This is a genomic window from Actinoplanes sp. NPDC048796 (genome assembly GCF_040650035.1).
Lineage (GTDB): Bacteria > Actinomycetota > Actinomycetes > Mycobacteriales > Micromonosporaceae > Actinoplanes.
This window is the reverse complement of sequence record NZ_JBEZGO010000001.1, coordinates 1,261,615-1,318,168: the sequence shown is the minus strand read 5'-3', so window position 1 is coordinate 1,318,168 and position 56,554 is coordinate 1,261,615. Positions and strand designations below refer to the sequence as shown.

At 70.5% G+C, this 56,554-nt stretch carries 52 protein-coding genes and 2 tRNA genes (1 of these 54 cut by a window edge); 30 read left to right on the top strand and 24 right to left on the bottom strand.

The features are described from left to right. Positions 1 to 13 precede the first annotated feature (13 nt). The 3 genes from AB0C26_RS06255 to AB0C26_RS06245 are packed head-to-tail and all read right to left on the bottom strand — an operon-like array spanning position 14 to position 3,199. On the bottom strand, positions 14 to 874 hold the full coding sequence (locus tag AB0C26_RS06255) for a carbohydrate ABC transporter permease (protein ID WP_360242308.1): 861 nt from the start codon (positions 872 to 874) through the stop codon (positions 14 to 16). Further along, positions 871 to 1,854: a sugar ABC transporter permease gene (locus AB0C26_RS06250; RefSeq protein ID WP_360242305.1), complete on the bottom strand. Its 984-nt coding sequence runs from the start codon at positions 1,852 to 1,854 to the stop codon at positions 871 to 873. Before AB0C26_RS06250 ends, AB0C26_RS06255 begins: the two co-directional genes overlap by 4 nt. A 58-nt stretch (positions 1,855 to 1,912) precedes the next feature. After that, positions 1,913 to 3,199 (bottom strand): extracellular solute-binding protein, encoded by a 1,287-nt coding sequence (locus tag AB0C26_RS06245; RefSeq protein WP_360242302.1) that lies wholly within the window; start codon positions 3,197 to 3,199, stop codon positions 1,913 to 1,915. Between the two features lie 300 nt (positions 3,200 to 3,499). Here AB0C26_RS06245 and AB0C26_RS06240 point away from each other — a divergent pair, with 300 nt between their 5' ends. Further along, positions 3,500 to 4,513, top strand: a complete 1,014-nt coding sequence (locus AB0C26_RS06240) for a LacI family DNA-binding transcriptional regulator (RefSeq protein WP_360242299.1) — start codon at positions 3,500 to 3,502, stop codon at positions 4,511 to 4,513. A 38-nt stretch (positions 4,514 to 4,551) separates the two neighbouring features. Further along, positions 4,552 to 7,272 (top strand): MFS transporter, encoded by a 2,721-nt coding sequence (locus tag AB0C26_RS06235; protein WP_360242296.1) that lies wholly within the window; start codon positions 4,552 to 4,554, stop codon positions 7,270 to 7,272. A 943-nt stretch (positions 7,273 to 8,215) separates the two neighbouring features. On the opposite strand, the gene ilvD is transcribed toward AB0C26_RS06235, so the two are convergent. Next, positions 8,216 to 10,063 carry a dihydroxy-acid dehydratase gene (gene ilvD, locus AB0C26_RS06230; RefSeq protein ID WP_360242293.1) on the bottom strand — a complete coding sequence of 616 codons (1,848 nt, stop codon included), beginning with the start codon at positions 10,061 to 10,063 and terminating at the stop codon, positions 8,216 to 8,218. Positions 10,064 to 10,140: 77 nt separating this feature from the next. On the opposite strand from ilvD, the gene AB0C26_RS06225 reads away from it, so the two are divergent. From AB0C26_RS06225 to serA, 6 genes are all read left to right on the top strand, one after another. Next, complete coding sequence (locus AB0C26_RS06225) at positions 10,141 to 12,477, top strand: bifunctional diguanylate cyclase/phosphodiesterase (RefSeq protein ID WP_360242290.1); 2,337 nt, start codon at positions 10,141 to 10,143, stop codon at positions 12,475 to 12,477. Positions 12,478 to 12,680: 203 nt separating this feature from the next. Continuing rightward, a complete protein-coding gene (locus AB0C26_RS06220; RefSeq protein WP_360242287.1) occupies positions 12,681 to 14,504 on the top strand; it encodes an acetolactate synthase large subunit in 1,824 nt (607 codons plus the stop codon). Continuing rightward, entirely contained in the window at positions 14,504 to 15,019 is a 516-nt protein-coding gene (ilvN, locus tag AB0C26_RS06215) for an acetolactate synthase small subunit (protein WP_097318253.1), read from the top strand. Before AB0C26_RS06220 ends, ilvN begins: the two co-directional genes overlap by 1 nt. Positions 15,020 to 15,034: 15 nt before the next feature. Next, positions 15,035 to 16,048 (top strand): ketol-acid reductoisomerase, encoded by a 1,014-nt coding sequence (ilvC, locus tag AB0C26_RS06210; protein ID WP_360242283.1) that lies wholly within the window; start codon positions 15,035 to 15,037, stop codon positions 16,046 to 16,048. A gap of 90 nt (positions 16,049 to 16,138) precedes the next feature. Continuing rightward, complete coding sequence (gene mpgS, locus AB0C26_RS06205) at positions 16,139 to 17,350, top strand: mannosyl-3-phosphoglycerate synthase (protein ID WP_360242280.1); 1,212 nt, start codon at positions 16,139 to 16,141, stop codon at positions 17,348 to 17,350. 44 nt (positions 17,351 to 17,394) lie between these two features. Beyond that, positions 17,395 to 18,999, top strand: a complete 1,605-nt coding sequence (gene serA / locus AB0C26_RS06200) for a phosphoglycerate dehydrogenase (protein ID WP_360242277.1) — start codon at positions 17,395 to 17,397, stop codon at positions 18,997 to 18,999. On the opposite strand, the gene AB0C26_RS06195 is transcribed toward serA, so the two are convergent. Next, entirely contained in the window at positions 18,986 to 19,348 is a 363-nt protein-coding gene (locus tag AB0C26_RS06195; RefSeq protein WP_203771650.1) for a hypothetical protein, read from the bottom strand. The genes serA and AB0C26_RS06195 overlap by 14 nt on opposite strands. A 337-nt stretch (positions 19,349 to 19,685) precedes the next feature. Here AB0C26_RS06195 and AB0C26_RS06190 point away from each other — a divergent pair, with 337 nt between their 5' ends. Both AB0C26_RS06190 and AB0C26_RS06185 read left to right on the top strand, forming a co-directional pair. Further along, positions 19,686 to 20,717: a 3-isopropylmalate dehydrogenase gene (locus tag AB0C26_RS06190; protein WP_360242273.1), complete on the top strand. Its 1,032-nt coding sequence runs from the start codon at positions 19,686 to 19,688 to the stop codon at positions 20,715 to 20,717. A 130-nt stretch (positions 20,718 to 20,847) separates the two neighbouring features. Further along, positions 20,848 to 21,945: a branched-chain amino acid aminotransferase gene (locus AB0C26_RS06185; RefSeq protein ID WP_360242270.1), complete on the top strand. Its 1,098-nt coding sequence runs from the start codon at positions 20,848 to 20,850 to the stop codon at positions 21,943 to 21,945. Between the two features lie 60 nt (positions 21,946 to 22,005). On the opposite strand, the gene AB0C26_RS06180 is transcribed toward AB0C26_RS06185, so the two are convergent. Continuing rightward, positions 22,006 to 22,146 carry a hypothetical protein gene (locus AB0C26_RS06180; RefSeq protein WP_360242267.1) on the bottom strand — a complete coding sequence of 47 codons (141 nt, stop codon included), beginning with the start codon at positions 22,144 to 22,146 and terminating at the stop codon, positions 22,006 to 22,008. 66 nt (positions 22,147 to 22,212) lie between these two features. Here AB0C26_RS06180 and AB0C26_RS06175 point away from each other — a divergent pair, with 66 nt between their 5' ends. After that, positions 22,213 to 22,680 carry a hypothetical protein gene (locus AB0C26_RS06175; RefSeq protein WP_360242264.1) on the top strand — a complete coding sequence of 156 codons (468 nt, stop codon included), beginning with the start codon at positions 22,213 to 22,215 and terminating at the stop codon, positions 22,678 to 22,680. A 180-nt stretch (positions 22,681 to 22,860) separates the two neighbouring features. Then, positions 22,861 to 23,841 (top strand): LacI family DNA-binding transcriptional regulator, encoded by a 981-nt coding sequence (locus tag AB0C26_RS06170; protein ID WP_360242261.1) that lies wholly within the window; start codon positions 22,861 to 22,863, stop codon positions 23,839 to 23,841. On the opposite strand, the gene AB0C26_RS06165 is transcribed toward AB0C26_RS06170, so the two are convergent. Continuing rightward, positions 23,833 to 24,576 carry a tyrosine-protein phosphatase gene (locus AB0C26_RS06165; protein WP_360242258.1) on the bottom strand — a complete coding sequence of 248 codons (744 nt, stop codon included), beginning with the start codon at positions 24,574 to 24,576 and terminating at the stop codon, positions 23,833 to 23,835. The two genes, AB0C26_RS06170 and AB0C26_RS06165, sit on opposite strands and share 9 nt — an antisense overlap. Positions 24,577 to 24,807: 231 nt before the next feature. Here AB0C26_RS06165 and cimA point away from each other — a divergent pair, with 231 nt between their 5' ends. Beyond that, a complete protein-coding gene (gene cimA, locus AB0C26_RS06160) occupies positions 24,808 to 26,385 on the top strand; it encodes a citramalate synthase (RefSeq protein WP_360242255.1) in 1,578 nt (525 codons plus the stop codon). Next, positions 26,382 to 26,753 carry a RidA family protein gene (locus AB0C26_RS06155; protein WP_360242252.1) on the top strand — a complete coding sequence of 124 codons (372 nt, stop codon included), beginning with the start codon at positions 26,382 to 26,384 and terminating at the stop codon, positions 26,751 to 26,753. Before cimA ends, AB0C26_RS06155 begins: the two co-directional genes overlap by 4 nt. Here AB0C26_RS06155 and thrS read toward each other — a convergent pair. From thrS to AB0C26_RS06125, 6 genes are all read right to left on the bottom strand, one after another. Then, on the bottom strand, positions 26,719 to 27,918 hold the full coding sequence (gene thrS, locus AB0C26_RS06150) for a threonine--tRNA ligase (RefSeq protein ID WP_360243586.1): 1,200 nt from the start codon (positions 27,916 to 27,918) through the stop codon (positions 26,719 to 26,721). The two genes, AB0C26_RS06155 and thrS, sit on opposite strands and share 35 nt — an antisense overlap. 158 nt (positions 27,919 to 28,076) lie before the next feature. After that, on the bottom strand, positions 28,077 to 28,598 hold the full coding sequence (locus AB0C26_RS06145; protein WP_360242249.1) for a GNAT family protein: 522 nt from the start codon (positions 28,596 to 28,598) through the stop codon (positions 28,077 to 28,079). Continuing rightward, complete coding sequence (locus AB0C26_RS06140) at positions 28,595 to 29,542, bottom strand: endonuclease/exonuclease/phosphatase family protein (RefSeq protein ID WP_360242246.1); 948 nt, start codon at positions 29,540 to 29,542, stop codon at positions 28,595 to 28,597. The genes AB0C26_RS06145 and AB0C26_RS06140 overlap by 4 nt, the downstream gene beginning before the upstream one ends. Further along, positions 29,542 to 30,495, bottom strand: a complete 954-nt coding sequence (locus AB0C26_RS06135; RefSeq protein ID WP_360242243.1) for an endonuclease/exonuclease/phosphatase family protein — start codon at positions 30,493 to 30,495, stop codon at positions 29,542 to 29,544. Before AB0C26_RS06135 ends, AB0C26_RS06140 begins: the two co-directional genes overlap by 1 nt. Positions 30,496 to 30,582: 87 nt before the next feature. Next, the gene (locus tag AB0C26_RS06130) at positions 30,583 to 31,929 is read right to left on the bottom strand and encodes a pitrilysin family protein (protein WP_360242240.1); all 1,347 of its coding nucleotides are present in this window, start codon (positions 31,927 to 31,929) and stop codon (positions 30,583 to 30,585) included. After that, entirely contained in the window at positions 31,926 to 33,230 is a 1,305-nt protein-coding gene (locus tag AB0C26_RS06125; RefSeq protein ID WP_360242237.1) for a pitrilysin family protein, read from the bottom strand. The genes AB0C26_RS06130 and AB0C26_RS06125 overlap by 4 nt, the downstream gene beginning before the upstream one ends. 85 nt (positions 33,231 to 33,315) lie before the next feature. Between AB0C26_RS06125 and arfB the strand changes: the two genes are divergently transcribed. From arfB to AB0C26_RS06110, 3 genes are all read left to right on the top strand, one after another. Then, positions 33,316 to 33,741, top strand: a complete 426-nt coding sequence (arfB, locus tag AB0C26_RS06120) for an alternative ribosome rescue aminoacyl-tRNA hydrolase ArfB (RefSeq protein ID WP_360242234.1) — start codon at positions 33,316 to 33,318, stop codon at positions 33,739 to 33,741. Between the two features lie 62 nt (positions 33,742 to 33,803). Continuing rightward, positions 33,804 to 34,001 carry a hypothetical protein gene (locus AB0C26_RS06115; protein WP_360242231.1) on the top strand — a complete coding sequence of 66 codons (198 nt, stop codon included), beginning with the start codon at positions 33,804 to 33,806 and terminating at the stop codon, positions 33,999 to 34,001. A gap of 64 nt (positions 34,002 to 34,065) precedes the next feature. Next, entirely contained in the window at positions 34,066 to 34,329 is a 264-nt protein-coding gene (locus AB0C26_RS06110; protein ID WP_360242228.1) for a hypothetical protein, read from the top strand. 195 nt (positions 34,330 to 34,524) lie between these two features. Here the strand turns inward: AB0C26_RS06110 and AB0C26_RS06105 are convergent, their stop codons facing one another. After that, entirely contained in the window at positions 34,525 to 34,836 is a 312-nt protein-coding gene (locus AB0C26_RS06105) for a helix-turn-helix transcriptional regulator (protein ID WP_360242225.1), read from the bottom strand. 113 nt (positions 34,837 to 34,949) lie between these two features. Between AB0C26_RS06105 and AB0C26_RS06100 the strand changes: the two genes are divergently transcribed. Next, positions 34,950 to 35,192, top strand: a complete 243-nt coding sequence (locus tag AB0C26_RS06100) for a hypothetical protein (protein WP_360242222.1) — start codon at positions 34,950 to 34,952, stop codon at positions 35,190 to 35,192. Here AB0C26_RS06100 and AB0C26_RS06095 read toward each other — a convergent pair. After that, positions 35,179 to 36,120 (bottom strand): 3-methyladenine DNA glycosylase, encoded by a 942-nt coding sequence (locus tag AB0C26_RS06095; protein WP_360242219.1) that lies wholly within the window; start codon positions 36,118 to 36,120, stop codon positions 35,179 to 35,181. The two genes, AB0C26_RS06100 and AB0C26_RS06095, sit on opposite strands and share 14 nt — an antisense overlap. Positions 36,121 to 36,381: 261 nt before the next feature. Here AB0C26_RS06095 and AB0C26_RS06090 point away from each other — a divergent pair, with 261 nt between their 5' ends. The 8 genes from AB0C26_RS06090 (at position 36,382) to AB0C26_RS06055 (ending at position 42,286) form a co-directional block, all read left to right on the top strand. Beyond that, positions 36,382 to 37,230, top strand: coding sequence for an ABC transporter ATP-binding protein (locus AB0C26_RS06090; RefSeq protein ID WP_360243583.1), 849 nt, complete (start codon positions 36,382 to 36,384; stop codon positions 37,228 to 37,230). Continuing rightward, positions 37,227 to 38,069, top strand: a complete 843-nt coding sequence (locus AB0C26_RS06085) for an ABC transporter permease (RefSeq protein ID WP_360242216.1) — start codon at positions 37,227 to 37,229, stop codon at positions 38,067 to 38,069. Before AB0C26_RS06090 ends, AB0C26_RS06085 begins: the two co-directional genes overlap by 4 nt. A gap of 36 nt (positions 38,070 to 38,105) precedes the next feature. Continuing rightward, positions 38,106 to 38,327, top strand: coding sequence for a helix-turn-helix transcriptional regulator (locus tag AB0C26_RS06080; protein WP_360243580.1), 222 nt, complete (start codon positions 38,106 to 38,108; stop codon positions 38,325 to 38,327). 39 nt (positions 38,328 to 38,366) lie between these two features. Next, positions 38,367 to 39,158 (top strand): fumarylacetoacetate hydrolase family protein, encoded by a 792-nt coding sequence (locus tag AB0C26_RS06075; protein ID WP_360242213.1) that lies wholly within the window; start codon positions 38,367 to 38,369, stop codon positions 39,156 to 39,158. 5 nt (positions 39,159 to 39,163) lie between these two features. Continuing rightward, complete coding sequence (locus AB0C26_RS06070) at positions 39,164 to 39,967, top strand: NAD(P)H-binding protein (protein ID WP_360242210.1); 804 nt, start codon at positions 39,164 to 39,166, stop codon at positions 39,965 to 39,967. An 87-nt stretch (positions 39,968 to 40,054) separates the two neighbouring features. Next, positions 40,055 to 40,126, top strand: a tRNA-Gln gene (locus AB0C26_RS06065). Between the two features lie 99 nt (positions 40,127 to 40,225). Then, a tRNA-Glu gene (locus tag AB0C26_RS06060) sits at positions 40,226 to 40,298 on the top strand. Between the two features lie 1,379 nt (positions 40,299 to 41,677). Beyond that, positions 41,678 to 42,286, top strand: a complete 609-nt coding sequence (locus AB0C26_RS06055; protein ID WP_360242207.1) for an MBL fold metallo-hydrolase — start codon at positions 41,678 to 41,680, stop codon at positions 42,284 to 42,286. On the opposite strand, the gene AB0C26_RS06050 is transcribed toward AB0C26_RS06055, so the two are convergent. The 5 genes from AB0C26_RS06050 to AB0C26_RS06030 all read right to left on the bottom strand — a co-directional run bounded on the left by AB0C26_RS06050 (position 42,235) and on the right by AB0C26_RS06030 (position 48,974). Beyond that, entirely contained in the window at positions 42,235 to 42,981 is a 747-nt protein-coding gene (locus AB0C26_RS06050) for an MBL fold metallo-hydrolase (protein ID WP_360242204.1), read from the bottom strand. The genes AB0C26_RS06055 and AB0C26_RS06050 overlap by 52 nt on opposite strands. Beyond that, positions 42,978 to 43,766, bottom strand: coding sequence for an alpha/beta hydrolase (locus AB0C26_RS06045; RefSeq protein WP_360242201.1), 789 nt, complete (start codon positions 43,764 to 43,766; stop codon positions 42,978 to 42,980). The genes AB0C26_RS06050 and AB0C26_RS06045 overlap by 4 nt, the downstream gene beginning before the upstream one ends. After that, a complete protein-coding gene (locus tag AB0C26_RS06040) occupies positions 43,763 to 44,596 on the bottom strand; it encodes an alpha/beta hydrolase (protein WP_360242198.1) in 834 nt (277 codons plus the stop codon). Before AB0C26_RS06040 ends, AB0C26_RS06045 begins: the two co-directional genes overlap by 4 nt. A 52-nt stretch (positions 44,597 to 44,648) precedes the next feature. Continuing rightward, positions 44,649 to 47,375 carry a LuxR family transcriptional regulator gene (locus AB0C26_RS06035; RefSeq protein ID WP_360242195.1) on the bottom strand — a complete coding sequence of 909 codons (2,727 nt, stop codon included), beginning with the start codon at positions 47,373 to 47,375 and terminating at the stop codon, positions 44,649 to 44,651. A 912-nt stretch (positions 47,376 to 48,287) separates the two neighbouring features. After that, on the bottom strand, positions 48,288 to 48,974 hold the full coding sequence (locus tag AB0C26_RS06030; protein WP_023561932.1) for an IclR family transcriptional regulator: 687 nt from the start codon (positions 48,972 to 48,974) through the stop codon (positions 48,288 to 48,290). Between the two features lie 49 nt (positions 48,975 to 49,023). On the opposite strand from AB0C26_RS06030, the gene leuC reads away from it, so the two are divergent. The 4 genes from leuC (at position 49,024) to AB0C26_RS06010 (ending at position 52,668) form a co-directional block, all read left to right on the top strand. Next, positions 49,024 to 50,463 carry a 3-isopropylmalate dehydratase large subunit gene (gene leuC, locus AB0C26_RS06025; protein WP_360242192.1) on the top strand — a complete coding sequence of 480 codons (1,440 nt, stop codon included), beginning with the start codon at positions 49,024 to 49,026 and terminating at the stop codon, positions 50,461 to 50,463. Between the two features lie 14 nt (positions 50,464 to 50,477). Next, positions 50,478 to 51,065: a 3-isopropylmalate dehydratase small subunit gene (gene leuD, locus AB0C26_RS06020; protein WP_360242189.1), complete on the top strand. Its 588-nt coding sequence runs from the start codon at positions 50,478 to 50,480 to the stop codon at positions 51,063 to 51,065. A gap of 178 nt (positions 51,066 to 51,243) precedes the next feature. Further along, positions 51,244 to 52,131, top strand: a complete 888-nt coding sequence (locus AB0C26_RS06015; protein WP_360242186.1) for an HU family DNA-binding protein — start codon at positions 51,244 to 51,246, stop codon at positions 52,129 to 52,131. Positions 52,132 to 52,236: 105 nt separating this feature from the next. Further along, entirely contained in the window at positions 52,237 to 52,668 is a 432-nt protein-coding gene (locus AB0C26_RS06010; RefSeq protein WP_360242183.1) for a hypothetical protein, read from the top strand. Here the strand turns inward: AB0C26_RS06010 and AB0C26_RS06005 are convergent. The 4 genes in view from AB0C26_RS06005 to cofC are tightly spaced (at most 43 nt apart) and all read right to left on the bottom strand, a layout consistent with a single transcriptional unit that may run on beyond the window. Beyond that, on the bottom strand, positions 52,625 to 53,506 hold the full coding sequence (locus tag AB0C26_RS06005; RefSeq protein ID WP_360242180.1) for an NUDIX hydrolase: 882 nt from the start codon (positions 53,504 to 53,506) through the stop codon (positions 52,625 to 52,627). The two genes, AB0C26_RS06010 and AB0C26_RS06005, sit on opposite strands and share 44 nt — an antisense overlap. Further along, entirely contained in the window at positions 53,506 to 55,722 is a 2,217-nt protein-coding gene (locus AB0C26_RS06000) for an RNA degradosome polyphosphate kinase (protein WP_360242177.1), read from the bottom strand. The genes AB0C26_RS06005 and AB0C26_RS06000 overlap by 1 nt, the downstream gene beginning before the upstream one ends. Positions 55,723 to 55,765: 43 nt before the next feature. Continuing rightward, positions 55,766 to 55,963 (bottom strand): cold-shock protein, encoded by a 198-nt coding sequence (locus AB0C26_RS05995; RefSeq protein WP_360242174.1) that lies wholly within the window; start codon positions 55,961 to 55,963, stop codon positions 55,766 to 55,768. A gap of 18 nt (positions 55,964 to 55,981) precedes the next feature. Beyond that, a protein-coding gene (gene cofC, locus AB0C26_RS05990; RefSeq protein WP_360242171.1) for a 2-phospho-L-lactate guanylyltransferase crosses the window boundary here: on the bottom strand, positions 55,982 to 56,554 show its 3' portion. The gene runs 63 nt beyond the window's last position; the window shows 573 of its 636 coding nt (coding positions 64–636); its start codon lies beyond the right edge, outside the window; its stop codon occupies positions 55,982 to 55,984.

The window sequence follows — 56,554 nt, the reverse complement described above, 5'->3', positions numbered from 1 at the left end:
TCCTTCGAAGCGGTCAGGACTTGACGGCGCCTTCCATGATCCCCCGGACGAGTTGCCGTCCGCCGATCAGGAGCAGGATGATCAGCGGAACGGTGGCCACGAACGCGCCCGCCAGCACCCGCCGGTAGATGACGTAGTTTCCGCTGGCCAGGTCGGAGAGGGCCACCATCGAGGTCGGGAACTCGGTGCCGTTCAGCGTGATCAGCGGCCACTGGAAGTCGTTCCAGGCCATGACGAACGTGAGCAGCCCGAGCACGGCCAGGGCGGGCCTGATCGCCGGCAGCACGATGTTCCAGTAGACGCGCAGCGTCAGCGCGCCGTCGATGCGGGCCGACTCGACCAGCTCGTCCGGCACCGCGTGCGCGATGAACTGGCGCATGTAGAAGACGCCGAACGCGCTGACCAAGCCGGGCGCGATGACCGCGAGCAGGGTGCCGTTCCACTGCAACTTGCCCATCACGATGTAGAGCGCCACCACGCCGAGTTGGTTGGGCACGGTCAGGGTCAGGATCACCACGACCATCAGCGCGTTACGGCCGCGGAAGCGCAACTTGGCGAAGGCGAAGCCGGCCAGCGAACAGAAGAACAGCGTGGCCAGGGTGATCGTCGTGGCGGTGATGAAGCTGTTGATCAGCGAGGCCGTGAAGTAGACGTCCTGGAGCGTGAAGACCTCGTTGAGGTTCACCATCAGCTGGTTGCCGGGAAGGATCGAGGGCGGCATCTTCGTGACCGCCTCGTCGGCGCTCGTCGCGATCACGAACATCCAGTACACCGGGAACGCCGAGAGAATCATGATGAGGACCAGGCCGGTGTACGTCTTCCACGTGCCGGGTGTGTCCTGCGGCGCCCTGAGGGCGTAGCGGTGGGTGCTCACCGGTCACCTCCGATCCGCTTGGTGAGCAGGGCGTTGACGCCGGCCACGACCAGGATGATCAGGAACAGGGCCCAGGACATCGCGGCCGCGTAGCCCAGGTTGAGGTCCTTCCAGCCGACTTTGTAGATGAGCTGGGCGATCGTCTGGAACTGGTGGTCGGAGCCGCCGTAGGCCAACTGCGGGTTCTCGTCGAACATCATCGGCTCGTTGAACAGCTGCAGCCCCCCGATGGTCGACAGGATCACCGTGAAGACCACGACCGGCTGGATCATGGGTACGGTGATCCGCCACAGCTGCCGCCACGGGCCGGCGCCGTCCACGGCGGCCGCCTCGTACACGTCCTTGGGAATGGTCTGCATCGCGCTCAGGTAGAGCAGCGCGTTGTAGCCGATCCACTTCCAGTTGACCATCGTGGCGATCGCGATCCAGCTGCTCCACTTGGCCGCCCGCCAGTCGAGCGGGTCGTCCTGGCCGAAGCCGACCAGCGACAGGAACCAGTTGGCCATCCCGTAGTCGCGGGAGAAGAAGACCGCGAAGACCAGGGTCGAGGCGACGACCGGGGTCAGATAGGGCAGCAGTACGCCGATCCGCCACCAGGTCGTCGCCCGCAGCTTCCGGTTGAGCAGGTTGGCGAGGATCAGCGCCGCGATCAGCTGGGGCACGGTGGAGAGGATGAAGATGCCGAACGTGTTGCCCAGCGCGTTCCAGAAGTCCTCGTCGGACAGCAGCCGGGTGAAGTTGCCGAAGCCGGCCCAGCCGGTCAGCGTCGGGTCGTCGAGGCGCCAGTTCCGCAGCGCCACCACGCCGTTGAAGATGATCGGGAACAGCCCGAAGAAGCCGAACAGGATGAAGAACGGGGCGATCAGTGCGTACGGGATGGTCTTGATGTCGAACCGGTAGAGCCATTGCTTGGCCTTGTTCGGCGTCTTGGGCGGCTCGGCCCGGTGGTGCGCTGCCGGCCGGAGCTGGGTGAGGGACACGGCCACTCCTAGGTGGGGGCGGGGCGGCCCGAAGGCCGCCCCGCCTCTCGACTGAGGGTCAGGACTTGGCGGCCTTCTCGGCTTCCTTGACCGCCTCGGCCCAGGCCGCTTCCGGCTTCAGGCCCCCCTGCTGCACGCGGGTGATGACGTTCTCGACCGCGACGCGGGTCGGGCCGTTCTTCTTGCCCAGGTACTGCGGCTTCAGGTTCTCCGCGGTGGCCGCGAAGATCTGGCCGGTGGGGGCGTTGCTCATGAATTCCTTCTTGTAGTCCAGCACCGCCGGGTCCTTGTAGAGCGCCGGCTGCGAGGGCAGGTTGCCGACGGTCTTGAAGACCTCGATCTGCTGCTCGGGCTGAACCAGCCACTTCACGAAGTCGACCGCCGCGTCGACGTTCTTGCCCTGGGCCGGCACGGTCCACCAGGAGCCACCCCAGTTGCCGCCGCCGCCGGGGATCGAGGCGATGTCCCACTTGCCCTTCTGCTCGGGCGCGGTGTCCTGGATGTGGCCGAGCATCCACGCCGGGCAGGCCAGCACGGCGAACTGGTCCTTCTTGAAGCCCTGGTCCCAGTTGGGCTGGAAGCTGGCCAGGTCGGCCGAGATGTCGGCCTGGATGGCCTTCATGCTCGCCTCGAACGCGACCTTGGGGCCGCCGTCCATCTTCAGCTGCTCCTGCTCGTCGTAGAAGCCGACCGGCTGCTGGGCGAGCACGGGGTTGAACATGTTGGTGCCGGAGTCGACGAACTTCTTGCCGGTCTTGGCCTTGTACTGCTTGCCGACCTCGATGAACTGGTCCCAGTTGGTCCAGAGTTTGCTGACGGCCTCCCGGTCGGTGGGCAGGCCGGCCTTCTTGAACAGGTCGGTGCGGTAGCACATGGCCAGGCCGCCGACGTCGGTGCCGAGGCCGATCTGCTTGCCGTCGGCCGACAGCGACTGCTTCCACTTCCAGGGCAGGTACTTCGACTCGAACTCGGCGCCGCCCTTGTCGAGGTAGTTGACGAACTTGTCCGCCTGGCTGCGGAACTGAACGATGAAGCCCTCGTCGATCGCGGAGATGTCCGGGGCGCCGTTGCCGGCCACCAGCTTCTTCTGCAGGTCCTCGTGCTGGGCGTTGTACTCGCCCGAGTTCAGCACGATCTTGACGTTCGGGTGGTCCTTCTCGTACGCGGCCTTGAGTTTGTCGAGGCCCATGTCGCCCCAGAAGGCGATCTTGAGCGTGACCTGGCCGCCGTTCGCCTTGTCGTCGTTGCCACCCTCGAGCGCCTGCCCGCTGCATCCGGCGACCACGAGAGTGGCCGCGATGCCCGCGGCGGCGGCACGGAGAGTCCGTTTGCCCAGCCGTTCCATTGCGCCTCCATGACGGAGAGAAGAATTCACTGAACCGGATAAGTTGTGGAGACGCTAAAGCTGACGTCGACGACTGTCAATAGCTTGTTACGGCGGTGATTTGGCAACGTTGTCAGTGGACGGTAAGCAGGACAAATCGGTAAATCAGTGCCATCGGCGTTTACAAACGGCACTGTGTGCGGCAACACTTAACCGATCAAGTCGGCGGGCCGATGTCGTGAAAGGCTTCGTGAGAGCGCTCTACCGATCCGTGCCAGGGCGGGGGACGCCGGTAAGCTCAGCGGGAACAGAGGAGACCGAGTGAAGCGGCCGACGATCGCCGACATCGCGCGGCGTGCCGGAGTGTCGAAAGGCGCCGTGTCGTACGCGCTCAACGGACAGCCCGGTGTCTCCGAGGCGACCCGCCAGCGCATCGTCGCGATCGCCCAGGAGATCGGTTTCAACCCGAACAGCGCCGCCCGTGCCCTGTCCGGGGCCAGCGCCCGCGCCGTGGGCCTGACCCTGTGCCGGCCGGCCCGGATGCTCGGCATCGAGCCGTTCTTCATGGGCCTGATCAGCGGCTTCGAGGCCGAGCTGGCGGCCCGGTCGTACGCGCTGACCCTCCAGGTCGTCGCCACGCCCGAGCTCGAGGTCGAGGTCTACCGCCGCTGGTGGGGCGAGCGCCGGATCGACGGCGTGATCGTCACCGACCTGCGGGAGAACGACGTCCGCATTCCCGTGCTCCAGCAGCTCCAGCTGCCGGCCGTGGTGATCGGCGGCCCCGGCGACACGGGCCGCATCACCCAGGTCTGGTCGGACGACGCCGGTGCGGTCACCGAGACGGTCCGCTACCTGGTCGCCCTCGGCCACCGCCGGATCGCCCGGGTCAGCGGCCTGCCCGATCTGCTGCACACGCAGACCCGTACGAAAGCCTTCTCCGCGGTCTGCGCGTCGCTCGGGCTCAACGAGGCGGTCACCGTGCCGTCCGACTACACCGGCGAGGAGGGCGGCCGGGCCACCCGGCGGCTGCTCATCGGCAACGACCGGCCCACGGCGATCATCTACGACAACGACGTGATGGCGGTGGCCGGCCTGGCCGTGGCGCAGGAGATGGGCCTGGCCGTCCCCGGCGACCTGTCCATCGTGGCCTGGGACGACTCGCCCCTGTGCAGCCTGGTCCACCCGCCGCTGACCGCCCTGAGCCGCGACATCGCCGAGTACGGGGCGCACGCCGCCCGCGAGCTCCTGGCCGCCATCGACGGCAAACAGGTCGGCAACGTCGAGGCCGGCACGGCCCACCTCACCCCGAGGGGAAGTACGGCGCCTCCCCGCTGAGCCGTTCCCACCGGGCAACATTTCTCGTTGCTCGATCCATGGGCGCACCGAACAAGCTGAGCCATCGGCAGATCGTGGAAGTGCTGGCCGGGCTGATGCTCGGCATGTTCCTCGCGGCTCTCGACCAGACCATCGTCACCGCGGCCATCCGGACCATCGGCGACGATCTGCACGGACTGAGCATGCAGGCCTGGGTCACCACGGCCTACCTGATCACGGCGACGATCTCGACTCCGCTGTACGGGAAACTCTCCGACATCTACGGGCGCAAGCGCTTCTTCCTGGCCGCCATCACCATCTTCGTGATCGGGTCGGCCGCCTGTGCCTTCGCCGGCTCGATGTATCAGCTGGCCGGCTTCCGCGCGATGCAGGGCCTGGGCGCGGGCGGCCTGTTCTCGCTCGCCCTGGCCATCGTCGGCGACCTCGTGCCACCCCGCGAACAGGCCCGCTATCAGGGATACTTCCTGGCCGTCTTCGGGTCGGCGAGCGTGCTCGGCCCGGTGATCGGCGGCTTCTTCGCGGGCGCCGACGAGATCCTGGGCATCTCCGGGTGGCGGTGGGTCTTCCTGGTCAACGTGCCGATCGGCGCCCTCGCCCTGGTCGTGGTGGCGCGTGTGCTGCGGATCCGGCACGAGCGGCGCGACCACCGCATCGACTGGTGGGGCGCGCTGACCATCTGCGTCTGCCTCGGCCCGCTGCTCACCGTGGCCGAGCAGGGCCGGGAGTGGGGCTGGACCTCGGCCCGTTCGATCGCCTGCTACGCCGTGGGCGGGGCCGGGCTGCTGCTCTTCCTGCTGGCCGAGCGGCTCATGCGGGAGGAGGCGCTGATCCCGCTGCGGTTCTTCCGCAACCGGACCTTCGCGCTCACCGCGGGCGGCGGATTCGTGGTGGGCATGGGGATGTTCGGGGGGCTTGCGCTACTTCCGCTCTATCTGCAGATCGTGCGTGGAGCGACACCGACCGAGTCCGGGCTCCAGCTGCTGCCGATGACCGCAGGGATCATGCTGGGCTCGCTGATCTCGGGGCAGGTGATCAGCCGCACCGGGCGGTACCGGATCTTCCCGGTGCTCGGCGCCTCTCTCATGATCGTCGGGCTCCTGCTGTTGCACCTGGTCGGCGCGGAAACGCCGTACTGGGAAACCGGTCTTTTCATGGGGGTTTTCGGCCTGGGCCTCGGAGGGGTGCTGCAGCCGGTCACGCTGGCAGTGCAGAACGCCATGGCGCGCTCGGAGATCGGGGTGGCCACGGCGTCGTCGACGTTCTTCCGCCAGATGGGCGCCACCGCCGGCACGGCGATCTTCCTGTCGGTGCTGTTCGCGACGGTCGGCGACAAAATCGGCGACGCTTTCCGGGACGCGGCCGACGATCCGGCCTTCCAGAACGCGCTCAAGGCACCGGCGCCCGGCGACCAGCCGATCCTGGACGCGATGCGGGGGCGGCCGGCGCTCGACGACACGTCGTTCCTGGAGCGGGTCACTCCGGTGCTGGCCCACCCGTTCAAGGTCGGCTTCTCCGACGCGATGGGCACCCTGTTCCTGCTCGCGGCGGCGGTCCTCGTGGTGGCGTTCGCCCTCTTCCTGTTCCTGCCCGGCCTGCCCCTACGCACCCGAGCCGACCACACGCCCGCCACCGATTCGGCCGCCACCGATCCCGTCGCCACCGATCCCGCCGCCACCGATCCCGCCGCTGCCGATTCCGCCGCCACCGATTCCGCCGCCACCGATTCCGCCGCTGCCGATTCCGCCGCCGAACCTTTCGCTGAACGCGGTACCGAACGCGCCGCCGAGCCCTTCGCCGGACGCGGCGCCAAGCCTTTGGCTGAGCGCGGCGCCGGGCCCTTCACTGAGTGCGGCGCCGAGCCCTTCGCTGAACGCGGCACCGAATGCGGCGCCGAGCCCTTCACCGAATCCGACCGCCGGGCCGAATCCGAGCCCGGCGTGCGGGCCGAGCCTGTGGCCGCCCGTGCGGCACACGTCGAAAGGAAGCCCACAGTGGACACCAAGGACTTCGAGGCCGTCGTCCTGGGCCGGATCGACGGGCCCGGCGGGCTGCCGCTGCCGGGGGCCACCCTCACGATCACCGATTTCCACGGGCGGGAGCTGGCCCGGGCCAGGACCGACCTTGAGGGTACGTACCGAATGACGCTCGCCGCCGGAGGCTCGTTGCTCCTGATCTGCGCGGCCGAGAACCATCAGCCGGCGGCCGCCACCATCAACGTGGGCCCGGGCGAGATCCGCCGCGTGCTGTCACTGGCCGGCGCCGGCCAGATCACCGGCCGGGTGCTCGACCGGGCGGGCCGGCCCGTCGCCGGAACCGCACTGACGCTCACCGGCCCGCAAGGGGAGGTCGTCGCCACCGCCACCGCCGGCGCCGACGGCCGCTACGTGCTGCCCGGCCTGGCCGGCCGCGAGTACACGCTGACCGCCACGGCCCCGCACGCCGCCCCGGTCTCCCGCACGGTCTCACCGGACCACCCGGCCGACCTGACCCTGACCGTCGGCGGCGTGCTGACCGGCAACGTCCGGGCGGCCGGCTCCGGCCACCCGATCCCGCAGGCCTCGGTGCTGGCAGTGGACCACACGGGCGCGGTGGCCGGCGCCGCCACCACCGGCCCGGACGGCCGCTACGAACTGCACGACCTGCCCCCAGGGGTCTACACGGTCGCGGCCAGCGGCCACGCCCCGGTCGCGACCCGAGTCGAGCTGACCGGCGACCGCACCGACCACGACATCACCCTCGGCCGCCCGATCCCGGCCTGACCGCCCGCCGCCCTGCCACAATCCGCGGGTCTTCCTCTCGAACGCGACCGTACGGACGAAGAGACTGCGACGCGCGAGACACCGTCACCCGCCGCCCGAGGCGGATCAGCGGCGCCGCAAAGGTTCCTCGAGCCCGTCTCCGGTGACAGCACGCGGAGGATTACGCGACCGCCGACCGCCGACCGCCGTGGGCGATCGCCGACCGCCGTGCAGCAGCCGGCGTGCGCCGACCGCCGACCGCCGTGCGCGATCCCCGACCGCCGTGCTGCGACTGTCGTGCGCCGACTGCCGACTGCCGTCCGCTGACGGCCGACCGGCAACTGTCGTGCGCCGACTGCCGACTGCCGACTGCCGTCCGCTGACGGCCGACCGGCAACTGTCGTGCGCCGACGGCGAGCTAGCTCGGCGACCAGCAGCACGCTCGTCGCGCCGGCGGTCAGGCGGAACGGCGTGGAGCCGAAGCAAGACCACGACCACCTTCGTGCCAGGCTCGGCCGAGACGCCCTTCGACGAGGTGGGGAATCGGCCGGCTCACGCCGTAGGAAGCCACTTCGATCAGCGCCGGCGCGGCTTGTCCGCCTCGGCGAGGGTGTCGCCCGCGCTGGCCGCCATAGGGGTCGGCGTGGCCGCGCGGTTCGCCCTCATGGTTGGTGTGGCCGCGCGTTCGTCCTCATGGTCGGCGTGGCCGCGCGGTTCGCCCTCATGGTTGGTGTGGCCGCGCGTTCGTCCTCATGGTCGGTGTGGCTGCGTTACGGGTCGGTGTGGCCGCGCGGGTTGCTGTCATGGTCGCGGTGGCGGCGTGGGTTGCTGTCATGGTCGGTGTGGCCGGGTCGGTCCTGTCGGTGTAGGCGGGCGCCGCTGGAGAGGGCCGGGACCGGATCAGGGGAAGCCGAAAGAGGCCCCGCACCGGGAAGGTGCGGGGCCTCGCTGTGGCGTGAGCGTCCTACTCGGGGACGCGGCGGTAGGCGCCGTCGCTGGCGCTTGTGGCCATGGAGGCGTAGGCGCGCAGGGCGGCCGACACCGGGCGCTGGCGGTCGACCGGGGAGTACGGCTTGGCGCGCCGTTCCTCCTCGTGGCGGCGCTGGGCCAGCTCGTCGTCGTGGACGTTGAGGGTGATGCTGCGGCCCGGGATGTCGATGGTGATCTCGTCGCCGGTCTGGACCAGCGCGATCAGGCCGCCCGCCGCCGCCTCGGGGGAGACGTGGCCGATGGACAGGCCGCTGGTGCCGCCGGAGAAGCGGCCGTCGGTGATCAGCGCGCACGCCTTGCCCAGGCCGCGGCCCTTGAGGAAGCTGGTCGGGTACAGCATCTCCTGCATGCCGGGGCCGCCCTTCGGGCCCTCGTAGCGGATGATCACGATGTCGCCCTCGACGACCTCCTTGCCGAGGATGCCGTCGACCGCCGCGTCCTGCGACTCGTAGACGCGGGCGGGGCCGGTGAACTTCCAGATCGACTCGTCGACGCCGGCGGTCTTGACGACGCAGCCGTCGGGCGCGAGGTTGCCGAACAGGATGGCCAGGCCGCCGTCGACGGTGTAGGCGTGGTCGACCGAGCGGATGCAGCCGTTCACGCTGTCGGTGTCGAGGGTCGCCCAGCGGTTCTCCGTGCTGAACGGCTGGGTGGTGCGCACGCCGCCGGGCGCCGCGTGGAAGAGCTCCAGCGCCTCGTCAGAGGCTGACCCGCCGCGGATGTCCCATTTGTCGAGCCAGGTCGACAGGTCGGGCGAATGGACCGACCGGACATCTTGCCGAAGGGAGCCGCCCCGGTTGAGCTCGCCGAGCAGGGCGGGGATGCCGCCGGCCCGGTGCACGTCCTCCATGTGGTATTTCGGGCTGTTCGGGGCGACCTTGGACAGGCAGGGCACCCGGCGCGAGATGGCGTCGATGTCGGCCACGCTGAAGTCGAGCCCGGCCTCGCGGGCCGCGGCCAGCAGGTGCAGCACCGTGTTGGTCGAGCCGCCCATGGCCACGTCGAGCGCCACCGCGTTCTCGAAGGCCGACCGCGAGGCGATGTTGCGGGGAAGGACCGACTCGTCGTCCTTCTCGTAGTAGTCGCGGGCGATCTGCACGATCAGCTCGCCGGCCTTCTCGAAGAGCGCCTTGCGCGACGCGTGCGTGGCCAGCGTCGAGCCGTTGCCGGGCAGCGCCAGGCCGATCGCCTCGGTCAGGCAGTTCATCGAGTTGGCGGTGAACATGCCGGAGCAGGAGCCGCAGGTCGGGCAGGCCGAGCGCTCGATGGTGTCGAGCTGGGCGTCGGTCACCTTCTCGTTGGCGCTGGCGCTCATCGCGTCGACCAGGTCGAGCTTCTCGTGGACGATGCCCTCGATGGCGACCGTCTTGCCGGCCTCCATCGGGCCGCCGCTGACGAAGACGGTCGGGATGTTGAGCCGCAGGGCGGCGATCAGCATGCCGGGCGTGATCTTGTCGCAGTTCGAGATGCAGACCAGGGCGTCGGCGCAGTGCGCGTTGACCATGTACTCGACCGCGTCGGCGATCAGCTCGCGGCTGGGCAGTGAGTAGAGCATGCCGCCGTGGCCCATCGCGATGCCGTCGTCGACCGCGATCGTGTTGAACTCGCGGCCGACGCCGCCGGCCCGGGCGATCGAATCGGCGACCAGGCCGCCGAGGTCCTTGAGGTGCACATGACCCGGTACGAACTGCGTATAGCTGTTGGCGATCGCCACGATGGGCTTGCCGAAGTCGTCGTCGGTCATCCCGGTGGCGCGCCAGAGGGCACGCGCGCCGGCCATGGTCCGACCGTGGGTCGAGGTCCGGGAACGCAGGTCAGGCATCCCCTCATAGTGCCACTGGCCGGGACGTAAACGGCCGCTTGCGTCCACTTGACGGGATTCGAGGGGTGTTTTAATCGATGGAGATCAGGCAGAGTGTCCCCGTGCAGTCACCGTCCGGCGTGGAGCTGGCGGGACTCGTCGGCCTTCTGGTCGCGGTCCCGGCCGTCGCATTGCTGGGCAATTCCGGCCGCCGGCACACGGGAGCGGCCCGCCGGGCCCATCTGATCCTGGCCGCGGGCGGCGCCATCGTGACCGCCGCCGCGCTGGCCGGCGTGCTCAGTGTGCTGATCACCACTGCCACCCCGCCGAGGCTTGGTCTGGGCACCGCGGTGGCCGTCGGCACCGCGCTCGGCATTCTGCTCCTGCTGGTCGGCACGGCCGTCCTGCCCGGCGCCGCGGAGAGTCCCGGCGTGGCCGTCCGGCGCCTGCTCGACGGGCTGGTCGTGGCCGCCGCCATCTGGTTCGTCGGCTGGGTCCTGCTGAGCGAGCCGACCCGGATCCTCGGCGACTCGACTCCGATGGCCTGCCCGTCCGTGCTGGTGCCGGCCGCGTTCGCGGTCGTTTCGCTGGGCCTGACCATCGTGCTGGGCATGCACGCCCACCGCCCGCGCCTGATCACCGTGCGGGTGGCCACCGGGGTGACCGCCGTCGCGTTCGCCGCGGTCGCGATCGCCTCGGGCATCTGCCAGGACCACGACGGCGTGCTGCTGGGCGGCGCCCTCCTGCTCCCGGCCGGGCTCTTCGTGATCGCCCGGGCCGTGGAGGTGGCCGACCGGCCGGTCCAGGTGGTCGGCGACGTCGCCGACCGCAGCACCACGGCGTACGCCTTCGTGCCGATGGGTGCCATGGTCGTCGCGCTCGGCTTCCATCTGGCCCGGGGCGGCGAGTTCGGCCTGTACGGATATCTGGGGGCCGCCGTCGAGGGCCTGGCCCTGGTCACCCGGCAGTGGCTGGCCCTGCGCGACGTCCGCAAGTACACCCTCGAGCTGCGGCGGCGGGAGGCGCACTTCCGCGAGCTCGCGCACACCGATCCGCTGACCGGGCTGGCCAACCGGCGGGGGCTGCGCAAGGCGCTGCTCGACGACGAGGAGCCGCAGGTGCTGGTCGGCATCGACCTCGACGGCTTCAAGACGGTGAACGACATGCGCGGGCACGACGTGGGTGACGCGGTGCTGGTCGAGGTGGGTGAGCGGCTGCGCCGCAACCTGCTCGACGGCGACGTGGCGGCCCGGCTCGGCGGTGACGAGTTCGCGGTGCTCATGCGGGGCACGGCCGACGAGGCCATGCTGACGGCGCACCGGCTGCTGGCGGTGCTGTGTGAGCCGTACGAGGTGGATGGCGGTTCGGTCTTCCTGTCGGCCAGCCTGGGCGTGGCCGACACGGGCGAGCTGATCCGCGACGCCGACCTGGCCCTGCGCTACGCCAAGCAGCGCGGCAAGAACCGGGTCGAGCGCTACCAGGCCCGCTACGACGAGCTGCTGCGCCGCCGGGGCACGCTGGAGAGCGAGCTGCGGCACGCCATCGACCGTGACCAGCTGCGCCTGGTCTTCCAGCCGGTGGTGGCGCTGCCGTCGATGCGCCCGGTCGGGGCCGAGGCCCTGCTGCGCTGGCACCATCCGAGTCTGGGGGCGGTACGGCCGGACGAGTTCATCCCGGTCGCCGAGGAGTCCGGGCTGATCAACCGGATCGGCGCCTGGGTGCTGGCGCAGGCCGTCATCCAGCTCGCCGACTGGCTGGCCAAGGGCCACGACGTCTGGGTGTCGGTGAACCTCTCGCCCAAGGAGCTGCACGCCGTCGACTACGCCGGTCAGGTCGCCGACGTGCTGGCCGAGCACGGCGTACCGGCCCAGCGCCTGGTTCTGGAGGTGACCGAGCACGCGGTCGCCACCGACATGGAGGAGCTGATCAGCCGCCTCGCCGAGTTGCGGGCCACCGGCGTGCGGATCGCCCTCGACGACTTCGGCGCCGGCTATTCGTCGCTGGGTCAGCTGCGGACCCTGCCGGTCGACATCCTCAAGATCGACCACGCCCTGGTGGCCGAGCCCGAGTCGCGCACCGGCACGGCGGCGCCGCTGGTCGACGTCGTGGTGCGGATCGGGCACCGGCTCGGGCTGGAGGTGCTGGCCGAGGGCATCGGCACGCCGTCGCAGCGGGCGGTGGTGGAGGAGGCCGGCTGCCGGCTCGGTCAGGGCTCGCTGTTCGGCTGGGGCGTACCCGCCGAGCACCTCGAGGCCCAACTTCAGACGCTGCGCACCGGCACCCGCGCGCTGCCCGCGCCGCCCAAGCCGGCGCCGCCGAAGGACCAGCCCGCGCGCAGCCAGGTGGTGGCCCTCGGACCGGGGATGCGGCAGCTCAGGGCCGTGTTGCCGACCGACCCGTCGTTCGGCGCCCGAACGGGTGAGCCGTCCGAGTGATCAAAATGTGGGATCAGTTGACTCACCGCGTGAGATGCGGGAAGGTGTTTCCCATGTGCTTCGCGTCCCGAGTACTTATGTGAGCGCACTCCCGTCGGCTGATCGGCCGACCCGAGTGCGCTAGGTCCCGTGCTTCCCGCACGAGGGCCTTTTTTGTTGCTCAAGTACCGGACCGACTGACCCGTAAAGGTTTGTGAGTAGCCATGACGAGACCCACACCTGAGACTCTCGCCCACCGAGCCAACCCGGCCACTGTCGCGGCGGCCGCCTCCGCCTCGGCCGTAGCCTCCCCGGTCCCCACCTCGGGCGCCGGATCGCTCGTGCGGTCGCTGGAAGCGCTCGGTGTCGAGGTCGCGTTCGGCATTCCCGGCGGCGCGATCCTCCCGGCGTACGACCCGCTCTACGACTCCAAGGTCCGCCACATCCTGGTCCGCCACGAGCAGGGCGCCGGGCACGCCGCCACCGGGTACGCGCAGGCCACCGGCAAGGTCGGCGTCTGCATCGCGACCAGCGGGCCGGGCGCCACCAACCTGGTGACCCCGATCGCCGACGCGTACATGGACTCGGTGCCGATCGTGGCCATCACCGGCCAGGTCGCCCGCCCGGCGATCGGCACCGACGCCTTCCAGGAGGCGGACATCCAGGGCATCACGCTGCCGATCACCAAGCACAACTTCCTGGTGCAGACGGCCGAGGAGGTCCCGCGGATCCTGGCCGAGGCGTTCCACCTGGCCGCCACCGGCCGGCCCGGCCCGGTCCTGGTCGACATCCCGAAGGACGTGCTCCAGGCGCAGACCACGTTCACCTGGCCGCCGACGCTCGACCTGCCCGGCTACCGGCCCACGCTGCACCCGCACGGCAAGCAGATCCGCGAGGCGGCCCGGCTGATCGCCGCGGCCAAGCGCCCGGTGCTGTACGTGGGCGGCGGCGTGCTCAAGGCGGGCGCCACCGACGGGCTGAAGAAGCTGGCCGAGCTGACCGGCATCCCGGTCGTGACCACGCTGATGGCGCTCGGCGCCTTCCCCGACTCGCACCCGCAGCACCTGGGCATGCCGGGCATGCACGGCACGGTCCCGGCGGTGTACGCGCTGCAAAAGTCGGACCTGCTGATCACCCTCGGCGCCCGGTTCGACGACCGGGTCACCGGCCGGCTCGACTCGTTCGCGCCGGACGCCAAGGTCGTGCACGCCGACATCGACCCGGCCGAGATCGGCAAGAACCGGCACGCGGACGTCCCGATCGTGGGCGACGCCCGGCACGTGATCGACGAGCTGATCGCCGCGGTCTCCGCGAACAACGAGAAGAACAGCTACGAGGCCTGGTGGGCCGCGCTGAACGACCTGCGTGAGCGCTACCCGCTGGGCTACGACGAGCCGACCGACGGCACGCTGGCCCCGCAGTACGTGATCGAGCGGATCGGTGAGCTGGTCGGCCCCGACGCGATCTACGTGGCCGGCGTCGGGCAGCACCAGATGTGGGCCTCGCAGTTCATCAAGTACGAGAAGCCGGCCACCTGGCTCAACTCGGGCGGCGCCGGCACGATGGGCTACGCCGTCCCGGCGGCGATGGGCGCCAAGGTCGGCAAGCCGGACACGGCGGTCTGGGCGATCGACGGCGACGGCTGCTTCCAGATGACCAACCAGGAGCTCGCGACCTGCGCCCTGGAGGGCATCCCGGTCAAGATCGCCGTCATCAACAACGGCAACCTGGGCATGGTCCGGCAGTGGCAGACGCTGTTCTACGACGGCCGCTACTCGAACACCGAACTGGGTACGCACAAGCACCGCATCCCCGATTTCGTGAAGCTGGCCGAGGCGCTGGGCTGCATCGGGCTGCGCTGCGAGTCGAAGGACGACGTCGACAAGATCATCAAGCAGGCCATGGAGATCAACGACGCCCCGGTGGTCATCGACTTCACGGTCGGCAAGGACGCCATGGTGTGGCCGATGGTCGCGGCCGGCACGAGCAACGACGAGATCATGTTCGCCCGGGACGTGCGTCCCACCTTCGAAGAGGACGACCTCTGATGAACAGGCACACCCTCAGCGTGCTGGTCGAGAACAAGCCGAGCGTGCTGGCGCGCGTCAGCGGGCTGTTCTCGCGGCGCGGCTTCAACATCGACTCCCTGGCGGTCGGCGAGACGGAGAACCCGGACGTCAGCCGCATCACGATCGTGGTCAACGCCGACTCCTCACCCCTGGAGCAGGTGACCAAGCAGCTCAACAAGCTGGTGAACGTCCTCAAGATCGTGGAGCTGGACCCGCAGCAGTCGGTCCAGCGCGAGCTCCTGCTGGTCAAGGTGCGCGCCGACCGCGCGCAGCGCAGCCAGGTGCTCGAGACGGTCGAGTTGTTCCGGGCGAGGGTGATCGACGTCGCTCCGGACACCCTCACCATCGAGGCCACGGGCAACCCCGACAAGCTTGACGCGTTGCTGCGCGACCTCGAGCCGTACGGCATCAAAGAGATGGTCCAGTCGGGCCTCGTGGCCATCGGCCGCGGTTCTCGCTCCATCACCACCGGCCCGGCGCTCCGCGCCGCCTAAGTACGAAGGAATGCAATGACCGCCGAAGTTTTCTACGACGACGACGCCGACCTCTCGATCATCCAGGGCAAGAAGGTCGCCGTGATCGGGTACGGCAGCCAGGGCCACGCCCACTCGCTGTCGCTGCGTGACTCGGGCGTCGAGGTGGTGGTCGGCCTCAAGGAGGGCTCGAAGAGCCGGGCCAAGGCCGAGGAGCAGGGCCTCGAGGTCAAGACGCCGGCCGAGGCGTCGGCCTGGGCCGACGTGATCATGCTGCTGGCGCCGGACACCGCGCAGCGCAAGATCTACGCCGAGTCGATCGCCCCCCACCTGACCGCGGGCAAGGCGCTCTTCTTCGGGCACGGCCTCAACATCCGGTTCGAGCTCATCAAGCCCCCGGCCGACGTGACCGTCGCCATGGTCGCCCCCAAGGGCCCGGGCCACCTGGTCCGCCGCCAGTACGTGGACGGCAAGGGTGTGCCGTGTCTGGTCGCCGTCGAGCAGGACCCGACCGGCGAGGGCCTCGCGCTCGCCCTCTCCTACGCGAAGGCCATCGGTGGCGCCCGGGCCGGCGTCATCAAGACCACCTTCAAGGAGGAGACCGAGACCGACCTGTTCGGCGAGCAGGCCGTGCTCTGCGGCGGCACCGCCGCCCTGGTGCAGACCGGTTTCGAGGTGCTCACCGAGGCCGGTTACGCCCCGGAGATCGCCTACTTCGAGTGCCTGCACGAGCTCAAGCTGATCGTCGACCTCATGTACGAGGGCGGCATCTCCCGCATGCGCTACAGCGTGTCGGACACCGCCGAGTTCGGTGACTACGTCAGCGGCCCGCGGGTCATCAACGCCGAGACCAAGGCCGAGATGAAGCGGATCCTGGCCGACATCCAGTCGGGCGAGTTCACCCGCCAGCTGATCGAGGACGACGACAACGGCCGTCCGCTGCTGACCAAGTACCGCGAGCAGGGCGCCAACCACCCGATCGAGGTCACCGGCCGCAAGCTGCGCGACATGATGAGCTGGGTCGACCGGCCCATCACCGAGACCGCCTGATTTGTCGATAAAATGCCCGGCCCCGACAACGGGGCCGGGCATTTTTTATTGCGGAAACAGCTCTGTTACATGCGTGGGTAACCTCGCGATATGAGACTGGCTGATTCTTTTCGGAGTGAGCGTTTCGGGGCGGTCCGGATCCACGAGCTCCAGAGGGTCATCGAGCTGGATTCCGGCAGCTCGGAGGCGCTGCGTGCGGTCGAATCGCAAATGGTTGTCGTCGTTCCGTGCATGAATGAGACACGCTCGGTCGTCGAGGGTGTCCTTTCCGGAATTCCGCACGACTGCCTCATCGTGCTGGTCTCGAACAGTGACCGGCAGCCGGTCGACCGCTATGAGATAGAGGCGCAGACGGTCGAGCAATTCTGCCGTCTCGCCGGGCGCTCGGCCATCACCGTGCATCAGCGCGACCCCGGTGTGGCCGCGGCCATGAAGGCGGCCGGCATGCCCGAACTGATCGACGACGACGGTCTCGTGCGGGCCGGCAAGGGCGAGGCCATGCTGCTCGGCATGGCGCTGGCGGCGATGACCGGCCGCCGGTACATCGGCTACGTCGACGCCGACAACTACGTGCCGGGATCGGTGCACGAGTACTGCAAGGTCTACGCGGCCGGGCTGGCGCAGGCCGATTCCCCGTACGCCATGGTCCGGATCTCCTGGCACTCGAAGCCCAAGCTGCGTGACGGCCGGCTGTTCTTCAGCCGCAAGGGCCGCAGCTCGCAGATCACCAACGAGTGGCTCAACCGGTTCCTGGCCGAGTACTCGGGCTTCGGCACCGAGGTGATCGCCACCGGCAACGCCGGCGAGCACGCGATGACCCTCGACCTCGGCCTGAAGCTGCGGATCGCCGGCGGTTTCGCGGTCGAGCCGTACGAGTACCTGGATCTGTTCGAACAGTTCGGCGGGGTGCTGGAGAGCACCGACCCGGACGTGATGGCCAGCTCGGTGCCGGTCCTGCAGGTCGAGACCCGCAACCCGCACTTCCACGACAACAAGGGCGAGGAGCACGTGCGGGGGATGCGGATGCAGGCCCTCAACGTGCTCTACCACTCGCCGGTGACGCTCCCGTCCGTACGTCAGGCGATTCTGGATTTCATGGTCGAGCAGGGGGCTCTGGCGACCGGCCAGGAGCCGCCCCGCGAACGGGTCTACCCGCCGGTGGGCACGCTCGACCTGGACCTTCTCTACGACGCGCTGGACGCCGAGGCGCTCAGTTTCCGCCAGCCGGACGGTCTGGCCCTGGTCGGCCGCCCGCCGGCGCCGCCGATCGACCGTGCGTCGATACCACGCAGAGTCGCTTAGCGCTTACCATCGCGGACATCGACCGTCCGCAATGGAGGTAGCGCATGGCGCCCGTCGTCCTGATCGCCGAGGAGCTCGCGCCCTCCGCCGTCAGCATCCTCGCCCACGACTACGACGTCCGGGCGGTCGACGGCGCCGACCGGGCCGCCCTGCTGGCCGCGGTGGCCGAGGCCGACGCCCTGATCGTCCGCAGCGTCACCACCGTCGACGCCGCGGTGCTGACGGCCGGGCCGCGCCTGCGGGTGGTGGCGCGGGCCGGCGTCGGGCTCGACAACGTCGACGTGGCCACGGCGACCGCCCGCGGTGTCCTGGTGGTCAACGCGCCCACCAGCAACATCGTCTCGGCCGCGGAGCAGGCGATCGCGCTGCTCCTCGCGGTCGCGCGGCACACGGTCACCGCCTCGGCCGCGCTCAAGGCGGGCCGCTGGGAACGGTCGCGCTTCACCGGCGTCGAGGTGCAGGGCAAGACGGTCGGCGTGGTCGGGCTGGGCCGCATCGGCGTGCTCTTCGCCCAGCGCATGGCCGCCTTCGGCACCCGGCTGATCGCGTACGACCCGTACATCCAGCCCGCCCGCGCCGCGCAGCTCGGCGTGCGTCTCGTCGGCCTCGACGAACTGCTGCGGGAGAGCGACTTCATCTCGGTGCACCTGCCGCGCACCCCCGAGACCATGGGCCTGATCGGCGAGAAAGAGCTGGCCAAGGTCAAATTGGGGGTACGGATCGTGAACGCGGCCCGCGGCGGCCTGATCGACGAGGCGGCGCTGGCGGCGGCGCTGCGCGACGGGCGGGTGGCCGGCGCCGGCCTGGACGTCTTCGTGACCGAGCCGTCGACCTCGTCGCCGCTGTTCGATTTCGAGAACGTCGTCGTCACCCCGCACCTGGGCGCCTCGACCGCCGAGGCGCAGGACAAGGCCGGCCTCGCGGTGGCCCGCAGCGTCAAGCTGGCCCTGGACGGCGAATTCGTGCCGGACGCGGTGAACGTGCAGGCCGGCGGGGTGGTCGACGAGGACGTACGGCCGCTGCTGTCCCTGGCCGAGAAACTCGGCAAGGTCTTCACCGCGGTGGCCGGCGGCGTCGCGGCCAGCGTCTCCGTCGAGGTACGGGGGGAGATCGTCTCGCATGACGTGGCGGTGCTCCGCCTCGCGGCCACCAAGGGGCTGTTCACCTCGGTCGTGGACGAGCGGGTGACGTACGTGAACGCGCCCCAGCTGGCCGCCGACCGGGGTGTCGAGGTCGAGCTGGTGGTCAGCGAGGAGCCGTGCGAACACCAGAACCTGGTGATCGTGCGCGGCGCCCTGCCGGACGGCCGGCGGGTCAGCGTGGCCGGCACGCTCACCGTGACCGGGGTCCGGGAGACCGCCAAGCTGACCGGCGTCGACGACTTCGACCTGGACCTCAACGCCGACGGCGTCCTGCTGTTCTTCCGCTACAGCGACCGGCCCGGCGTGGTCGGCGCGATCGGCACGATCCTCGGCGAGGCGAACGTCAACATCGCGGCCATGCAGGTGGCCCGCCGCACGGCCGGTGGCGAGGCCCTGATGACGCTGACCGTGGACTCCTCGGTCGACGCGGAACTGCTCTCCACCGTGGCCGCCGCGATCGGATCCGCTCGCGGCCACGTGGTGGACCTGCGGCTCAACGGGTCCTGAGCGGGGGCGGATAGACCGTGCCGTCCTGCAGGTCGAGCAGGTCGAGGTTGAGCTCGGCGGCCAGCCGCTCGATCGTCTCGAGCACGACGTCCGGGCAGTTCTCGTCCAGCCTCATCTGGATGTGGTCGGCGGCAGCATGCAGCGGCGCGTGCGCCCAGGGGGAGCCGGGCGCCGAAGCGCGCGGGCCCCGGTCGGGATAGTCACTGGTCAGGGCGTCATAGAAGGCGACGACACGCGGGTCGGCCGGGCGTTGCGGGTGCTCGCCGCGCGCACAGCGCGCGTTGGCGGCCCGCACGGCGTCCGGCAGGTCCGTCTGGTCCATCGCCCACACCACGAGGTCGAAACTCACCCGGCGCATGCTGCCATCCGGCGCTTGCGAACTACGTTCCCGACACGCGGGGGATGCGTCTTGCGCGTCATTAGTCCGCATCGCTAGCGTTGTCCCTGCCGTACGAAACGTCGGTGGGCCCGTCTTCGGGTGACGTGCCCGCTGTCGCGCGTGCGGTTAGGTGTATTTCGGCGGGACCGAGCCACGCGTACTCGTCGCAACAGCCCCCTGGCCGTTTGCCGCGGTTCAGGGGGCTGTTGGTGTTTGTGGCTCCTGAGTGCCCATTAAGTGGGACCGTTGTACCGAAGATCGGGACTGGCGCGTTAACCTTCGAGGACCCGAACCAGAGGAGTGCGAAGTGAGCGTGGCGCGGATCGCGGTCGTGGCCGGCGACGGCATCGGTACCGAGGTGACCGCGCAGGCTCGCAAGGTCATCGAGACCGTGCTCCCCGGCACCCAGTTCGAGGACTACGACCTCGGCGCCCGCTTCTACAACCGTACGGGCGAGGTCCTTCCGCAGTCCGTCGAGGACGAGCTGGCCGGCCACGACGCCATCCTGCTCGGCGCCATCGGCGACCCCAGCGTCCCGCCGGGCGTCCTCGAGCGCGGCCTGCTGCTCAAGCTCCGCTTCGACTTCGACCAGTACGTGAACCTGCGCCCGTCGAAGCTCTGGCCCGGCACCACCAGCCCGCTCGCCGGCGTGAAGCCCGGCGAGATCGACATGGTGGTGGTCCGCGAGGGCACCGAGGGTCTCTACGTCGGCGCCGGCGGCGTGCTCCACCAGGACACCCCGGCCGAGATCGCCACCGAGGAGAGCCTGAACACGCGGCACGGCGTCGAGCGGGTCGTCCGCGACGCCTTCGCGCGCGCCCAGCGCCGCGACCGCCGCCACCTCACCCTCGTGCACAAGACGAACGTGCTGACCAAGGCGGGCAGCCTGTGGGCCCGCACCTTCAAGGCCGTCGCGGCCGAGTTCCCCGAGGTCACCACGGAGTACCAGCACATCGACGCGGCCAGCATGTTCATGGTCAGCAACCCGCAGCGGTACGACGTGATCGTGACCGACAACCTCTTCGGTGACATCCTCACCGACATCGCCGCTGCCGTTACCGGCGGCATCGGCATGGCGGCCAGCGGCTCCGTCAACCCGGAGCGCACCTACCCGTCGACCTTCGAGCCGGTGCACGGCTCGGCGCCGGACATCGCCGGTCAGGGCATCGCCGACCCGGCGGCCGCCATCCTCTCCGCCTCGCTGCTCCTGGAGCACCTGGGCCACCACGACGAGGCCCGGCGAGTATCCGAGGCGGTCGCGGCCGAGGTCGCGTCCCGCACCGCGGGCGCGCCGCTGCGTACCGCCGAAGTCGGCGACCGCGTCGCCGCCGCTCTCTAGTCTTCTCCTCGCGGCGGCGTCTCTCTCACCCTCGGTCTCTGTTTTAACGACCGTTCGGGGTAGATTCTTGAAGCACTACGGGTGCTTCCGCATGCCTAAATCTTCTTTGCAGAAAGCAGGTCCACCTGTCATGAGTGGTGGTGACAACCTCGATTTCGAGATCCGTCCGAACCCGGCACCCGTGGGCGACGCCGAGCGCGCCGCGCTCCTCGCCAGCCCCGGCTTCGGCCGTATCTTCACCGACCACATGGTCACGGTCCGCTACGCCGACGGCAAAGGCTGGTACGAGCCGCGCGTCGAGGCCCGGGCCCCGATCCCGATGGATCCGGCCTCGGCGGTGCTGCACTACGCCCAGGAGATCTTCGAGGGGCTGAAGGCGTACACGCTGCCCGACGGCGGCGTCGCCATGTTCCGCCCGGACGCGAACGCGGCCCGCTTCGCCGAGTCGGCCAAGCGGATGGCCATGCCCGCGCTGCCGGTCGAGACGTTCCTCAGGTCGCTGCACGAGATCATCAAGATCGACCGTTCGTGGATCCCGCAGAGCGAGGAGGGCAGCCTCTACCTGCGGCCGTTCGCCTACGCGAGCGAGGTCTTCCTCGGCGTGCGCCCCGCGATGGAATACCTCTACCTGGTCATCGCGTCGCCCGCCGGCCCGTACTTCTCCGGCGGCGTCAAGCCGGTGTCGCTCTGGGTGACCCCCGACTACACCCGCGCCGCTCCCGGCGGCACGGGCGCGGCCAAGTGCGGCGGCAACTACGCGGCCGGCCTCTCGGCCCAGGCCGAGGCCATCGAGCACGGCTGCGACCAGGTGGTCTACCTCGACGCGATCGAGCGGAAGTACATCGACGAGCTGGGCGGCATGAACGTCTTCTTCGTCCTCGACGACGGCACCCTGGTGACGCCGCCGCTGACCGGGACGATCCTGCCCGGCATCACCCGCGACTCGGTCATCAAGCTGGCCGAGCGGGCCGGCCACAAGGTCGAGGAGCGCCCGGTCAGCCTCCAGGAGTGGCGCACGTCGGCCGCCTCCGGCCGGATTCGCGAGGCCTTCGCCTGCGGCACCGCCGCCGTGATCACCCCGATCGGCGTGGTGAAGAGCGCCGACGCCGAGTTCACGATCGGCGACGGCGGCACCGGCGCGGTCACCACCGACCTGCGCAAGCAGCTCGTCGACATCCAGCGGGGCCGCGCCGACGACCCCTTCGGCTGGGTGCACCGCGTCCTCTGACGGGTTCCCTCCGCCCAGGCCTGCTCAGGCCTGGGCGGAGGGCCGCACGACGATCTCGTCTCAGGTTTGGGCCGTGGGCCGCACGACGATCTCGCCGACGTCGACCTGCGGGGGGCGGCCGATCGCGTACGCGATGGCGACGGCCTCCGGCCCGATGCCCAGGTCACCCATCGCGGCGAACCGTGCCCGAACCGCGACCACCTCTTCCAGCTCGCGGGGCGCGCGTCCCCCGGGCCGTCCGCCGTCTCCGACACTCTCCAGCCGGCCGTGGCCAATGTTCCGCTGCTGCTGGGCGCCAGCCCGGCCTACGTCATCGACGGGCGCTACGACGTGCTGAGTCACAACCCGCCGGTGTTCGAACTCTTCCCCGGCCTCGCCGCGACCGGCGATCCGCCGAACCTGGCCCGCTGGATGTTCCTGGCGCCCGAGGGCCGCCGCACGGTGGTGGACTGGGAGGTCGAGGCGCGCGGCCTGCTGGCGCGGCTCCGCTCGATCGCGGCCAAGCATGAGGGAGATCCGCGGTTCGAATCCCTCGTCGACGAGCTGCGCGAGGGCTGCCCCGAGGTGCGGCGCTGGTGGCGCCACTACGACGTGGAGCCCCGGCACGGTGGCCGCAAACGCCCGCGCGGGCCGGACGGCGAGATCATCGATTACGCGTACGCCGTCTTCCACGTGGCCGAGCGCCCGGAGCAGACCCTCGTCGTCTATGCCACCAGCGGGGACGCGGGGGTCTGACCTCGGCGCCCGGGAGGGCCGAGCGGGCTTCCCGGCGGGTCATCTCGAGACTCAACACCCATGCCAACCCATCCATGATCGCCTCCGGTCGATGCCGTTAACGGTCACGTGACCGTTAACGGGATCGTGCTCCTGATGTCGGGGCGGCGTCAAGCGGGTTCGGACTACGATTTGCTGATCGTGGAGAACAAACGGGCGACCCTGCGGGATGTGGCTCGGCTGGCCGGCGTCTCGCACCAGACCGTGTCCCGTGCCATCAACGACAAGGGCGAGATCGACCCGGAGACGCGCCGCCGGGTGCTCGAGGCGGCGCGGGAACTGAACTATCGGCCCTCGCGGTTCGCCCGCGGGCTGGTCAAGCCCGATACGACCACGATCGGGCTGATCGTCTACGACGTGGTGAACCCGTTCTTCCCCGAGCTGATCGCCGGCGTGATCGAGGCCGCGGAGCGGCGCGGCTGGCAGGTGGTGGTCAGCAGCAGCCAGGACGACCCGAAGCGGGAGGCCGGCCTGCTGCGGTCACTGTCGGGGCAGGCCGACGCCCTGATCGCCTACCTGTTCCAGCCGGACGACGTGATCACCGCGGCCGTGGCCGGGGTGCCGCTGGTGGTGATGAGCCGCCGCAACGACGGGCGGGGGTTCGGCGCCGTCGACATCGACGTGGAGGCCGGCGTCCGGGCCGCCGTGCGGCATCTGGCCGAGCGCGGGCACCGGCGCATCGGAATGATCGACTGCCCCGGTGCGGCCGACCCGGGACGGCGGGCCGGGTTTCTCGCCGAGGCGGCCGAACAGGACCTCACCGTTCCCGCCGAGGCGATCGTCGCGGTCGAGCAGTCGCTGGCCGGCGGTGGCTCGGGCTTCGAGCGGCTGCGCGCCGCGGACGAGGGCATCACCGCCGTCGTGGCCTTCAACGACCTGGTGGCGCTGGGCGCCTACCGCGCGGCCCGCCGCCTCGGCCTGGACATCCCCGGCGACATCGCCGTGGTCGGTTTCGACGGCCTCGGCATCGGCGAGCTCCTCGACCCGCCCCTGACGACGATCGCCCTCGACAAGCGCCGGATGGGCGAGCTGGCCGTGGCCGAGGCCGAGCGCCTCCTGGCCGGCGAGCCACCCACCCTCTCGGTGGTGGAGCCCCGACTGCTCGTCCGCGGATCAGCTTGAGGACAACATGTGGGCCCGGAGCCCGGCTATCTCCTCGGTGGTGAGGCCGATGTCGCGGACGAAGCCCTCGACCGAGCCGTGCAGGCGGCGCAGGTCGTCGAGGAACAACTGCATCGCCTCGGGCGGAGAGTCGAACATGTGCTCGTTACCCCGTACGGCCTCGGGGCTGGTCTTCAGCAGGTATTCGGTCAAGCGGGCCATCGCGCTGGTGGTCAGCGCGTAGTCGGCCGTGATGTCCTCGTCGGACACGCCCAGCAGGGACAGGGTCAGGGCGCACACCGTGCCTGTGCGGTCCTTACCGGCCATGCAGTGCACGATCGCTGGTGACTTGCCGGGGTCGGCAATCAACCGCAGCGACTCGAGCAGACCCTCGCGGCCGTCCTCGGCGAAGTTCAGATAGCGGTCGGCCAGCCAGCGCTCGTGCACCACGTCGTCCGGGTGGTCGACCTCTTCCCAGTCGATGTGCTGGATCACCACGTTGTGATAGTCGATGCCATGGGCGGAGAACCGGCCGAATTTCTCGATCTCGTGCGGGCGGCGAAGGTCGATCACGGTGCGGACGCCGAGCGCTTCGAACGCCGCCGCGTCGGCCTCGCCCAGGCCGTGCAGGGCGTCCGACCGGAACAGGCGCCGCCAGCGCACCGTCCGGCCGTCAAGGCCGCGATAGCCGCCGACGTCCCTGAAGTTGTAGGTAGCGGAGAAACCGAGATTCCGGGGGTACTGTTCCACAGCCACGGACCCAACCTAGCTTCCGCTGTCGATCCCTCGGACGGGGGACGTCGTCCCAGCTGGTGGATTTCTTGTCCCAGCATCGGCCACCCGTGGCAAACTTCGCTACGTGACCCACCTCGTGCTGATTATTGGCACCTAGCGCGCCGGCTGACTCTTTCGCCGACGCGCAGACCTCCCGCATCCGCGGGGGGTCTTTTTGTTGGGGGTCGTAAAAATCCTTGAAGGGAACGCGCCATGGAGTACCAGGTCTTCGACACCACGCTGCGCGACGGTGGGCAGCGGGAGGGGATCAGCTACTCGGTCGCCGACAAGCTGGCGGTCGCGAAGCTGCTCGACGAGTTCGGGGTGGGCTTCATCGAGGGCGGCTGGCCCGGCGCGATGCCCAAGGACACCGAGTTCTTCGAGCGCGCGAAGACCGAGCTCGACCTGAAGAACGCCGTCCTGGTCGCCTTCGGAGCCACCCGCAAGGCGGGCAGCCGGGCCAAGGAAGACCCGCAGGTGCAGGCGCTGCTCGACGCCGAGACCCCGGTCGTCTGCGTGGTCGCCAAGAGCGACATCCGCCATGTCGAGCGGGCCCTGCGCACCACCGGCGACGAGAACCTGGCCATGGTCCGCGACACCGTGGAGCACCTGGTGGCCAGCGGCCGGCGCGCCTTCGTCGACTGTGAGCACTTCTTCGACGGCTTCCGCTACGACCCCGAATACACGGCGAGCGTCGTCCGGACGGCCATCGACGCCGGGGCCGAGCGGGTCGTGATGTGCGACACCAACGGCGGCATGCTTCCCTCGATGATCACCAAGGCGGTGAACGAGGTCGTCGAGCGCACCGGCGTCCCGGCCGACCGGCTCGGCATCCACTGCCAGAACGACACCTCGTGCGCGGTCGCGAACACCGTCGCCGCCGTCGAGGCGGGCGTCAAGCACTTCCAGTGCACGGCCAACGGCTACGGCGAGCGTCCCGGCAACGCGGACCTGTTCGCCACGGTCAGCAATCTGCAACTCAAGCTCGGGCTGCCGGTCCTACCGGAGGGCTGCCTGGAGAAGGCGACGCGGGTCTCCACCGCGCTCGCCGAGATCGCCAACATCGCCCCCGACACCCACCAGGCCTACGTCGGGGCCGCCGCTTTCGCTCACAAGGCGGGGCTGCACGCGAGCGCGATCAAGGTGGATCCGCTGCTCTACAACCACGTCGACCCGGCTGTTGTGGGCAACGACATGCGGATCCTGGTGACGGAGATGGCCGGCCGGGCCAGCATCGAGCTCAAGAGCCGCGAGCTCGGTATCGACCTGGCCGGCCACCCGGACACCCTCTCGGAGGTCACCCGCAAGGTGAAGGACCTGGAGGCGGGTGGCTGGTCGTTCGAGGCCGCCGACGCCTCGTTCGAGCTGCTCGTCCGGGGCGAGCTGCCCGGTGAGGGCTTCGCCCGCCCGTTCGGCCTGGAGACGTACCGGGTGCAGGTCGAGCACCGCGAGGACGGCGCCGTGGTCTCCGAGGCCACCGTCAAGGTCCGGGTGAACGGCGAGCGGGTGATCGCCACCGCCGAGGGCAACGGCCCCGTCAACGCCCTCGACGAGGCTCTTCGCGCCGCGCTGACCGCGCACTACCCGCAGCTCAAGACCTTCGAGCTGAGCGATTTCAAGGTACGCATCCTGGAGGGCACCCACGGCACCAACGCGGTGACCCGGGTGCTGCTCGAGACCGGCGACGGCGAGCGCGACTGGACCACCGTCGGCGTGCACGAGAACATCATCGAGGCGAGCTGGGTGGCCCTGGTCGACGCGCTGACGTACGGCCTGGCCGAGTCGAAGTGAGGATCTTCTCCGGCTCGGCCTTCGAGGAGCAGATCGGGTACGCCCGCGCGGTCGTCGACGGCGACCGTGTGTACGTCTCGGGCACCACCGGCTTCGACTACTCGACGATGACCATTTCCGACGACGTCGTCGAGCAGGCCGAGCAGTGCCTGCGCAACATCGGGGCCGCGCTGGCCGAGGCCGGCTGCCACTTCGCCGACGTCGTCCGGGTGCGCTACCTGCTGCCGAACCGCGAGGACTTCGAGCCGTGCTGGCCGGTGCTGCGCAAGTACTTCGGCGACGTCCGCCCGGCCGCCACCATGCAGGTGTGCGGCCTGGCGGACCCGCGCATGCTCATCGAGATCGAGGTGGACGCGCGGCGTCGCTGATCACCTCGATCGCGGCCGCGAGCGGCATCGGGGCGAGCCGGCTGCCGTCGCGATGCCGCAGGGCGACCAGGCCGTCCGGCGCCTCGCGGCTGCCGATCACCCCGACGTACGGGATCCGGCGTTCCGCCGCGGCCCGGATCCGCGCGCCGATCGAGCCCTCGTGGTGCACTTCGGCCCGTAATCCGGCGTCGACCGCCGCCGCCTTCGCCGCGTCGGCCGAGGGGAGCTGGTCGTCGGCGACCGGCAGCACCGCGAGCTGCACCGGCGCGTACCAGACCGGGAAGGCGCCGTTGTGCACCTCGATCAGGTGCCCGAAGAGCCGTTCCATCGAGCCGACCAGACTGCGGTGGATCATCACCGGCCGGGACCGGCCGCCGTTCGCGTCGGCGTACTCCAGATCGAAGGCCTCGGGCTGGTGGAAGTCGACCTGAATGGTGGCCAGGCTCGACTCCCGGCCGGCCGGGTCGACGATCTGCACGTCGATCTTCGGACCGTAGAAGGCGGCCTCGCCCGGCGCCTCCACGTAGTCGACGCCGTCCAGCGCCTCGCGCAGCAGCGAGGAGGCGAGCTGCCACCCGGCGTCGTTCCCGGCGTATTTGCCGCCGTCGCCGCGCAGCGAGAGCCGGTACGACGAGGGTGCGAAACCGAGCGCCGCGTGCGCTTGGCGCATCAGCCGCAGCACGCCGGCCACCTCGTCGACGACCTGGTCGAGGGGGCAGAAGATGTGTGAGTCGTTGAGCTGGATCGACCGTACCCGGCCCAGGCCGCCGATCACGCCCGAGCGCTCGGCCCGGTACATCGGGCCCAGCTCGGCTATCCGCAGCGGCAGATCGCGGTAGGAGCGCTGCCGCGACTTGAAGATCAGCGCGTGGTGCGGGCACTGGCTGGGCCGCAGCACCAGCTCGTCGCCGCCCATCCGGATGGCCGGGTACATGTCGTCGGCGTAGTTCCGCCAGTGCCCCGACAACTCGTACATCTGGCGTTTGCCGAGCGCGGGGGAGTGGACATGCTGATATCCGGCCCGGCGCTCCAACTCGTACAGATAGGACTCGACCGCGTGCCGCGCGGCCGCGCCGCCGGGCAGCCAGAACGGCAGGCCGGCGCCGATCAGCGGATCGGAGTCGAACAGGTCCAGCTCACGCCCGAGCCGGCGGTGGTCGACGATCATGGGAGGTCTCCTTCGGGTCGAGGCCCGGCGAGACGCCCACGAACTGAACTCCCCAGAAGGGGCCCGGGCGTGTCGCCCGGGGCCGTGGCAGAGGTCAGCGCGCGCCGGGTCGTCCCGGCGTCGTCAGCTGCTGACCGAAGTTCATGGCGCCGATGCTAGGCGCGGCGATCGTCGGCCAGCAACTGAAATAGGACGTGGTCCTGCCACTCGCCGGCGATCCTCAGGTAGCGGGGCGCCAGCCCGTACCGCCGGAAGCCGTTGCGTTCCAGGACCCTCTGCGAGGCGGCGTTGTGCACCAGCGTGCCCGCCTCGACGCGATGCAGGCCGAGCTCGCCGAACGCGAGGCCGGCGATCCGGCCGACGGCGGCCGAGGCGAGGCCGCGCCCGTTGGCCGCCTCGGCCACCCAGTAGCCGAGGTGGCACGACTGGAACGGGCCGCGGGCGATGCCGGTGAGCATGATCCGGCCGACGATCCGGCCGTCGTCGACGATCACGTGTGGCAGGGTGGCGCCACCCTCGTACTGCCGAAGCGTCTCGGTGATCAGCCGGCGCTGGCCCTGGTCGGTGAAGAACTCCTCGGGGCGCACCGGCTCCCACGGCGTGAGGAAAGCGCGGTTGGCCCGCAGCAGCGCCGCGATCTCGGCCGCGTCGTCCTCGGTGGTGAGCCGGGTGATCATCGGACCGCCGCCGGCAGCATCAGCTCGGCCACGATCGCCCGGTGGTCACTGAGCGGAATCGGATGCACGCTTGCCTCCCGTACGCCGATGCGCTCGTCCACCAGCACATGGTCGATCGTGACCGGCGGCAGCGGCTTGCCGTCGTACGGCCCCCACGTGCCGGCCAGGCCCTTGCCGGTGGCGTCGGCCGCGTCCCGGTATCCGCGGGCGATCAGCTGCCGCATCGGCGTGTGGTCGAGCGTCGAGTTGAAATCGCCGAGCAGGATCCGCGGGGTCCCGCTCCCGTCCGCTCCCGGTTGGGCCCGCAGGTCGGCCCGCCACTGCCCGAGGATCGACTGGGCGTACGGGGCGATCGGATGGGCCGACTCCACGATGACCGCGCCCGCGCCCGGGGTGTCGACCGTGGCGTACGCCTGCATGAAGCCGCCGCCGTTGCGCCGGGCCCCGGCCTCGGTGATCGGGAACCGGGAGTAGACGCCCGAGCCGTCGGCCTCCGGCTCGTCGGCGAGCGAGGAGTACGGCAGCAGCGCGCCCAGCCCGGCCGCGGCCAGCGCCTGCCGGCCCTCGGTGGTGAACTCCTGCACGGCCAGCACGTCGACGTCGCGCTCGCCGACCAGTTTGACGATCGTGGCCGGGTCGGCCCGGCCGAAAAGCATGTTGCTGGTCATGACGGTCAGCTTCACGCCCTCCAGCGGTCCCCGGTCGCGGGCCGGGAAAGCGCGTGGCAGCACGGCCACGGCCAGCGCGATCGCCGCCACCAGGCCGGCCGCGCCGATCGTCCAGCGCCGGGTGGCCAGGGCCACGACGGCCGGCAGCCAGGCCCAGGCCGCGACGTACGGGGTGAAGGCGAACAACTGCACCAGCGGCCCGCGCTCCCAGCCGCCGAGGCGAAGGACGGCCCAGATCAGGCCGGGCAGGATCAGGACGATCAGCGCCGTCGCCATCAGGCGCCGCCGTCCGCCGACACCGTGACGGAGGCGATCACCGAGCGATGGTCGCTGCCGGTGACCCGGTGCACCTCGACGTCCCGGACCCCGATCCGCTCGTCGACCAGCACGTGGTCGAGGGTCACGGGCGGAATCGGCTTGCCGTCGTACGGACCCCACGTCGCGATCAGCCCCTTGCCCACGGTGTCGGCGGCGTCCCGGTAGCCGCCCGAGATCAGATCGCGCAGCGGAGCGTGGTCGAGCGTCGAGTTGAAGTCGCCGAGCAGGATCCGCGGCGTCCCGTTCCCCGACGGCCGCGGCTCCTGTTCGAGGTCCGCCTTCCAGGACGGCAGGGCCTCTTTCGAGTACGGCGCGAGCGGGTGAGCCGACTCGACGGTCACCGCACCCGCCCCGGGCGGCTGGATCGTCGCGTACGCCTGCATGTTGCCCGGTTGCAGGTTGTCGCCGTGGAATCTTCGCGAACCCTGGCCGGTCATCGGATATCTCGAGTAGAGGCCCGACCCGGTCGTGCCGACCTCGTCGGCCAGAGCCTGGTACGGCAGCAGGTCGCCGAGCCCGGCCGCGGCCAGCCCCTCGGCCGCGCGCGGGGTGAACTCCTGCACGGCGAGCACCGCGACGTCGTGCTCGCGGACCAGCCGCACCACCGACGCCGGATCGGCCTGGCCGATGAACATGTTCACCGTCATGACCGTGAGCGGGACGCCGGCCGGGGCGCTCGAACCCGGGACCGCGCGCGGCAGGACGGCCGCGCCGAGCAGGATGGCGGCCAGCGCGGCCACGGCGGCGATCAGCCACTTGCGGGCGATCAGGGCCGCGATCAGCGGCACCAGGGCCCACGCGGCCACGTACGGCGTGAAGGCCATCACCATCACGACGTAGCCGGGCTCCCAGCCGAGCGACCGGAAGACCGCCCAGAGAAGGCCCGGCACGGTCAACAGGGTGAGGAGCACGGTGCGCCTCACCCTGTGACCAGGCCGGACTCCGGCCGGTGTGGTGGTGATCGTCATGGCGGCAAAGCTATCGCGCCACCGCGAGAATCAGATCTTGCTGTCGACGATCTCGCCGATTTCCGCTGCCACGAGCTCGTCCCGGATGATCGCGGCGTCGCCCTCGACGACCAGGGTCAGCCCGTGCGGGTGAAGGTGACGGCCCGCGGCGGCCGAGACCTCGGCCAGCGGGGTCTCCAGGTAGCTGCGGCGCAGCTGCGGGTAGTAGTCGTCGGGCAGCCCGTAGAGCACCAGCGTGCTCAGTGCCCCCACGATCGAACCCGGCGTCTGCATCTCGACGCTGAGCTGCCCGGCCCGCCACGAGCGGGCGACCGCCAGCTCGTCCTCGGTCACGCCGTCCTGCTGGGTGCGGTCGATCTCGCCCAGCGTGTCGACGATCGCCGGCACGGTCACCGCCGTCTGCACGCCCGCGGCCACCTCGAAACGGCCGAACCGGCGCGACATCGCGTACGAGCCCCGGATGCCGTACGTGTAGCCCTTCACCTCACGGATGAGGTGGTTGAGCCGCGACGTGAAGGCGCCGCCGAGGATCGTCGCGGCCAACGTCATCTGTACATAATCGGGGGTCGCCCGTTCGGGTGAACGGTGACCGATCCGCAGCGTCGACTGCACCGAGCCCGGCCGGTCGACCAGGATGATCCGCCGGTGATCGCGGACCGAGAAGTCCAGCGGCCCCTCGACCGGCAGCGGGTCGCCGCCGGTGCCGCCGAACGCCGCCTCGCCCAGCGCGGCCAGATCGAGCGTGTCCAGGTCGCCGGCCACGAGCAGCACGCCCGGCCGCAGCATCCAGCTCTCGTGGAAGGCGAGCACGTCGTCGACGGTCACGGCGGCCACCGAGGTGGGATCGCCGTGCATCGGCCGGCCGAACCGCTCGGCCGCGCCGAACAGGTCGGCCCGCAGCGCGGCGTCGGCCCGCGGGCCGGGCTGGGCCCAGTCCATCCGCAGGGCGGTCACCTCGTCGTCGCGGACCCGGGCCACGTCGGCCGGGTCCAGCTTCGGGGTACGGGTGGCCTCGGCCGCCAGGCGCACCGCGTCGAGCAGCTGCGGAACCGGGGCCGAGACGCCGACCCGGAACGTGTCCCAGTCGACCGAGGGCGCCAGCTCGGCGCCGAGACTTTCCAGAGCGATGGCGTACGCGGCCGAGTCGCGCCGCCGCGTGCCCTCCTCCAGCGACTTGGCGAGCACGGTGGCGGTGCCCTCGCGGCCCCGCGTCTCCCGGGCCGCGCCGGCGTCGAGCATGAGCATCGCGGTCGCGAGCAGCTGACCCGGCAGGTGCGCGCCGATCACCGTGCCGCCGGCGACGGTGACCCGCTGCAGGTCCGGGAACGTGTACGGCCGGGCCTGACCCGGATCGGGGCGGGTGGCGATGAGAGTCACTTGTTCTCCTCGGGGACGTACGTGAGGGTGACCCTCGACTCGGCGTTCAGGAGCTGGGCGGCCTCGGTGACGTCGTCGGCCGTGACCGCGAGCCACTGCGGCAGCCGGTAGGCGGCGGCCTCGGGCTCGCCGAACTGCGTCGTGTACCGGCTCAGGGTGTCGGCGCGGCCACCCACCGTTGACACCTGCCGCCACCAGGCGGTGGTGAGCAGGGCCTTGGCCCGGGCCAGCTCGTCGGAGGTCACCGGTTCGGTGACCAGGCTCGCGATGACCTCGTCGAGACCGGCCTCGAGCTCCTCGACGGCCACGCCGTCCTTGGCGGTGGCCGTGATGATCAGCGGGGCCGGCGCGTGCGCGAGGTCGACGCCGTACGAGCCGATGTAGTCGGGCTGGGCGATCCGCTTGCCGTCGGCCAGACGCTGGTAGAGGCGGCTGCCCCGGCCGTTGCCGAGCACCGCGGCGAGCACGGTGACGGCGTCGTACCCCTTGGTCCCGAACGGGTGGGTCCGGTGCGAGATGTAGATCCTCGGCGCCGGAACCGCGGCGGTGACCGTCTCGCGCTTCGCGGGCTCCCGGCCGATCTGCACCTTGGGCGCCGGTGGGATGTCGGCCACCGGCTCCAGCCGCCCGAAGTACTTCTCGGCCAGCGCGAACACCTGCTGCGGGTCGGCGTCACCGGCGACGGTCAGCACGGCGTTGTTCGGCGCGTAGTACTTCTGGTGGAAGGCCTTGAACGTCTCCAGGCCGGCCGCGTTCAGGTCCTCCATCGACCCGATCGTCGGGTGGTGGTACGGGTGGCCCTCCGGGTAAAGCAGCTCCAGAAGCCGCAGCCAGGCATCGCCGTACGGCACGTTCTCGTACCGCTGGCGGCGCTCGTTCTTGACCACCTCGCGCTGATTGTCCAGCGTCTCCTGGGTCAGCGCCGGGACGAGGCCGCCCATCCGGTCGGCCTCCAGCCACAGGGCCAGCTCCAGATGCTCGGCCGGCATCGTCTCGAAGTAGTTGGTGCGGTCCGGGTTCGTGGTCGCGTTCAGCGAGCCGCCGTTGCCCTGCACCAGGCGCATGTGCTCGGTCTTGGCCACATGCTGCGACCCCTCGAACATCAGATGCTCGAACAGATGCGCGAAGCCGGTCTGCCCAGCCGGCTCATGCCGCGAGCCGACGTCGTACCAGAGATTGACGCAGACGACCGGCGCTGTCCGGTCCTCGCTCACCACAACCCGAAGGCCGTTGGCAAGCCGCGTGGTTTCGATAGGCCACGGATAGCCGGTCGTGACAACCGGCGTGCTTGGGGACGTCACCCACCCATACTGCCCCCTGGGTCAACGTTTTCTTGATCGATAACCACGTGGCGATGCACCCACCGCCGATGCCATGCTGTCCAGCGTGACCGAGGACGTGCGAGTGAACGACCGCCTGACGATCCCGGCGGCCGAGCTCGCATGGCGCTTCTCCCGCTCCAGCGGCCCCGGCGGCCAGGGTGTGAACACGACCGACTCCCGGGTCGAGCTGTCCTGGGACCTGCTCGCGTCCGACCTGCTGTCGCCGGCGCTGAAACAGCGGGCGGCCGAACGACTCGGCAGCCGCCTGGTCGACGGGGTGCTGACCATCACCGCCTCCGAGCACCGTTCGCAGCTGCGCAACCGCGAGGCGGCCCAGGCCCGTCTCGCCATGCGGGTCGGCGAGGCCATCGCACCCCCGCCCCGCCAGCGCCGCGCGACCAAGCCCACGCGCGGCTCGGTCGAGCGCCGCATCGGCGAGAAGAAGCGCCGATCCCAGATCAAACGCAACCGCCGCGGCACCGAGGACTGACACGCCCGCCCTACTTGGCCGAGACACCCGCGGGCGGCGGGAATCGACCCGATAATCAGGCGGTGACCCGGTCCCGCTCGACTGCCGCCGCCAAGGCCGCTCTGGTGGCCGGGGGCAGTTTCACGTCCAGCATCGCGGTGATACTCGTGGTGGCCGCGGTGTGGGGGCTGGGGGACCGCACGGTCCTGTCGGTGCTGGTCGGGCTGTGCGGGCTGACCGCGGCCGGAATGTTGATCGCGGCCGGGCGCCTGCGTCCGTAAGCTCGCGCCGGCGCCCCTTCGAGACGCGGCCGACACTGTCATCTGGCTCGACCTGCCCGCCCGCGTGGCCATCTGGCGCGTCCTGCGCCGGGCCGGCCTGGACCGCCTGCGCGGCGGCCACGACTGGGATCTGGCCTCGCTCCGCCGCGTGGCCCGCGGCGCCCGCGCCTACCGCACCCGCCCCGCGGCGACGGCGGCCGACCTGGACGCCCGCGACAGTGCCAACAGCACGCGTACTCTCACCCGGTTCCTCGGCGCGGCGAAACCCCACCTCGTCCATTGCCGAACGCCGTCCCAAGTCAGCCGGATTCTCCGGCAAGCTCGCTGATTCGAGGTTTCCCCAGAAGGCTCGCCGACTCCGCACGACTCGATCGGCACCCACGTCCGGCGCGGGCAGCTCGCGCAGAGCAGCGGAGGAAAGACCTCGGCGGCATCGCGATCATCGCCAGCACCATGGCAACCGGTATCCGGGGTCCTTCGGCACGGACCCGGACGCTGCGCTCGACTTTTGAGAAGGGTTTGTTCAGGCGTATTCGAGGCTCGGTGTGCCGGCTGAGGTGAGGACGGGGCGGCCGGATCGGTAGGTGGCCTGGCCGAAGAGGGCCATCAGGCGCTTGGCGGCGGGCGACAGGTCGGCCTCGGTCTCGGCGAGTGCCGTCAGCCGGCCGTCGGCGCCGTAGAGGGTGTCCAGGGCTCGGGCCACCGCGACCGTCGGTGGGCGGAGGTCGCGTTCCAGGCGGGAGAGGTGGCCCGGGTCGACGTGGGCGGCCCGGGCGGCCTCGCGCAGGGAGCGGGTGCCGCGCAGCCGGCGGGCCAAATCTCCGAATGTTTCCACAGATGCCTCCCCTGAAGTGTTGCCAATGTCGTGCCGCCCGACCGGCAACACGGAGCAACTGATCACCAGACTAGTGTCGCACGACTAGTCCGATGTGGAGTGGGGGTGGCGTGATGGTGCCTCAGCCGGGAGATGTGCTGGAGGTGGGCCGGTCGGCCAGCGTGCAGTTCGCCACGCCGATCCGGTTCCGGGTGATTCGTGTGCACGACTGGCAGACGTACGCCGGATGGGTGTGGATCGACGGCTACGAGCTCGACCCCGTCGGCGACGCGGTCGAGCGCCGGTCGATATTCGTGCAGATGGCGGGGCTGCGGCCGGCCCTGGAAGGTCTCGGTGAAGGGGTCAGCGATGGTTGAACGGGGCGACGGCCTCGCGGTTGCGTGACGCGTCCTCGGGGCCCATGAGCTCCTCGCAGACGCGGATCAGGCGGGCGCGCAGAGCGGCGGCCCGGCGGGCGAACTCGCGCTGCCGGGCCACGTACTCGGCCTTGCCCTCGGGGGTTTCGATCTTGACTGGATCGAAGCCGTACGAGGACAGGTCGTACGGGCTGGCCTGCATGTCCAGCAGGCGGATGTCGCCGGCCAGGGCGAAGCAGTCCAGCGCCAGCGCGCCCGGCACGGCCGGGCCCAGCTTGGTCGCCCACTTGTGCACGTCCATCGCGGCGTGCAGGCAGCCGGGCTGGTCGAGGTCGACCTGGGTGGCGCGGGTGGGCTGGAGGCGGTTGAGGCCGACCGCCTCCGGCGTGAAGAAGCGGAACGCGTCGAAGTGCGTACACCTGATCGGGTGATCCTCGACCACCCGATCGGTTTCGGCCTGGCCGAGGCGCAGCGGCAGCGGATGGCGGTGTTCCGGGTCGCGGTAGACCATCGCCCACTCGTGCAGGCCGAAGCAGCCGGAGAAGACCGGGCGGGACGCGGTCGCCGTCAGCAGGCCGTGGATGTAGCGCACCGACTCGCCGCGGGCGTGCATGAAGGCGACCTCGTCGAGCGTGACGACCCCGTCGGGGTACGTCATGTAGAACTTCCACGCGGCGTGCTCGGCCACCCCGGTCGGCGAGGGGGCGAGCCCGGTGCCGACGCCGGGATGCCAGCGGCGCAGCACCGACGGGCGGGTGCCGTAGTAGTCGTACAGAAAATCTTCGATGGCATGCTTCTCGCCGGAGGCCCGCCGGGCACGGTGGCCCGCGGTCATCTCGTCGGCGCGCTCGGCGTGCGCCCGGGCGATAGGAATCCAGGTGACCGAGGGCAGCGTCGTGGTGAGCGTCCTCACCTGCTTGATCCCCATCGCACCAGCGTATCCAGCCGAGGCGATCAACACGATCACCGTCGCGCGCCAATGAGCCGCGCCACGGTGCTCACTCCCGGCATATCCGTCCATTTCGGTAAGTTAATTTTTCCGACACAGCAGAACTGCAAAAATATGTAGTACATCTACTACGACCTTGCTAACGTCCCGGACATGGGAGGAACGACATTGACGGGGGCGCTCGCCGCCGGCCCGGAGGTTCCGGCCGGCGAGCGCGTGATCGACGTCCGCGATCTCCGCATGCGGTACGGGGCGAAGGATGTCCTGACCGGGGTGACCTTCGCCGCCCGCCGCGGTGAGGTCCTCGCGCTGCTCGGCCCCAACGGGGCCGGCAAGACCACCACCATCGAGATCCTCGAAGGCTTTCGGATGAGGTCTTCCGGAGAGGTACGGGTTCTGGGCGTCGACCCGTCCGCCGGCGGCGAGCATTGGCGCTCCCGCATCGGCGTGGTTCTGCAGTCGTGGCGCGACCACGGGAAGTGGCGCGTCGCCGAGCTGTTGGGACACCTGGGGCGCTACTACCGCCCGTACTCGACGCCCGAGACCCGCCGTCCCTGGCCCGTGGGTGATCTGCTCGAGGTGGTCGGCCTGACCGCGCAGGCCGGGACCCGGGTGTCCCGGCTCTCCGGTGGCCAGCGGCGGCGGCTCGACGTGGCGATCGGCATCGTGGGCCGGCCCGAGCTGCTCTTCCTCGACGAGCCCACGGTCGGCTTCGATCCGGCGGCCCGCCGCGAGTTCCACGACCTGGTCCACCGGCTCACCGATGTGGACGACACGACGATCCTGCTCACCACCCACGACCTCGACGAGGCCGAGAAACTGGCCGACCGCATCGTCATCCTCTCCGGCGGCCGGATCATCGCCGACGGGTCGGCCGACGATCTCTCCCGCCTGGTCTCCCGCGAGAGCGAGATCCGCTGGACCCGCGACGGCCAGCGGTTCGTCCACTCGGCCGAGGAGGCGACGCCGTTCGTCCGCGAACTGCTGACGCAGTACGGCGACAGCGTCACCGAGCTTGAGGTACGCCGCAGCAGCCTCGAGGACACGTACATGCGGCTGGTCCGCGACTTCGAGGAGAGCGCCCGATGATCGAGACGTTCCGGACCGGCGCCGCCCGCGGCCGCATCGAGCTGCGGCAGACGCTCACCACGCCGATCGACCTGTGGGGCTACCTGTTCCCGACCGTGGTGCTGCTCCTCGTCCTGTTCTTCATGCGGGACGCGACGATCCCCGGCACCGACTTCTCGCTCGGCGCCGGCGCCCTGCCCGGCATGCTCGGCATGAACCTGGCCTTCGGCGGCCTCGTCACGATCGCCCAACTGCTCGTCGTCGAGCGCGAGGACGGCACCCTGCTGCGGGCCAAGGCCACGCCGAACGGGATGGGCGGCTACCTGGTCGGCAAGGTCATCGTCGTCGGCGGTATGACGCTGGTCTCCATGGTGGCCGTGCTCATCCCGGGCGCCCTGCTGGTCGACGGGCTGGAGACCGGACCCGGCACGTGGCTGACGTTGCTCTGGCTGCTGCCGCTGGCTCTGCTGGCCACCATGCCGCTCGGCGCCGCGCTGGGCTCCGTCTTCGAGAGTCCGCGCGCCCTGCCGGTGATCATGCTGCCGTTGTTCGGGCTGATCGCGATCTCCGGCGTCTTCTACCCGATCAGCGCGATGCCGGGCTGGCTCCAGGGCGTCGCCCAGGTCTTCCCGATCTACTGGTTAGGGTTGGGCATGCGCTCGGCGTTCCTGCCGGACGCGCTGGCCTCGGTCGAACTGACCGGGTCCTGGCGCACCCTGGAGACGTTCGGCGTGCTCGCGGCCTGGGCCGTCGTCGGCCTGGCGCTGGCGCCCACGCTCTTGCGTCGGATGGCGCGGCGCGAGTCCGGTTCGGCCGTCGCGGCGCGGCGCGAGCGAATGATGAGCACGGTCGGGCGGTAGGAATTGGGCAACGAGGTCACGCACAACCGGATCGCGATGCTGCGCGCCGAGCGCGGCATCTCGCGGCGGCAGCTCGCCGACGCGGTCGGGGTCCACTACCAGACCGTCGGCTACATCGAGCGCGGCGAGTTCAGCCCCAGCCTCCACCTGGCCCTCAAGATCGGCCGCTACTTCGAGGTGCCGGTCGAGGTGATCTTCTCGCTCGACCCGTTCCCCCGTCTCGGTGCGACGGCGGACGGAGCGCAGCGCCCGGCGTAGATTTCCTAGGAGCATCAAAGCCGCGAACAGGAGATCATCGTGCGTTTCGCCCGTTTTGTCCATGCTGCTGGGGTCTCCTTCGGCGTCGTCGAGGGTGACGCCTCCGGCCTGACCGTCGCCGAGATCTCTTCCCTGCCGTTCGAGGAGGTCCGCTTCACCGGTCAGCGCTGGGCGCTGGCCGACGTCCGGCTCCTCGCCCCGATCTTCTCGAGCAAGGTCATCGGCGTCGGCCGCAACTACGCCGACCACGCCGCCGAGCTCGGCAACGAGGTGCCCAAGGAGCCGCTGATCTTCATCAAGCCCTCCACCTCGGTGATCGGGCCCAACGACGCCATCCGGCTCCCCCCGCAGTCGCAGCGCGTCGAGGAGGAGGCCGAGCTGGCCGTCGTCATCGGCGCCACCGGCGCCCGCCGCGTCGACCGGGCCGGCGCCGAAAAGGCGATCTTCGGCTACACCATCGGCAACGACGTCACCGCCCGCGACCTGCAGCGCAGCGACCCGCAGTGGACCCGGGCCAAAGGCTTCGACTCGTTCTGCCCGATCGGGCCGTGGATCGTCACCGGCCTCGACGTGAGCGACCTCGAGATCCGGTGCGAGGTCGGCCGCGACCCCGAAGCCATGGAGGTGCGGCAGATCGGCCGTACGAAGGACATGGTCTTCGACGTGCCGACCCTCGTCTCGTACGTGTCGCACGTCATGACGCTGCTGCCCGGCGACATCATCCTCACCGGCACGCCGGCCGGAGTCAGCGAGATCACCTCGGGCGACACCGTCTCGGTGAGCATCCAGGGCATCGGCGAGCTCCGCAACCCGGTCGTCTCCCTCGACTGACGCCGATGAAGATCCTCGTCACCGGCGCGACCGGAAACATCGGCCGCATGGTCGTGGACGAACTGCTGGCGCGAGGAGCCTCGGACGTACGGGCCCTGACCGTCGACCCCACCAAAGCGGCCCTGCCCGCGGGCGTCGACGTGGTGAAAGGCTTCGTGGGGCGGCCGTCCACACTGCCGGCCGCCCTCGCCGGCGTCGACGTGATGTACCTGGCGCCGCACGTACCGACCGCCCCCGAAGTCTGCCGGCTGGCGGCCGACGCCGGCGTGCGGCGCATCGTCGACCTGGCCGGCGCCAAAGGCGAACACTGGCAGGCCATCGAAGACGCCGTCGAAGCGAGCGGCGTGCCCTGGACCCACCTCGAACCCGGCGAATTCATGGCCAACGCCGAACTGTGGGCCCCACAGATCCGCGCCGGCGACGAAGTACGAGACGCCTACGGCACAGTGGCCAACGCGGCCATCGCCCAGGAAGACATCGCCGCCGTCGCCGCCCACGTCATCCTCACCGACGGCCACGAAGGCAGGTCGTACGAGCTGACCGGCCCCGAAGCCCTCAGCCGCCGCGACAAGGTGGCGGCCATCGGGCAGGCCCTCGAACGTGACCTCGCCTACATCGACCTCCCCTACGACCAGGCCCTGACCCAATTCGAAAAGACCATGGGCGAACACGCCAAGTGGTACCTCGACGGCCTCGCCGCCTCGGTAGGCCACCCCCAACCGGCGCTGCCCACCGTCGCCGAACTGACCGGCCGCCCCGCCACGACATACGTCGAGTGGACCCGCCGCCACCAGGGCATCTTCCGATGATCCGAACCCGATTTGTTGGTCATGCGAGGGTCGGGTAGAGTTCTTTCTCGGCACGGCAACGCGGCAAAAACCAAGAAGCCGAGCCAATGGGGTATGGGGTAATTGGCAGCCCGACTGATTCTGGTTCAGTTAGTCTAGGTTCGAGTCCTGGTACCCCAGCGCTACAACTCCCGCGGGAGGGGCGGCGCTGGACTTCTGATAGAGTTCGGCCCGTCGCAAACGCGAGAGCGAAGCGAAAAGCAGTACAAAGCAAGTCCTGGCCCCGTCGTCTAGCGGCCTAGGACGCCGCCCTCTCAAGGCGGTAGCGAGGGTTCGAATCCCTTCGGGGCTACATTCGAAATGACCCCTGTCCGCAGTAAGCGCGGACAGGGGTCATTTCGCATATCTGCCTGGGGGGCGACCCCCCAGACCCCCACGGTGCGGTGGTTGCGGTGGGGAGTCGGGTGCGGGTCCGAACCCCTTCGGGGTCCGGGCGGGTGGGGAGGGCTGAGCCCTTCGGGCCAGCGTGGGGCCGCGGGGTGTTCGCTCGTGCCTGCTATGCCGATTGTTGTGCGGCTCGGTGCGTGTCTTGCGGCGCTGTTGGGCGCTGCCGTGTCGGCTGGGGGTGCTCGGTGTGGCGACCGCTCGTCGCGCCGACCGTCGGCCGCGCGTATCCGTCCACGCCGCCGTTCACGGTGTGTATCGGTCTGCGCTGTCTGGGCGCCGTGCGCTCGGTCGGCCGTCCACGGTGTGTATCGGTCTGCGCTGTCTGGGCGCCGTGCGCTCGGTCGGCCGTCCACGGCGTGTATCGGTCTGCGCTGTCTGGGCGCCGGGCGCTCGTCTGGCCGTCCACGGCGTGTATCCGTGCGCTTCTCCTGCGCGCTGTGCGCTCGTCTGGACGTCCATCGCGCGCCCTGCGCCCTCGCTGACCTCCGGCTGCCCGCATCACCTGCTGTGCCGCGGGTCGTATGCCCGTCTGTGTCGCCGGGCGTATGCCGTCCGTCGGTCCCGCCCGCGTCGCCCGTCTACCGCGCGGCCTCCGCCCCCTCGCTGACCTCCGGCCGCTCGCATCACCCGCTGTGCCGCTTGTCGTAATGCCGCCCGCCTGCCGCGCCGCCTCCATCTGCCCGCGTTGCCCGCCGTGTCGCGGGTCGTATGGGCGTCCCCCGGCCATACCACTCGCCTGCGCCGCTCGCCGAGCGTGTCGTTCGCCTGCGCCGCTCGCCGACCTTGTCGTTCGCCTGCGCGGCCGCCGACCGCGTCGCTTGCCGACCGCGTTGGCCGCCGCCTGTGCGCCCGTTGGCCCGCGTTGCTCGCCGGGCGCGTTGGCCGCCGCCTGTGCGCCCGTTGGCCCGCGTTGCTCGCCGGGCGCGTTGGCCGCCGCCTGTGCGCCTGTCGGACCGCGTTGCTCGCCGTGTTGTGAGTCGTATGGGTGCCGCTCGCCCATGCCCGTGCCGCCTACCCGTCCGCTGCGCGCCGGCTGGGGGTCTACGCGTCGGCTGCGGGTTCGGCGTCTGTGGTGTGGGGCGTGCTGGTGGTTGTGTGCCGTTCGGTTGTGTGGGGGCGGGCGCGGGGTGGGGTGGGGTGGGGTGGGGTGGGTTTGGGGGTGAAGGGTGGAAGGGGGGAGGGCTAGCTTCAGGGGGTGAGGGATGTTGCGGTGCGGCGGGTGGACTTTGGGTGGTTTGTTCGGCCGGGGGAGGAGACGGGACTGGGGTGGCTCGGGTTGAGCCGGTGTTCGGGTATGTGATTGAGCATCCGGTGGCGGGGCGGCTGCTGGTTGATACCGGGATGGGTGGGGATGCCTGGGTTGAGGGGCATTACCGGCCCAGTCGGGTTCCGCTTGTGGAGGCGCTCCAACGGGGCGGCGTCGAGCTTGGTGATGTTCGGTATGTGGTGAACTGCCATCTCCACTTTGATCACTGCGGGGGGAATCCGGAGCTGGCGGGGCGGCCGGTGTTCGCGCAGCGGGCGGAGCTGGAGCTGGCGCGGGCGGTGGAGAGCCACACGCTGCCCGAGTTGGTTGACCATCCGGGGGCGGTCGTCGAAGAGGTCGACGGGGAAGTGGAAGTCATGCCGGGGGTCTCGATCGTGCCAACGCCGGGGCACACCGCGGGGCACCAGTCGGTTGTGGTGCGGCGGCGGGACGGGACGGTGGTCGTGGCGGGGCAGAGCCACGACAACGCGACTCTGTTCACCGGTGACGTGCTGGGGCGGCAGGCGGGTGTGGGCGAGCAACCGGACTGGCTCGGCCGGCTACTCGCCCTCGACCCCAAGCAGGTGGTCTTCGCTCACGACAACGCGGTCTGGACTCCCGGCTCCAGCCAGGTCAGCCTGCCCTGAGGGAAAGCGGCGTCGATTTCCGGGCGGCCCTCGTGGAAGTGGGACCAGCCCTCGTAGTGGACCGGTACCACGTGGCGGGGTTTCACCCGATCGACCAGGGTGGCCGCGTCGCGGCCGGTCATGGTGAAGCGGGCCGGGCCGGTCAAGCCGAACTGGACCTTGCCCAGGTGCAGGATCGCCGTGTCCACCTCGAAACGGTCGGCCACCTGGAGGACGCCGGGGAAGACCACCGTGTCGCCGGAAATCCACGTCACGGTCGAGGAACCCTTGGGGCGCAAGGCGAAACCGGTTGTCGGGCCGACGATCGGGACGCTCCACCACGGGCCGTGCCGGGACGGGGTGGCGGTCACCTCGACGTCGCCGATTTTCGTCGACGTCCACGGGGACAAGCCGGTTGCGCCCAGGCGGCGGGCGCCCGCGACAGTGGTCACCACCGTCGGCACCCGTTTCAGCAGTGCGCGGCCGGCGTCGTCGAGGTTGTCGGCGTGCTGGTCGTGAGTCAGCAGGACGCCGTCGAGCGGGCCCAGCGCCGTGGCCGGCAGGGCGGGGCCGGCGGTCTTACGCGACGAGGTGCCCCAGCCGAACGCGTAGTGGCGGCCGGGGGCGTCGAACGTCGGGTCGACCAGAAGCCGTACGCCACCAATCTCCAGCAGCGTCGTCGGGCCGCCGATGTGCGTGATGGACAGGCCGGTCATGAAGCGTGCCGCAGGGCCCAGTCGAGCACCTCGTCGGCGATCGACTCCCAGCCCTTCTGCGCCGGCAGCAGGTGGGCGTATCCCTCGTACTCCTTGCGTTCGGTGATGGTGTTGGACTTGTAGTGCTTCTGGTTCGACTCCTGGACGGCCGGCGGCATGATGTGGTCCTCGGAACCCGAGACGAACAGCAGCGGCGCCCGGTTGTCGTTGTGGTAGTCGACCCACGTGTCCTGGTGGCCGGGCTGGAAGTTGGCGAGCACGCCGCCCCACAGGATGCCGCCGCTGGCCGGGATCGCGTACCGCTCGTACAGGAAACGCGCCTCTTCATCGGTGAAGGTGTTGGTGAAAGCGTATTTCCACTCCTCGAAGGTGAGCGGGATCGCCTTGTGCCGGTTGGCCGGGCTCTTCAGCACCGGGAACGTCGATTTGAGCTGGGAGAGCGGAACCACCCGTACGCCCTCGGTCGGTGCCGAGTTGAGCGCCACGCCGGCCACGCCGAACCCGTGGTCGAGCAGGATCTGGGTGAAGGCGCCGCCGGCCGAGTGACCGATGATGATCGGCGGCTCCGGCAGTGCTTTGATCTCCTCCTCGTAGCGGGCGATGATCTGCGGCACGGTGACGTCGACCACCGGCGTCGGGTCGGCGTTCAGGGCTTCCACCTCGACGTCGAATCCGGGGTAGGCGGGCGCGATCACCTGATGGCCCTTGGCCTCGTAGTGCGCCTTCCAGTTCTCCCAGCTGCGTGGGGTGACCCAGAATCCGTGGACCAGAACGATGGGTTTCATGCGTCGTACTCCTTCAGGAAGGCCAGGAGATCGGCTCCCAGCTGTTCTTTGTGGGTGTCGGTGATGCCGTGCGGCGCACCGGGGTAGACGGTCAGGACGGCCCCGGCGACGCGGGTGGCGCTGGCCTGGCCGCCGACGGCGAACGGCACGACCTGGTCGTCGTCGCCGTGGATGACGAGCGTGGGGACGTCGAACGCGTCCAGGTCGGCCCGGAAATCGGTGCCGGAGAAGGCGGCGATCGACTCGTACGCGTTGTGGTGCCCCGCCGCCATCGACTGCAGCCAGAAGGCGTCGCGGATGCCGGCCGAGACGTCGGCCCCGGGCCGGTTGTTGCCGAAGAACGGCCCGTAAGCCAGGTCCTGGTACAGCTGCGACCGGTCGGCCAGGGACCCGGCCCGGAGCCCGTCGAACACGTCGACCGGCAGGCCACCCGGGTTGTCCGGGGTCCGCATCATGAACGGCGGCACCGCGGAGACCAGCGCCACCTGGGCGATGCGGGAGGTTCCGTGCCGCCCGACGTAGCGGGCCACCTCGCCGCCGCCCGTCGAGAAGCCGACGAGCGTCACGTCCCGCAGATCAAGGGCGTCGATCAAAGTCTTCAGGTCATCGGCGTACGTGTCCATGTCGTTGCCCTGCCAGGTCTGCGTGGACCGGCCGTGCCCGCGGCGGTCGTGGGCGATCGCGCGGAATCCGTTGGCGGCGAGTAGAAGTTGCTGCGCCTCCCAACTGTCGGAGTTGAGTGGCCACCCGTGGCTGAGGATCACCGGCCGGCCGGTGCCCCAGTCCTTGTAGAAGATCTCCGCCCCGTAAGCGGCGCTCACGTGTGCCATCAGCCGATCGTGGTGGGAGCGCGCCCATCCGCGAATCCCGTGAAACGCGTAGTCAGTCGTGCAAGATGTCGCGGAGTTGCCGCCGCGAGCGGACGCCGAGCTTCCGATACACCTTGCGCAGGTGGTAATCGACGGTGCTGGCACTCAGGAACAGATGCGCGGCGATCTCCGCGTTCGTACCGCCGCCCCGGGCCAGGCGGGCCACGGCGGCCTCCTGCGGGGTCAAGGCCGTTTCATTTTCCGGTACGGGGGTGAGCCCGCTCTCGCCCAGCGGGCGGAGCTCGGCCCGCGCCCGGTCGGCGAACGCCCGCGCCTTCTCGGCTTCGAACATCTCCAGCGCCGCCGCCAGCTCCTGCCGGGCGTCGCGCCGACGGCGGCGCCGGCGCAACCATTCGCCGTACACCAGCCGGGCCCGGGCGAGGTCCCCGACGGCCCGCGTGACCGACAACCGCTCGATCGCCTCCCGATAGTGCGCCTCGGCCGCGTCGGGCGGGCTGAGCAACGCCTTGGAGCGTTCGCGGAGCCCCTCCGCCCACGGTGTTCCGGCGGCGGCGGTCGCCACGGCCAGATCCGCGTAGGCGAGAGCGGCGGTTCGCCGGTCACCTGAGCGCAGTGCGCTCTCCACCAGATCGGGCAGCACCCGCGCGTAGCGGCCCGGACGGCCGAACTCCACCATCGACTGCAGCCGCCGCCGGGCGGCCACGTAGTCGGCGCAGGCGATGTCGAGCACGGCGATGCTGTGCAGGGTGACCGACCGCATCGCGCCCACCCCCAGCATGTCGAAGACGTCGAGGGCGGGCAGCAGGGCGTCCCGGTCGCCGGGACCGGACCGCCAGGCCACCAGTTCCGGATGCCGCCAGATCAGCTCCTGGTCGGCGGTGACGCCGATCGCTTTGCGCAGCCGCTGCCCGATCGCGTCATGGCGGTCGGCGTCACGCAGCCGCCCCAGGGTGGCGTCGTCCATGGCCGCCATGAAATGCACCAGATCCAGCGTCTGCAAGGCGCCGGCGCGGCGGGCGGCGTCCTCGGCCCCGCGCAGCACCACCCGGCGCGACTCGTCGTCCCACAGCAGCGTGCAGAGGGTTATCCCGAGCTGATAGTGGGTGAGCAGATGCTCGTCGCGGCGGTCCGGACCGGTCAGCGCGGCGATGCCCCGCCGCATCGCCGGCACACCCCGCTCGAATCCGCTCACGAGGAAGGCGGCGAAGCCGGCCAGCAGCAGATCGGGCGCGCCGTCGGGATCGGGCCCGGCGAGCCGGACGGCCGCCTCGGCGATCTGCTCCGGGGTGACACCGCGCATCAGATCCTCGGCCGTGATCGAGTGATGCATCGCCAGCAGCACGGCCTCACGGGTGCGATCCGGTTCCGTACTGCCGAACGCGTCCGCCGCGGCGAGACACATCGCCGCGGCGTCGCGCAACGCGCCCGGCGCACCGGTGGTGACCGACGCCATGGCCCTCGTCATCAACGCCGCTCCCCGCTGCGGCCCGGCCAGCAGCCCTTCGTCCACCTCGTCCAGCAGCCGCAGCGCGCGGGCCGGGGCACCGGCCGGCACCGCCGCCTCGGCCGCCGCGACGGTACGGGCGGCCCGGTCGGCCGGCGCCGGTGACAGCTCGGCGGCCCGGGTCAGGAAGGTGGCCCGGGCCGCGACCCCGCCCCGGGCGGCCGCCCGCTCGGCGCAGCGTTCGAGCTCGGCCGCCACCTCCTCGTCGAGACCGGTCGCGGCCGCGGCCAGATGCCAGGCCCGGCGGTCCGCGTCGACCGCGTGCGACGTGGCCGCGGCCAGAGCCCGGTGCACGGCCCGCCGCCGCCCCGCCGGGGCGTCACCGTAGACGGCCGACCGCACCAGCGGATGCCGGAAAGCCACCGGCGGCGTCCCGGCGACGAGCCGCAGATCCTCAGCCGGCTCCGCGTCGACCGGCCCGATGCCGAGACCATCGGCGGCGGCCAGAATCTGTTCCGCCGTGGCGCCCGCCCCCGCCGCGGCCAGCAACAGCCACAGCTGGGCCCGCTCGGGAAGCCGCCGGACAGCGGCCGAATAATGCGCTTCGAGCCGGCTGCCGATCGGCGCCGGATCGGGAAGCGGACTCGCGCCGCCCAACTGCTCGACGCTGAGTTCCTGCCCCAGATCGGTCAGGGCGAGCGGATTCCCGCCCGTGGCAACGGCTATCCCATCGGCCAGCCCCGGATCGAGCGGCGCCGGCGCGACCTCGGCGAGCAACGCCACGGCCGCCTCCCGGTCGAGACCGCCGACCTCGACGACCGGCACACCGGCCAGCAGATCGAAGTCGTCGCCGTCGGCGGACCGCCAGCCGAACAGCAGAACGACCCCCTCGGCGTGCAGCCGCCGGGCCACGAAGGCCAGTGCCCGCAACGATTCCCGATCGAACCACTGCGCGTCGTCGAGCACACAGAGCCGCGGCGCGTCGGCGAGCAGAGTCAGGGCGGCGAGACTGACGAGAAACACATCAGGAGGCGGCCCGTCGGCCAGCCCGCAAGCGACCTCGAGCGCGGCCCGCTGCGTCGCCGGCAGCCGATCCCGGCGCGGCAGACAGGGCACCAGAAGCCGATGCAGCGCCGCGAACGGAAAGGTCGACTCGGCCTCGACGCCGTTGATGTCCAGGCCTCCGGGCGCACGGCTCCGCGCATGACGCAGCAGAGCCGTCTTACCGACACCGGCCTCACCGCGCAGCACCGCACTGGCGCTGCGCCCGCGCCGAATCCCGGCCACCAGGTCATCGAGCGCGGCACACTCGGATTCGCGCCCGAAGAGTCGCACGCCGCGACCTTATCGACGCCCACCGACCCGATCACAGGTCCAAAAGTCTCGGATCCGCCGTAGAGCAGGCCGAAAAGACCGGCCCATGCCCCGCTCGAAAGCGATTCGCCCGGATCCGCCCGGTCCAACCAGGCCGCCGAAGCCGTCACCGCAAGGCCCACCGTGCAGTGCGCGCCGCTCACCGCGCAGTGCCCACCGCGCAGTGCCCACCGCGCAGTGCCCACCCACCCTGGGGGCCCCCGCCTCGATGCATTGTCGTCCAAAAGCGGGGTGCCGCGCGGACGGGCTGTGGACAACGTTCTCAGGGCTGTGGACAACGAGCCTGAGGCGCCCGGGGCGGCGGGCCGAAGCCGGCATAGTGGCGCGGGGCGATGTCATGGCAGATGTGCGGCCGCTGGGTGATGTCGTGGTCTGCGCGCTGGGGTCGAGTGATGTCATGGCAGCCGTGCGGCCGCTGGGTGATGTCGTGGCCTGCGCGCTGGGATCGAGTGATGTGATGGCGGACGCGCTGGGTGAATTCGCGGCTGGCGGGCGGGTGGGTGATGTCGCGGCCGCGGTGGCGCGGATCGAGGCACGACAGGCGCATAGCGCGGACCGACGGCACGAGGAAGGTGGCGCGCGGCAAGTCGGCGTAACGCGAGTTGAGAGCAAGCCAGACCCGGGTGGCGCTACGGACGGAGCGGGCGGCAAACAGCCGTAAAGCAAAGGGCGGGCACGATACGCGTTGAGACCGCGAGCGCAGGCCGGTTGGGCCTGACAGGCGTCCGGGCGGCGCGCGTAGGCGGGTTGGGCACTACAGGCGTCCGGCGCCGCGCGTAGGCGGGTCGGCACGACGGGCGTAGGCGACGCGAGTAGGCGTGACCGCGGAGGGAAAGCGGGACAACGAGTCGCCCCGCCCGGTCGCGTCGGGTGTCAGAGGCCGGAAAGGCGTTGCCCCGCGCGGACGACCGCCATCGCGTGCCGCTCTCCGGGGCGGCGTCCGAGGCGTTCGATCGGACCGCTTATCGAGATGGACGCGATGACCCGCCCCGTGCGGTCGCGGATCGGGGCCGAGACGCTGGCCACGCCGGGCTCGCGTTCGGCGACGCTCTGAGCCCAGCCGCGGCGGCGGACCTCGGCCAGGGTGCGGCCGGTGAACTTGCAGCGGGGCAGCAGCGGCATGACCGCCTCGGGCGGCTCCCACGCCAGCAGGATCTGGGCCGCCGAACCGGCCACCATCGGCAGTACCGAGCCCACCGGGACCGTGTCGCGCAGGCCGCTGGCGCGTTCGGCGGCGGCCACGCAGATGCGTTCGTCCGCACGGCGCAAGTAGAGCTGCGCGCTCTCCCCGGTCGCGTCCCGCAATGCGGAAAGCAGAGGTTCGGCCGCGGTCAGCAGCACGTCCGGGGCGGCGTTGGCCAGCTCGCCCAGGCGGGGGCCGGGACGCCACCGGCCCTGGGTGTCGCGCACCAGCATCCGGTGGATCTCCAGGGCCTGGGCCAGGCGATGTGCGGTCGCCCGGGGCAGCTTCGTTCGGTCGACGAGTTCCGCCAGGCTGGCGCCGTCGACACAGGCCGCCAAGATGACGACCGCCTTGTCGAGAACGCCGACACCGCTCATACTGTGTCCCACAAGCCGAAACATACCTCCCAGAATTTAGGATGTCCAGATGGTGGGAGTCACTCCGAGGACCCTGGCCGAAAAGGTCTGGGACGACCATGTCGTGCGTGCTGCCGAGGGTGAGCCTGATCTGCTCTACATCGACCTGCACCTCTTGCACGAGGTGACCAGCCCGCAGGCCTTCGACGGCCTGCGCATGGCCGGTCGTCAGGTTCGACGCACCGATCTCACGCTCGCGACCGAGGACCACAACACGCCGACCGGCTATGCCGACCCGGCGTTCAACACCAAGCGCGGCGAGCTTTTCACCATCGCCGACACCACCTCGCGGACGCAGATCGAGACGCTGCGCAAGAACTGCGCCGAGTTCGGCGTGCAGATCCGCCCGCTGGGCGACATCAACCAGGGCATCGTCCACGTGATCGGGCCGCAGCTCGGTCTCACCCAGCCGGGCACGACCATCGTCTGTGGCGACTCGCACACCGCCACCCACGGCGCGTTCGGCGCGCTGGCCTTCGGCATCGGCACCAGTGAGGTCGAGCACGTGCTGGCCACCCAGACGCTGCCGCAGGCGAAGCCGAAGACGATGGCCGTCACGGTCGTCGGCGAGCTCGGCCCGGGGGTCAGCGCCAAGGATCTGATCCTCGCCCTCATCACGCAGACCGGCACCGGCGGCGGCAACGGCCACATCGTGGAGTACCGCGGTGAGGCCATCCGCAAGCTCTCCATGGAGGGCCGGATGACCATCTGCAACATGAGCATCGAGTGGGGCGCCAAGGCCGGCATGATCGCGCCCGACGACACCACGTTCGCGTACCTGAAGGGCCGCGAGCACGCGCCTCAGGGCGAGCAGTGGGACGCCGCCGTCGAGTACTGGCGCACGCTCGTCACCGACGAGGGCGCCGAGTACGACACCGAGATCATCCTGGACGCGTCGGCGATCAGCCCGTTCATCACCTGGGGCACCAACCCCGGTCAGGGCGCCCCGCTCGACAGCGTGGTTCCGGACCCCGACGAGTTCATCGAGGAGACCGACCGCAACGCCGCCCGCCGGGCCCTGGAATACATGGATCTCGCGCCGGGCACGCCGTTCAAGGACGTTCCGGTCGACGTGGTCTTCGTCGGCTCCTGCACCAACGGCCGGATCGAGGACCTGCGCGCGGCGGCCGACGTCATCCGCGGCCACAAGGTGCACGACGGCGTCCGCATGATGATCGTGCCGGGGTCGTACAAGGTGCGCGAGGCGGCCGAGGCCGAGGGGCTGGACAAGGTCTTCACCGAGGCCGGCGCCGAGTGGCGGTTCGCGGGCTGTTCCATGTGCCTGGGCATGAACCCGGACACGCTCAGCCCGGGCCAGCGCGCCGCTTCGACCTCCAACCGCAACTTCGAGGGACGGCAGGGCAAGGGCGGCCGTACGCACCTGGTCTCGCCGCAGGTCGCCGCCGCCACCGCCGTGGTCGGCAAGCTGGCCGCCCCCGCCGACCTCTGAGACCGGAGAAAGACATGGACAAGTTCGTCACCCACAGCGGCAAGGTCATGCCGCTGCGCCGCTCCGATGTGGACACCGATCAGATCATCCCGGCGGTCTATCTGAAGCGGGTCACCCGGACCGGTTTCGAGGACGGTCTGTTCAGCGCGTGGAAGGACGACCCCTCCTTCGTGCTCAACAATCCGGCCCACGCCGGGGCCACGATCCTGGTCGCCGGACCCAACTTCGGCACCGGATCCTCGCGTCAGCACGCGGTCTGGGCGCTACGCGACTGGGGCTTCAAGGTGGTCATCGCGGCCCGCTTCGGCGATATCTTCCGGGGGAATGCTCTGAAGGAGGGTCTGCTGCCGGTCCAGCTCGATCAGAAAGCCGTGGAAGCCCTCTGGGACCTCGGTGAGAGCGAGCCGGAGAAGCAGATCACGGTCGACCTCGGCGCCCGTCAGGTGCGCGTGGACGACGCCTCCTGGTCGTTCCCGATCGACGATTTCAGCAGGTGGAGGCTTATGGAAGGCCTCGACGACATCGGACTGACGCTGCGCCACGAAGAGCTCATCACGGCGTACGAGAAGAAGCGTCCCGCCTTCAAGCCGGTCGTCGCCTGAGCAACGAAAATCCCTGTCCTGGCACGAAATCTCGCCTCCACCGCATCCCCGGTGGGGGCGATTTCGTTGTAACACAAGGGTTTTTTTGACACTAATGTTTGTGTCTGCTGGTCAGAGGGCATACGGTGCGCGCAGAATGGCTCGCATTGGGCCACTTCTCACGTTCGGGAGGAAAATCGTGAACAAGGCCGAGCTTATCGAGGCACTGGCCGCCCGGCTAGGTGACCGGAAAACCGCGACGGCGGCGCTCGACGCGGTCATCAGCGAGGTGGAGAACGCCGTCACCAAGGGCGACCGGGTTGCCATCACCGGCTTCGGCGTCTTCGAGAAGCGGGCACGCAATGCGCGTACGGCCCGCAATCCTCGCACCGGCGAACCGGTGAAAGTGAAGAAAACATCGGTGCCGGCCTTCAAGCCTGGCACCGCCTTCCGCGAGATGGTGGCGAGCGGAAAGGTCGCGAAGCCCGCGGCCCCGGCCAAGAAGGCCACCGCCACCAAGGCGACCGCCACGAAGGCGGCTGCCGCCACGAAGGCCACCCCGGCGAAGACCACCGCCACCCCGGCGAAGACGACCGCCACCAAGGCGACGGCCACCAAGGCCACCGCGACGAAGGCGACTGCCACCAAGGCCACCGCCACCAAGGCGACGGCAGCCAAGAAGACCGCCGCCACCAAGGCGGCCCCGGCCAAGACGACGACGGCCGCGACCAAGACGGCCGCCGCCAAGAAGACGACGGCCACCAAGGCCGCGCCCGCCAAGACCGCCGCCACCAAGGCGACGGCGACCAAGGCGGCGCCGGCGAAGTCCACTGCCACCAAGGCGGCCGCTACCAAGGCGACCGCTACCAAGGCGACTGCCACCAAGGCGACTGCGACCAAGGCCACCGCCACCAAGGCGACCGCGGCGAAGAAGACCGCCGCGACCAAGGCCGCCCCCGCCAAGAAGGCTGCCACCGCGACGAAGACCGCCGCGGCCAAGAAGACGACCGCCCGCAAGACGACGACCGCGGCCGCGGCGGAGACCCCGTCCCGCGCCCGCGCGCCGCGCGCCCGCAAGACCAGCTGAGGCCCCTGAGCCGAAGCACGCACCGCCGAGAAGGCGTCCACCCGTACGGTGGACGCTTTTTCTGTGTCCCGGCGCGGAAGCGGCCACTGTGCCTACCGTCCGGTCATGGAGCGCAGAGCGTCGCCGCGCGGGCTGGTGGGACGGTCGCTGATCGCGGCGTGGCTGTTCGTGGCCGCCGTCGTGCCGGGCTGGACGCTGGGCGGGCTGGCCGAGCGCTGGACCGGCTCGGGCCTGCTCGACTGGGTCGTCACCGGCGCCTGGGCCGGCCTGGCCGTGCGTTTGCTGGCCCCGTGGGCCTCGTACCGGCCCCGGGACGCCTTTCTGGGGTTGATCCCCGTCTACAACTGGTATCTCGTCTGTGTGTTGAGCTGGCGGGTCGCGCTGCTGCCCTATCGCGACTGGGAGCCGCGCGCGGACGAGCTGTGGCGGGCCCGCTGGCTCACCGGCGACCGGCTCGGCCTCTGGCGGGCGGACACCCGCCCGCCCTCGAAAATCAGAGCCGCGACAGCCCCAGCAGCCGGTCGCCGGACCAGGTGAGCAGCCAGCCGTCGCCCTTGGCCGTCTTGTAGGGCGCCGGATCGGCCGCGTCGGCCAGCGTGGCCAGCAGTCCCGGGATCAGCTTGCCCTGGCTGCAGACCATGACCAGGCCGCCGGATCGCAGATCGGACAGGCGCTGGGCGGCCAGTTTGGCTTTGGCCGGCGCCTCGTCGGCGTCGGACGGCTCGGCGAAACCGCCGTCCATCACGATCGGCTTGCCGCCGAGCGCGGCCGCGAGCGGTTCCAGGGTTTGCTTGCACCGCAGCGGCGTCGCCGCCACCAGCCGTTCCGGTGCGAGCGGCGCCACCAGCTCGGCGATGCGCCGGGCCTGGGTCTGCCCGACGGGGTCGATCGGGCGCAGGGCGTCGTTGCCGTTCCACTTCTTGCGCTCGCCGGCGTGCGCGTGCCGGACCAGCACCGCCACGGCGGTGACCGGCGGCAGGGTGGCCACGTGGTCGAGCAGGGCGCGCTCGTCGCCGTAGCTGACCCGGGCCGCCGCCTCGGCCAGCGGCAGCCACGCGATCTGGTCCACCTCGTCGGTGTCCTGGACCGGGGCCTCGTCGCCGGTGACCGCCATCAGCCAGTAGTCCACCGTCTTGGGGCGGCCGTCGGGCAGGTCGTATTCCACGCGGGGCAGGGCCAGCTCGGGACGGCCCCGCCGGCCGGTCTCCTCCAGCACCTCGCGGATCGCGCCCAGCATCGCCGGCTCGCCCTTGTCGAGGTGGCCCTTGGGCAGAGCCCAGTCGTCGTACCGGGGGCGGTGCACCAGGCAGACCTCGAGGCCGTCGCCGGCCCGGCGGTACAGCACCCCGCCGGCGGCGCGGATCGGCTCCGGCATCAGACCGCCTTCGTCTTCTTGTCGACGCGGCGCAGCAGCGCCTCCTGCAGGTGCATGCTCGTCTCGGCCTGGCTGGCCGGGTTGCGGTGCCACGTGCCGTCGCCGTGCAGGTCGAAGCCCTCGGTGGTGTCGTCCATCGACAGCTCCAGCACGTACCGCAGCTCCTCGCGGGCGCTCGGCTTGACCACCTTGACCAGCGCCTCGACGCGACGGTCGAGGTTGCGGTGCATCAGGTCGGCCGAGCCGATCCAGTACTCCGCGTCGTCGCCGACACCGAACCGGAAGACCCGCGAGTGTTCCAGGAAACGGCCGACGATCGAGCGGACCCGGATGTTCTCGGAGAGGCCGGGCACGCCGGGCCGCAGCGCGCACATGCCCCGGATGATCAGGTCGACCTTCACACCGTCCTGTGAGGCCCGGTAGAGCGCGTCGATGCTCTCCTCGTCGACCAGCGAGTTCACCTTGATCTGCACCAGCGCCTCACCGCCCTCGCGGGCGATGCGGGCCTGCTCCTCGATCCGCTCGATGAGGCCGGAGCGCACGCCGTGCGGCGCCACCAGCAGGCGGCGGTACTTGCGCTGGCGGCTGTAACCGGTCAGCACGTTGAACAGGTCGGTGACGTCGGCGCCGACCTCGGGATCGGCGGTGAGCATGCCGAAGTCCTCGTACAGCCGGGCGGTCTTGGGGTGGTAGTTGCCCGTGCCGATGTGGCAGTAGCGCCGGATCTGGTTCCCCTCCTGGCGTACCACCAAAGCGGTCTTGCAGTGGGTCTTCAGGCCGACCAGGCCGTAGACGACGTGGCAGCCGGCCCGCTCCAGCGTCCGGGCCCAGGCGATGTTGGCCACCTCGTCGAAGCGGGCCTTCACCTCGACCAGCACCACCACCTGCTTGCCGGCGGCGGCCGCGTCAACCAGCGCGTCGACGATCGGCGAGTCGCCCGAGGTGCGGTAGAGCGTCTGCTTGATGGCGAGCACGTTGGGGTCGGCCGCGGCCTGCTCGATGAAGCGCTGCACGCTGGTGGAGAACGAGTGGTACGGGTGGTGGACCAGGATGTCGCTCTCGCGCAGCCGGTTGAAGACGCTGCGCGGCACCTCGCCGTCGGCCAGCTGCGGGTGGGTGGCCGGGACGAACGGGCGGTCCTTGAGGTCGTCGCGGTCGCTCTCGCCGAACACCTGCCACAGCGCCGACAGGTCGAGCAGGCCGGGCACCCGCTGCACGTCCTCGCTGTCCATGTCGAGCTCGCGCACGAGCAGTTCGAGCACGTGGTCGCTGATCGAGGCGGCCACCTCGAGCCGGACCGGCGGGCCGAAGCGGCGCTGGGCCAGCTCGCGCTCCAGGGCCTGCAGCAGGTCCTCGTCGCGGTCCTCGTCGACCTCGAGCTCGGCGTTGCGGGTGACCCGGAACAGGTGCCACTCGAGCACCTGCATGCCAGGGAAGAGCTGGTCGAGGTGGACCGCCACCAGTTCCTCGACGGGCAGGAAGCGCACGCCCCGGCTGTCGTTCTGCACGGTGACGAAGCGCGGCACGTTGTTCGGCACCTTGATCCGGGCGAACAGCTCGGCGTTGGCGTCGTCCGGGTCACGCAGGGCGACCGCGAGGTTGAGCGAACGGCTCGAGATGTACGGGAACGGGTGCGCCGGGTCGACCGCCAGCGGGGTCAGCACCGGGAAGATCTGCTCGCGGAAGTACGTGCGCAGACGCTCGCGCTCGGGCGCGTCGAGCTCGCTCCAGGAGACCAGCTCGATGCCCTCGGCCGACAGCTTGGGACGGACCTCGTCGGCGAAGCAGGCGGCCTGACGGGTCACCAGGTCGGCCACCCGCTGCGAGATCATCTCGAGCTGGTTGCGCAGCGAGCTGCGGTCGCCGCCGCGCATCGGCAGGCCGGCGCTGAGACGGCGCTTGAGCCCGGCCACCCGGACCATGTAGAACTCGTCGAGGTTGCTGGCGAAGATGGCCAGGAACTTGGCCCGCTCCAGCAGCGGCGTCTTCGGCTCCTCGGCCAGCGTCAGCACGCGCGAGTTGAAATCGAGCCACGACAGCTCGCGGTTGAGGAAGCGGTCCTCGGGCAGTTCCGGGCGGTCCTGCTCGGGCGCCTCGACGGGTTCGGTGCTGGCGGTCACGAGTTGCTCCGTTGTCTTCTGCTCGGCCGATCGCGGGAGGAAACGGCCGTTCGGGCCACGCCGACGGCTTTCCGGGGTCCGGGGCGGGGTCTGCATCGCTCCATCATTGCCGCTTTCGGCGGAACGTGAAACGCGCTGCCTAGACGATGCCGGGGATTCTCACCTGACGGACAATGCCGCCCGGATCACGCTCCACGTCGACCCGTTGACCGAGCCGGAGCTTGCGCAGGCCGGAACCGTCGAACGCGGGCGCGCCGAAGGCCAGCTCAGTCCCGTCGTCCAGAAGAAGCGTGCCGCTGCGGTCGCCGGCGTCGAAGGTCGCGATCGTCCCCTGCATGGCCTCGACGCTACCGCCTCAGGCGGCCGGGACGCAGGCCACCTTGAGTCCCAGATCACGCAGGAGGGCGCAGGTGTGCCTCCCGGCGCCCAGGGCGAGGACGGTGGCCAGGTCGGCCGGGGTGTCGACGTCCTGCCGCAGGCCCGGCCAATCGCCCTCGAGGGCCCGCGCACCCGACTCGGCGTGGGCCCGCGCCGAGCCGATTCCGAAGAGCGGATTGAGGTGTACGCCCGCAGCGGCGCCCAGGAGCACGGTGCCGGTGCCCGCGGCGTCGGCCACGAAAGCCCGGTCGCCGACGGCGCTCAATGCCGCGTCGAACTCGGCCGGGCGCAGGGCCGGAAGATCACCGGCGAGCACCGCCCGGCGCCGGCCGAGCCCGGTGACCTCGTCGGCGCCGTACCGCATGGCCTCGTTCAGCCCGGCGCCCGGGAGATCGGGCACCACTCGCGCGCCCAGCTCTGTGACGGCCGTCGCGGTCACTGGGTCGTCGGTCACAACGATCAGATCGCACACGGAGATCACCGCGGTCGCTGTGTCGAGCACCATGGCGAGCGCCAGATCGGCGTGCCGGGACAGCGGAACCGCGCCGCG

Bases quoted from the DNA above. Each gene is read 5' to 3' on its own strand.
- AB0C26_RS06245 (WP_360242302.1), bottom strand. From the start codon at position 3,199: ATGGAACGGCTGGGCAAACGGACTCTCCGTGCCGCCGCCGCGGGCATC.
- AB0C26_RS06235 (WP_360242296.1), top strand. From the start codon at position 4,552: ATGGGCGCACCGAACAAGCTGAGCCATCGGCAGATCGTGGAAGTGCTG.
- ilvD (WP_360242293.1), bottom strand. From the start codon at position 10,063: ATGCCTGACCTGCGTTCCCGGACCTCGACCCACGGTCGGACCATGGCC.
- AB0C26_RS06225 (WP_360242290.1), top strand. From the start codon at position 10,141: ATGGAGATCAGGCAGAGTGTCCCCGTGCAGTCACCGTCCGGCGTGGAG.
- AB0C26_RS06220 (WP_360242287.1), top strand. From the start codon at position 12,681: ATGACGAGACCCACACCTGAGACTCTCGCCCACCGAGCCAACCCGGCC.
- ilvN (WP_097318253.1), top strand. From the start codon at position 14,504: ATGAACAGGCACACCCTCAGCGTGCTGGTCGAGAACAAGCCGAGCGTG.
- ilvC (WP_360242283.1), top strand. From the start codon at position 15,035: ATGACCGCCGAAGTTTTCTACGACGACGACGCCGACCTCTCGATCATC.
- mpgS (WP_360242280.1), top strand. From the start codon at position 16,139: ATGAGACTGGCTGATTCTTTTCGGAGTGAGCGTTTCGGGGCGGTCCGG.
- serA (WP_360242277.1), top strand. From the start codon at position 17,395: ATGGCGCCCGTCGTCCTGATCGCCGAGGAGCTCGCGCCCTCCGCCGTC.
- AB0C26_RS06185 (WP_360242270.1), top strand. From the start codon at position 20,848: ATGAGTGGTGGTGACAACCTCGATTTCGAGATCCGTCCGAACCCGGCA.
- cimA (WP_360242255.1), top strand. From the start codon at position 24,808: ATGGAGTACCAGGTCTTCGACACCACGCTGCGCGACGGTGGGCAGCGG.
- AB0C26_RS06145 (WP_360242249.1), bottom strand. From the start codon at position 28,598: ATGATCACCCGGCTCACCACCGAGGACGACGCGGCCGAGATCGCGGCG.
- AB0C26_RS06140 (WP_360242246.1), bottom strand. From the start codon at position 29,542: ATGGCGACGGCGCTGATCGTCCTGATCCTGCCCGGCCTGATCTGGGCC.
- AB0C26_RS06100 (WP_360242222.1), top strand. From the start codon at position 34,950: ATGGTGCCTCAGCCGGGAGATGTGCTGGAGGTGGGCCGGTCGGCCAGC.
- AB0C26_RS06095 (WP_360242219.1), bottom strand. From the start codon at position 36,120: ATGGGGATCAAGCAGGTGAGGACGCTCACCACGACGCTGCCCTCGGTC.
- AB0C26_RS06090 (WP_360243583.1), top strand. From the start codon at position 36,382: ATGCGGTACGGGGCGAAGGATGTCCTGACCGGGGTGACCTTCGCCGCC.
- AB0C26_RS06085 (WP_360242216.1), top strand. From the start codon at position 37,227: ATGATCGAGACGTTCCGGACCGGCGCCGCCCGCGGCCGCATCGAGCTG.
- AB0C26_RS06080 (WP_360243580.1), top strand. From the start codon at position 38,106: ATGCTGCGCGCCGAGCGCGGCATCTCGCGGCGGCAGCTCGCCGACGCG.
- AB0C26_RS06070 (WP_360242210.1), top strand. From the start codon at position 39,164: ATGAAGATCCTCGTCACCGGCGCGACCGGAAACATCGGCCGCATGGTC.
- AB0C26_RS06050 (WP_360242204.1), bottom strand. From the start codon at position 42,981: ATGACCGGCCTGTCCATCACGCACATCGGCGGCCCGACGACGCTGCTG.
- AB0C26_RS06045 (WP_360242201.1), bottom strand. From the start codon at position 43,766: ATGAAACCCATCGTTCTGGTCCACGGATTCTGGGTCACCCCACGCAGC.
- AB0C26_RS06040 (WP_360242198.1), bottom strand. From the start codon at position 44,596: ATGGCACACGTGAGCGCCGCTTACGGGGCGGAGATCTTCTACAAGGAC.
- AB0C26_RS06030 (WP_023561932.1), bottom strand. From the start codon at position 48,974: ATGAGCGGTGTCGGCGTTCTCGACAAGGCGGTCGTCATCTTGGCGGCC.
- leuC (WP_360242192.1), top strand. From the start codon at position 49,024: ATGGTGGGAGTCACTCCGAGGACCCTGGCCGAAAAGGTCTGGGACGAC.
- leuD (WP_360242189.1), top strand. From the start codon at position 50,478: ATGGACAAGTTCGTCACCCACAGCGGCAAGGTCATGCCGCTGCGCCGC.
- AB0C26_RS06010 (WP_360242183.1), top strand. From the start codon at position 52,237: ATGGAGCGCAGAGCGTCGCCGCGCGGGCTGGTGGGACGGTCGCTGATC.
- AB0C26_RS06005 (WP_360242180.1), bottom strand. From the start codon at position 53,506: ATGCCGGAGCCGATCCGCGCCGCCGGCGGGGTGCTGTACCGCCGGGCC.
- AB0C26_RS06000 (WP_360242177.1), bottom strand. From the start codon at position 55,722: ATGCAGACCCCGCCCCGGACCCCGGAAAGCCGTCGGCGTGGCCCGAAC.
- AB0C26_RS05995 (WP_360242174.1), bottom strand. From the start codon at position 55,963: ATGCAGGGGACGATCGCGACCTTCGACGCCGGCGACCGCAGCGGCACG.